The sequence below is a fragment of the Streptomyces sp. NPDC028331 genome (genome assembly GCF_055565775.1).
The window spans coordinates 55,527-112,791 of sequence record NZ_JBVHTR010000030.1; the positions used below are offsets into that span (position 1 = coordinate 55,527).

A 57,265-nucleotide genomic window follows, 5' to 3' on the forward strand; every position below is an offset into this window, starting at 1 on the left:
GCTCCCGTCGCTCCGGGAGAACTCCGCGACCGCCGAGTACGCCCCCATGTCGCCCGCCACGCGCTGCCGTGGCGTGTCACAGACCGCCGGGTCGTCCGCGGAATCCACCGCGCAGTGCATCTCCACGCTGCGCCCGCCCGGCGCCATGAAGCTCAGGACCCCGGTCAGCCTCTCGCCGGTGGCGTTGCGGTAGTAGGTGCGCGCCCAGGTGTCCCGCCCTTGCGTCAGCACACACGTCTGCGCCTCGATGCCGTCGCGCGAGGAGAGCTGGGGGCCGCAGCGAGCCGCGGTGGCGAGCCCGAGACCCAGCAGCCGGGGCCGTGAGGGCACCCGCCGCTTCGCGTCCTCGTGCACGGGCGGGTGGAGCGAGGCGCGGTCCGTGTCACCGACCGGCCCGGCGGACGCCACGGCGATCGGCACCGCGATGACGGCCGCCACCACGCCGAGGAGCGCGAGCAGCCGCATCCGGCCGGACTTGGGCCGATCGTCGGCCCCCACGCCCGTCTCCATCCCCCGTTTCCCGTGACCCCCAGGACGAATCAGCATGAGGCCGAAGATATCGGCCGATCACGGGCGTCAGGTCCGCCGCGCGCCCGACACCCTCAGAACTCGGGCGCGCTCACACCCGTACGAGTGAGTGCGTCCACGACCGCGTCCACCACGGCCTCCACGTCGGGCACCCAGGGCGAGGCGGACCCCGGCAGCGGTGCCCGCTCCCAGCGGATCGCGCCGTGGCCGGTCTCCGACGGAGGCAGCGCCAGATAGCCGCCCTCGCCGTGAAAACGCAGCGAGCCGGGGACGAAGTCCTTGGCGTACAGCAACTCGCCGAGTTGCTCCATGGAGTAGGGGGCCACGAGGATCGACCAGCGGTGCGGCGCCGCCACAACCGGGCCGAGACGCATGCCCTTCCGGTCGAGCGCGGCCAGGGCGCGCGAGGCGGCGAGGGCGGGCAGGCTCACGGCGCAGGGCGCCGTGCCCCCGGTGGCCAGCACGATCGGCGCGGACGGCCGGTTGGTCCACCACCAGCGCACCATGCGTTCGTCGGTGGTGGCCGCGAGCAGCCCGGGGTCGAACGGGTGCGCGCCGGGCACCGTGCACTCCGGGTCGGGACAACCGCAGCGGGCACGCCCCTGCGGGTCAGGTGCCACACCCGGGAGTACGGGCCACTGCCATTCGGTCGCGAAGGTCAGGGCCGCGCTGATCAACTCAGGCCTCCCGTTGTTCCGCCTGGACAGGAGCCTGCGTCGCCTTCCGAGGATCTCGCGCATGAGCGCTCGTTCCTTTCCGTTGCACGCCGGCAACACCGAGGACCACATCACATCATGTGTCGATCACTTCACTGTGCGTACCTACTGGCGCATCACACCCCTGTCCGGGACAAGGGGAACCCCTATGGGCCGAGCGTTGGCTGCGTCCGCGTCCATACTGCGCCCACCACAAGCATGGGCGTGGCGTGGGGTGGCGGCGCCTGGCGATTTGCCGTCCCGCTCTTACTCGCCGCCTCCACCACGGGAGGATGGGGCTCGGCCGTCGGTGGTTATGACGCCCGGTTGCGGTGCCAGGTTCCGGATGGCCCCCAACCACCCCTGGCCTTCACCGAGTACGTACCCATCACGACCGCTGTGACGCTCCGTTGAACAAGGCCAGTCGACCGCAATACATCGATCCCTGAGACTGTTTTAAGCCAACTTTGCTGTCCCGTAAGGGGGGAGAACCTGCACCCCGGACACCAGGAATCCCAGCAGGACAATGCTGGACATCCCCTCCTGAGTGCGTGTACATGTGGAGCCACCGCTAGCGGCGCAGATTGACATGGGGGTTTGCGATGCTATCGAGCGATACGCTCCGGCCCGAAGGCCGGACGACATGAACGCCCCTCACCCTCCGAAAGTGGCCGGAATCAATGCACCGGTTCCCCCACCCACCCACACTGTCGCGCCGACGCCTGCCGCCACGGAAGCCCCCTCGGCCGCCTCATCGACCTCCACCGGCCCTTCCGACCCCTCCGGCCCGGGAACACTCCTGCAGGACCGGCTCGCGGGCTGGGTCTCCGATCTGACGACGCTCCACGAACTGACCGAACGCCTGGCCCGCACCGGCTCCCTCGCCGAAGCGCTCCAGGAAATGCTGCGCGCCGGAGCCGCCCTGGTGGGCGCCCGGCGCGGTCTCGTCGTACTGGAACCACACGACGGACTCGGCCCGGACACCACGATCGGCCTCGGCCTGGGCCGCGCCGACCTCGGGCACATCGAGACCGTTCCACGCAGCTCCCTGTCGTACGGCAGGATCCTGGAGGGACTGCCGGGCGGGGAGCGCGGGATCGCGCAGCCCGACCTGTTCTCCGAGGACGGGCTCGACCCCCGCCACCGCGAGGTGGCCGCCCGCCTCGGCTACGCCGCGAGCTACGCGCTCGCCCTGTCCACCGATGGCGCCGGCCGCCTCGGTGCCGCCGTCTGGCTCTACGACGAACCCGCCGAGCCGGTCGAACGCCAGCGCCACCTCGTCGGTCTGTACGCCCGCTACGCCACCGAGCACCTGGCGCGCATGGTGGAGATCGAGCGCACGCGCGCGTGCATGGCGGCGATCGCCGACGAACTCCTGCCCACCCGGCTGCCCCGCATCCCCGGCGTCCAGCTCGCCGCCCGTCGTCGCACGAGTCCGCGCGGTGGCGGCGACTGGTACGACGCGCTGCCGCTGCCCGACGCCGCGCTCGGCCTCGCCGTCGGGTCCGTCACCGGCTCGGGACCCGGCGCGGTCGCCGCGACCGGCCGGCTGCGGGCCTCGCTGCGCGCGTACGCCGTGATGGAGGGCGAGGACCCGGTGGCGGTCCTCTCCGACCTGGAGCTGTTGCTGCGGCTCACCGAGCCCGCCCGCTCGGCCACCGCCCTGTTCGCGTACTGCGAGCCCGCGCTGCGCAAGCTCACGCTCGCCGGAGCCGGGCACAGCCCGCCCCTGGTGATCGGCCCCAGACGCACCGAGTTCGTGGAGACCTCGCTGTCGGCCCCCCTCGGCATGCTGGCCTGCTGGGAGGCGCCGAGCATCGAACTGACCGCGGAGCCGGGCGAGACCGTACTGCTCTACACCGACGGGCTGCTGCAGCGCACCGGCGACCCCATGGACCGCGCCTTCACCCGGCTGCACGCGGCGGCCACGAGTGTGCCCAGACCGCTGCGCATCGACCCGGGAGCGGTCGCCGACCACATCCTGCGGACGGTGCTGCCGGACGGGCTCGGCGACACCGACAGCACGGAGGACGTGGTGCTGCTGGCGGCACGCTTCGAGTGAGCCCACGCCCACGCCGGGTGACGGCCTTTTCCCGCCCTGGCCCCCGCCTGTACGACCGTACGATGGGGGTGGCCCAGTGCCGTATCCAAGGAGGATGACCGTGGCGGACGAGCTCACGCCGGAGACCCCGGTATCGGATCCTGCTGCTACCGCAGCGGGCCCGGCGACCCCGGAGACCCCGGAGGCGCCGGAGGAGACCGAAGAGCCGATCAAGCAGCGCAAGAACGGCCTGTACCCGGGCGTGTCCGACGAGCTGGCCGAGAACATGAAGTCGGGCTGGGCCGACACCGAGCTGTACGACCTCGAGCCGATCGCCCAGGCCGCCGAGACCGCCGCCCGCCGTGCCGCGCTGTCCGCGCGCTTCCCGGGCGAGCGCCTGGTGATCCCCGCGGGCAACCTGAAGACGCGCTCGAACGACACGGAGTACCCCTTCCGCGCCTCCGTCGAGTACGCCTACCTCAGCGGCAACCAGACCGAGGACGGCGTCCTGGTCCTCGAGCCCGCCGATGGCGGCCACAAGGCGACGCTCTACCTGCTGCCCCGCTCCGACCGGGAGAACGGCGAGTTCTGGCTCTCCGGCCAGGGCGAGCTGTGGGTCGGCCGCCGCCACTCGCTCACCGAGGCGGAGAAGCTGTACGGCATCCCGGCCTCGGACGTGCGCGAGCTGCCCGGGAAGCTGAAGGAGGCCACCGGCCCGGTCCGCGTGGTCCGCGGGTACGACGCGGGCATCGAGACCGCCCTGCACGACAAGGTCACCGCCGAGCGGGACGAGGAGCTGCGGGTCTTCCTCTCCGAGATGCGGCTGGTCAAGGACGCGTTCGAGGTCGGCGAGCTGCAGAAGGCGGTCGACTCCACCGTGCGCGGCTTCGAGGACGTGGTGAAGGTCCTCGACAAGGCGGAGGCCACCTCCGAGCGGTACGTCGAGGGCACGTTTTTCCTCCGGGCGCGTGTGGAGGGCAACGACGTCGGATACGGCACCATCGCGGCCGCCGGCCCGCACGCCTGCACCCTGCACTGGGTGCGCAACGACGGCCCCGTCCGCTCCGGCGACCTGCTGCTCCTGGACGCCGGTGTGGAGACGCACACGTACTACACCGCGGACGTGACCCGCACGCTGCCCGTCAACGGTCGCTTCAGCGAGATCCAGAAGAAGATCTACGACGCGGTGTACGAGGCCCAGGAGGCCGGTATCGCCGCGGTGAAGCCGGGCGCCAAGTACCGCGACTTCCACGACGCCGCGCAGCGCGTGCTCGCCGAGAAGCTGGTCGAGTGGGGTCTGGTCGAGGGCCCGGTGGAGCGGGTGCTGGAGCTGGGCCTGCAGCGCCGCTGGACCCTGCACGGCACGGGCCACATGCTCGGCATGGACGTCCACGACTGCGCGGCCGCGCGCGTCGAGACGTACGTGGACGGCACGCTGGAGCCCGGCATGGTGCTCACGGTGGAGCCGGGCCTGTACTTCCAGGCGGACGACCTGACCGTCCCGGAGGAGTACCGCGGCATCGGCGTGCGCATCGAGGACGACATCCTGGTCACCGAGGACGGCAACCGGAACCTCTCGGCGGCCCTGCCGCGCCGCTCCGACGAGGTCGAGGCGTGGATGGCGTCCCTGAAGGGCTGACACGGAAGCGACGGCGCGACGGGCCGGGCACCGACGGGTGCCCGGCCCGTCCCATGAGGTGCGGGGTCCGCGGCCGACTGCCGCTGACGGTCGTCGAGTCCGGGTCGCCCGCACAGGTCCGCGAAGACGTCTCGGCCGCGAACGTCCCGTGCCGGACGCCGAGTCGGCCACCGGTCCGAACGGAGTCTTCGGGCACTACACCGCCAGCAGCGGAGAGTCGGTGCGCCACTTGAGGATCTTGTCGAAGCTCACCACCGCGCCGCCGCGGCCCGGCTTGTTGCCGATGTGCACGTGGTCGGCGAGCTCCTCGATGAGACCCAGGCCACGGCCGTGCTCGGCGTCCGGGCACACCGGGCGGGTCACCGTACGAGGTCTGCCGGCGGGGAAACCCGGGCCGGAGTCGGCGACTTCGATGCGGCACTTCTCGCCGTCGAGGTAGGCCGTGACCCGGTACGCCTCCGACACACCGCCGTTCGCGGTGTCGCCCCCGTGCTCCACCGCGTTGGCGCAGGCCTCGCTCAGGGCGACGGAGAGGTCGTAGGAGACGTCCGGGTCGACGCCCGCGGTCTCCATCGTGCCCAGCAGGAGTCGTCGGGCGAGCGGCACGCTCGCAGCTTCGCGCCGCAGATGGAGTGACCACCAGATGCTCATGCTCCAGCCTCCTGGCCGCGGCTCGACATACCGTTACGTATTGCCACGAGTGCGCGGGGGCAATCGCCCGATTGTCGACTTCCCGCCCGTTCGGCGGATGCGCCGGGGCAAGGGTCGGGTGTATGCGGGGACGGCTTGGAGACGGATCGACAGAACGTGATCTTCCGGATCACTTCCCCGATTATCGCATTTACATCATCTTGCGGACCTGCCGTACGGCCCCGCCCAGGCCGGTGGGATGATGAGGCCGCCATGAGTGCCCCCCACCCGCGCACGGCGCGCACCGGATGCGATCTCCGGGTCCTGCGGGCCGCGGTGTTCGCCGCGGTCTGCGTCGTGCTGGCCGCGGCCGGGCACGGGGTCGCCTCCTGCGCCACCGTCCCACTGTGGACGCTGGGCGCCGGCTTCCTCGGCGTGTTCGCCGTCGCCGCCCTGCTCGCCGGGCGGGAGCGCTCGCTGCCGGGCATCGCGGCGGTCCTCGCGGTGGGCCAGATCGCACTGCACACGCTGTTCGGGCTCGGGCAGCACTCCGGCGCCATGACGTCGGAGGCGATGTCCACGGACGACGCCGCGCTCGTGGCCCGGGCCGCGCACCTGATGTGCGGCGCCGCCGCCGCGACCCTCTCCCCCGCGCACGCCCAGAAGATCCTCTCCGACGCGCGGCTCGTCCCCGCGGCGGACACGGCCACCGCGCACCACCCGGCCGACGCCCTGTCGGCCGCCGGCTCGTGGTGGTCGGTCCTGCCCTCGGTGCCCATGCTGCTCGGACACCTCCTCGCCGCCGTCGCCGCCGGATGGGTGCTGCGCCACGGGGACATGGCGCTGCTGCGGCTCATGCGGCTGTCGGCGCACGGAGTCGCGGAGGGGGCGCTCGTACGAGCCCTCCGCTCGTCGTTCACCCTCGCGCGCGCCCTCCTGTCCGGGCTCGCGGGCGCGCCCGACGCGGGGCCGCGCGCCCCTCGCCCCCTCTTCCTGCTGCCGCCGAAGCCGCGGACGACCACGCTGCAGCACACGGTGATCCGGCGCGGACCGCCGTCCTCCACTCCGTTCGTCCTCGCTGCCTGACGCGACCGCATCACTCCACCCGTCCGTACGGGAGAGGCTGCCGTCGCGCGGCACGCGCGCGTGCCCGTAACCAGGGACCGGCCACGGCCGTGGTCGGCCCCGCGCACGCGCATCTCTCTTCGCCAACGGACTCTCACTCGAAGTGGAGTGGTCTCACGCCATGAAGGCCATCAAGGGTTCCCTGAAGGGCTCCCGCCTCGCCGTCGCCGGTGCCGCCGCCGCATCGGCCGTCCTCGTCCTGTCCGCGCCCGCCTTCGCACACGTGACCGTGCAGCCGGAGGGTCAGGCCGCCAAGGGCGGTTACGCGGTCGTCGACTTCAAGGTCCCGAACGAGCGGGACGACGCCTCGACCACCAAGCTCGAGGTCAGCTTCCCGACCGACCACCCGCTGGCCTCGGTGATGCCGGAGCCGCTCGACGGCTGGAAGGCGCAGGTCACCAAGTCCAAGCTCGCCAAGCCGCTCACACTGCACGGACGGCAGATCGACGAGGCCGTGACCAAGGTCACCTGGACCGCCACCGGTAAGGGCATCGAGCCGGGCTACTTCCAGAAGTTCCCGCTCTCCGTCGGCCAGCTCCCCGAGGACACCGACCAGCTCGTCTTCAAGGCCCTCCAGACGTACTCGAACAACGAGGTGGTGCGCTGGATCGAGCCGCAGAAGCAGGGTCAGGGCGAGCCCGAGAACCCCGCCCCGGTGCTCGAACTGGCCTCCGCCTCCTCCTCCGGCCACCACGGCTCCACGGCCGAGGACGCCTCCGACACGTCGGCCGCCAAGGACACCGCTGCCGACACCACCTCCGGCGGCACCGACACCACCGCCCGCGTCCTCGGCGTCGTCGGCATCGTCGTCGGCGCGGCGGGCGTGGCGTACGGCGTCCTGGCCGGCCGCCGGCGCACCACCGACGCCTGAGATCCACTTCGCCTCCGGGCGCGCAGGGGCCGTACGACACGCCGTCACACGCCACGTACGGCCCCGGGCGCACCCGTAAGATCTGACATCTGGGACATTTCTCTATGCGCACCAAGAAGACGCTCGCAGCGGCCGCCCTCCTCGCCACCGCCGCGCTCACCCTCACCGCCTGCGGGTCCGGTGACGGCGGGGACAAGCCGGTCGCCGTCGTCTCCGCCGAGCCCGGCTCCGAGAAGGCCGGAACGGTGCTGGACCAGCCGTTCGAGAAGCCGGACCTCGTCCTCACCGACACCCACGGCAAGAAGTACGACCTCCGCGCTCAGACGAAGGACAAGCCGACACTGATCTACTTCGGCTACACCCACTGCCCCGACGTCTGCCCGCTGACGATGAACAACCTCGCCGTCGCCAAGAAGGAGGTGGACCGGAGCAAGCAGCTCACCCAGGCGCAGAAGGACTCGCTGCGGATCGTCTTCGTCACCACCGACCCCGAGCGTGACACCCCTTCCGCACTCGGCGCCTGGCTCAAGGGCATCGACCCCTCCATCGTGGGCCTCACCGGCGACTTCTCCACCATCCAGGCCGGCGCCCGCACCCTCGGCATCAGCATCGAGCCGCCGAAGAAGGACAAGGACGGCAAGATCGTCTCCACCCACGGCACCCAGGTCATCGCGTTCTCACCGAAGACCAACGGGGGTTATGTGGTCTACGGCCAGGACGCCACCGTCGACGACTACATCCGCGACATACCCAAGATCATCAAGGGGGAGAACCCGTGAGCCGCCGTCTCGGCGGTCCGGCCGCGATGCTGGCGGCGGGGATGGTACTCGCCGGCTGCGGCGGCCTGGTCCTCGTCGGCTGCGGCGGCTCGGGCGACTCCTCCTCCACCGCGCCGGAGCTGAAGGTCGCCGGGGCCTACATGCCCCAGCCCGTCACCGCCGACATGGCGGCCGGCTTCTTCACCGTCACCAACTCCGGCGGCGCCGACACGCTCACCTCCGTCACCAGCGGTCTCGCCGGCGACGTCACGCTGCACTCCACCGAGGGCGGCGCGATGGAGGAGGAGAAGTCGTTCACCGTGCCCGCGCACGGCGAACTGGACTTCACGAGCGGCGGCAACCACCTCATGTTCGAAAAGCTCACCCACAAGCCGAAACAGGGCGAAAAGGTGTCCGTACAGCTGCACTTCGCCAAATCCGGAACGGTCACCGTCGAGATGCCCGTGAAGCCGGCGACGTACAACCCGAAGACCGGCCACTGAGGGAGGCATCACCGTGACCCAGGCCATCGCTCCCGGCGGGCACGCCGACCCGAGCACCATCCATGCGGCGTCCCGGCGCACGGTCCGCGTACGCGCGGCCCGCCTGCTGCTGACGCTGCTGATCGCCGTCGCGGGCGGGCTGTTCGCCGGGGCGGCACCGGCCTCCGCGCACGCCGCGCTGCTCGGCAGCGACCCCGCGCAGGGAGTGGTGGTCGACAAGGCGCCCACCCAGGTCACGCTCACCTTCTCCGAGCAGGTCGCGTTCTCCGACGGCTCGCTGCGCGTCCTCGACCCCCGGGGACAGCGCGTCGACACCGGAAAGCCGGCCAACCTCAGCGGCACGACCTACGGCGTGCAGGTGCGGCCCGGGCTCCCGCGCGGCACCTACACCGTCACCTACCAGGTGGTGTCCGCCGACAGCCACCCCGTCTCCGGCGCCTTCACCTTCTCCGTCGGCGCCCCGTCCGCCACCACCGTCTCGGCGTCCGGTCCGACCGTCGGCGGCGGGGTGGTCGGCACCCTCTACGGCATCGGGCGGTACGCCTCCTACGCCGGGTTCATCGTGCTGATCGGCGGAGCGGCCTTCGTACTGGCCTGCTGGCAGCGGGGCGCCGGGGTGCGGGCCGTGCAGCGACTCGTCGTCTCCGGATGGGTGGCGCTCACCTCGGCCACCCTCGCCCTGCTGCTCCTGCGCGGCTCGTACACCGGGTCCGGCAAGGTCGCCGACATCTTCGACCTGTCCCTGATCGGGCAGGTACTGCAGACCAAGGCGGGGGCGGCGCTGGTGTCCCGGCTGCTGCTGCTCGCGGCCGCGGCACTGTTCATCGCGGTGCTGTTCGGGGCGTATGTGCGGCGGGATGCCGAGGAGGCGGCCGCCGATGCGGAGGGCGGGGAAGGCACCGCCGACCCGTCCGCCGAGAAGCGCGACCTCACCTTCGGGCTCGCCATCGGCGGGACCGTGATCGCGGCGGGACTCGCGGCGACCTGGGCGATGGCCGAACACGCCTCCACCGGCATCCAGACCGGCGTCGCGATGCCCGTCGACGTCCTGCACCTGCTGGCGGTCGCCCTCTGGCTGGGCGGACTCGCCACGCTGCTGGTCTCGCTGTACCGGGCGCCGTCGATCGGGACGACGGCCGTCCGGCGCTTCTCTCGCCTGGCGTTCGGCAGCGTCGTGACGCTGGCCGCGACCGGCGTCTACCAGTCCTGGCGCCAGGTCGGCTCCTGGTCTGCGCTGACCGGAACGACGTACGGGCGGCTGCTGCTCGTGAAGGTCGGGTTGGTCGCCGTCCTGGTCGGAACCGGGTGGGTCTCGCGGCGGTGGACGGCGCAGCTCGCGGACGTACCGGCCGATGCCGCGGTGGACGCGACCGAGAAGAAGCGTGCGACGGTCGCGGCGTCGGCCAAGGGGGGCGTGTCGGAAGCCTCCCTCACGGCGAGCGACTCACGTGCGGCGGACGATTCCCGCAGCGCGGACGCTTCCCGCAGCGCGGACGACCTCCGCAGCGCGGACGACTCAGGCGCCGCGGACGACCCCCGCGCCGCGGACGACCCACGTCCGGCCGGGGCGTCAGGCAAGGCGTCCCCGGTGCCGGGTGACTCCAAGCGAGCCGCCCAGCTCGCCCGGCAGCGGGCCGCCATCACCGCCGCGCGCGCCAAACGGGTCCGGGACGCCGATCCCGTCCGTGCCGGGCTGCGCCGCTCCGTCCTCGCCGAGGCGGCCGTCGCCGTCGTCCTGCTCGCCGTCACGACCGCACTGACCACCACCGAGCCCGGGCGCACGGAAGAGGCGGCCAAGGCGGTCACCGGCTCCTCCGCGTCGCAGAGCTCCGGGACCCTGTCGCTGAAGCTCCCCTTCGACACGGGCGGCCAGGACGGCAAGGGCACCGTGCAGCTCACTCTCGATCCGGCCCGCGTCGGCAGCAATGCGATGCAGGTCTACGTGAAGCGGCCGAACGGCAAGGCCTTCGACGTCCCCGAGGTGAAGGTCGCCTTCACGCTGGAGACCAAGAGCATCGGACCACTGCCGATCGCGCCCGACCACGTCGCCACCGGCCACTGGTCGGCGAACGGCGTGCAGATCCCGATGGCGGGCGACTGGAAGATCGAGGTGACCGTGCGGACCTCCGACATCGACCAAGTGACCGTGAACAAGAACGCGCAGATCGGCTGAAACCCCACGATGGCTGACCAGTCCACCGACACCACCACGTCCAGAGGGGCGATCACCCGGCGGCGGCTCCTCGGCACCGCGGGTGCCACCGGCCTCGCGCTCGGAGCCGCCGGCGGGGCCGCCGGATACGCCGCCGCGCCCGACGAGAAGACCGCGCCGCTGACCTCGCTGGGCGCGGACCGGGCGATGTTTCACGGGAAACATCAGCCCGGCATCACCGACGCCCTCCAGGCGCGCGGCCACCTCGCCGCCTTCGACCTGGCGGCGGGCGCCGGCCGCAAGGAGGCCGCCGCGCTGCTGCGGCGCTGGTCCGCCACCGCCGAGCGGCTGATGGCCGGCGAACCGGCCGCGCACGACGACACCGATGTCGCCCGTGACGCCGGGCCCTCGTCCCTGACCATCACCTTCGGCTTCGGCCACAGCTTCTTCTCCCGTACGGGGCTGGAGAACCAGCGCCCGCTCGCCCTGGACCCGCTGCCCGACTTCTCCTCCGACCACCTCGACAGGTCCCGCAGCGACGGCGACCTGTGGGTGCAGATCGGCGCCGACGACGCGCTCGTCGCCTTCCACGCCCTGCGCGCGATCCAGAAGGACGCGGGCGGCGCGGCCCGGCTGCGCTGGCAGATGAACGGCTTCAACCGCTCGCCGGGCGCGACCGCGCGCCCCATGACCGCCCGCAACCTGATGGGCCAGATAGACGGCACCCGCAACCCCAAGCCCACCGACGCCGACTTCGATCAGCGCATCTTCGTGCCCGAGTCCGGCGACCCGGCATGGATGGCGAACGGCTCCTACGCCGTCGTCCGCCGCATCCGCATGCTCCTCGACGACTGGGAGAAGCTCTCGCTGAAGGCCCAGGAGGACGTCATAGGCCGCCGCAAGTCCGACGGGGCCCCGCTCAGCGGCGGCACCGAGACCACGGCGATGGACCTGGAGAAGACCGGCGCCGACGGCAACCTGGTCGTCCCCCTCAACGCACACGCACGCATCGCCCGGCCCGACCAGAACGGCGGCGCGGCGATGCTCCGCCGCCCGTTCTCCTACCACGACGGTTTCGACACGGACGGGACCCCGGACGCTGGCCTGCTGTTCATCTGCTGGCAGGCCGATCCGCTGCGCGGCTTCGTGACCGTGCAGCGCAAGCTCGACCGGGGGGACGCGCTGTCGCAGTTCATCCGCCACGAGGCGAGCGGCCTGTTCGCGGTGCCGGGCGGCGCGGCGAAGGGGGAGTACGTGGGGCAGCGACTGCTGGAGGCGTAGGGACCGCCCTCGATGGGGTGCCGTTTCGCCGGGCGAGAGCCGTGCCTCGGCACGGCGCATTAGGGTGAGGTCATGCCAGCCAGTTATGCGTATCTCGGTCCCGAGGGCACCTTCACCGAGGTCGCCCTCCGGACGCTGCCCGAGAGCGCGACCCGTGAGCTCGTCCCGATGGTGTCCGTCCCGGCGGCGCTCGACGCCGTCCGCAGCGGCGAGGCAGAGGCCGCCTTCGTACCGATCGAGAACTCGGTGGAGGGCGGCATCACGACCACGCTCGACGAACTGGTCGCGGGCGAGCCGCTGATGATCTACCGCGAGGTGCTCCTGTCGATCACCTTCGCGCTGCTCGTCCGCCCCGGCACGAAGCTCTCCGAGATCAAGACGGTCACCGCGCACCCCGCCGCGCAGCCGCAGGTGCGCAACTGGCTCAAGACCCACCTCCCGGACGCCGTCTGGGAGTCCGCCGCGTCGAACGCGGACGGCGCCCGCCTGGTCCAGGAGGGCCGCTACGACGCCGCGTTCGCGGGGGAGTTCGCGGCCGCGCGCTACGGCCTTCAGGCGCTGGAGACCGGCATCCACGACGCGGAGAACGCCCAGACGCGCTTCGTGCTGGTCGGCCGGCCGGCCCGGCCCGCGGCACCGACGGGCGCGGACAAGACCTCCGTCGTGCTGTGGCAGCGTGACGACCACCCCGGTGGGCTGCGCGACCTGCTGGCGGAGTTCGCCGTGCGGGGCATCAACCTGATGTTGCTGCAGTCCCGCCCGACGGGAGCCGGCATCGGGAACTACTGCTTCTGCGTCGACGCCGAGGGCCACATCTCGGACCGCCGGGTCGCCGAGGCGCTGATGGGGTTGAAGCGGATCTGTCTGCAGGTGCGGTTCCTCGGCTCGTACCCGCGCGCGGACATCAAGCCGGACGCCGTGCGCGCGCCGCTGCCGGGGACGTCGGACGACGAGTTCGTGTCCGCCGCGGACTGGGTGGCGCGCTGCCAGGACGGCCGGTTCTAGGGCCTCTGGTCCTACCTGCAGATTTTCGTTGTCCACAGGAGTTATCCACAGACCCCCTTCTCGATCTGGGGACAAGTCGACAGTGTGGCGTCAGCGGGTCGACAAATCGCCGTACGGGCCTCCCTTCCGTCCACCGTCGCGTACGCCACAGTTGTCCACTCGTTTCTTTCGACCAACCTATCGGGGGACCCTTTTTCACCCGAAAGTTAGGCTAGTGGCGGTTTGAAACGGGAATTCTCTCCGTGCCGAAGGGCTTTGGGAATGATCACCTCCAGTGTCCACAGATCTTCCGCACAGCCTGTGGATAACCCTTCGGGGCCTGTGGATACCTGTGGACAAGCGCACCCCAAATCCGGGCCGGCACAAGGAAGTCGAGTCAACGTATCGCTCGCGAACTGACCCTTTCGGGCGAATCACTCTCTCGCATTGACACCGTCTGTAATCGCTACATAACGGAATCACGTCCCGTGGATCGGAATACGCGGTCGTGTCCCGTAACCGCGCACCGGTAGCCTTGAGGGGTGATTGACCTTCGCCTGCTCCGTGAGGACCCCGACCGTGTTCGCGCCTCCCAGCGCGCCCGTGGTGAGGACGTCGCGCTCGTCGACGCCCTCCTCTCCGCCGACGAGCGGCGCAGGTCGTCCGGCGTCCGCTTCGACGAACTCCGCTCCGAGCAGAAGGCGCTCGGCAAGCTGATCCCCAAGGCCTCCGGGGACGAGAAGTCCGAGCTGCTGAAGAAGGCGAGCCAGCTCGCCGCCGACGTCAAGGCGGCCGACGCCGAGCAGCACGAGGCCGACGAGGAGACCAAGCGGCTCCTGCTCCAGCTCGGCAACCTGGTGCACCCGGACGTCCCGGTCGGCGGCGAGGAGGACTTCGTCGTCCTGGAGACGCACGGCACCATCCGCGACTTCGCCGCCGAGGGCTTCGAGCCCAAGGACCACCTGGAGCTCGGCGAGGCGCTCGGCGCGATCGACGTGGAGCGCGGCGCGAAGGTCTCCGGCTCGCGCTTCTACTACCTGACGGGTGTCGGCGCCCTGCTCGAGCTGGCGCTCGTCAACGCGGCGATGGCGCAGGCCACGGAGGCCGGGCTGACCCCGATGCTGACGCCGGCCCTGGTCCGCCCGCGCGCCATGGAGGGCACGGGCTTCCTCGGCCAGGCCGCCGAGAACGTGTACCACCTGGAGAAGGACGACTTCTACCTGGTCGGCACCTCCGAGGTCCCGCTCGCGGCGTACCACATGGACGAGATCATCGACGCGGACAAGCTGCCGCTCCGGTACGCGGGCTTCTCGCCGTGCTTCCGCCGCGAGGCCGGCACCTACGGCAAGGACACACGGGGGATCTTCCGCGTGCACCAGTTCGACAAGGTCGAGATGTTCTCGTTCGTCGACCCCGAGGACGCCGAGAACGAGCACAAGCGGCTCCTTGAGTGGGAGAAGCAGTGGCTGACCTCGCTCGAGCTGCCGTTCCAGGTCATCGACGTGGCCACGGGCGACCTCGGCGCGTCGGCGTCGCGGAAGTACGACTGCGAGGCGTGGATCCCCACCCAGGGCAAGTACCGCGAGCTGACCTCGACCTCCAACTGCGACACCTTCCAGGCGCGCCGGCTGTCCGTCCGCATGCGGGACGGCAAGAAGGTGCAGCCGCTGGCGACGCTGAACGGCACGCTGTGCGCCGTACCGCGCACCATCGTGGCGATCCTGGAGAACCACCAGCTGGCCGACGGCTCGGTGCGGGTGCCCGAGATCCTGCGTCCCTACCTGGGCGGCCGGGAAGTGCTGGAGCCCGTGGCCAAGTGAGCACGGGCGAACACGCCGGGTCTCCGTCCACGTTGCCCTACCGCCTGATCGCGACCGACCTCGACGGCACGCTGCTGCGCTCCGACGAGACGGTCTCGCAGCGCACGCGAGAGGCGCTCGCCGCGGCCACCGCGGCGGGCGCCGCGCATATCGTCGTCACCGGGCGGGCGGTCCCCTGGACGCGCCCCATCCTGGACGACCTCGGCTACCGGGGCCTCGCCGTGTGCGGCCAGGGCGCCCAGGTCTACGACGCGGGGCGGCACCGCCTGCTGACGTCGGTGACGCTGGACCGGCAGATAGCGGGTCTGGCCCTGGCCAAGATCGAGGCCGAGGTGGGCCCGCTGCTGCTCGCGGCGAGCCGGGACGGTCTGGAGGGCGAGGTCCTGGTCGGCCCCGGCTACCGGGTCCACGACGGGCCGCTGCCGTACCAGCCGATCAAGGACGCGGCGGAGCTGTGGTCGGCGCCGCTGAACAAGGTGTACCTCCAGCACCCGACCCTCGGTGACGACGAACTCGCCGAGGCTGCGCAGCAGGCCGCCGGCGGTCTGGTGGGGGTGACCATGGCGGGCGAGGGCATCGTCGAGATCCTCCCCCTCGGCCTGAGCAAGGCGACGGGCCTGTCGCTGGCGGCGCGCCGGCTCGGGGTGAAGGCCGCGGACACGATCGCCTTCGGCGACATGCCCAACGACATACCGATGTTCGCGTGGGCGGCCCACGGTGTGGCCATGTCCAACGCGCACGCGGATCTGAAAGCGGTCGCGGACGAGGTGACGCTGGCCAACGACGAGGACGGCATCGCGGTGGTGCTGGAGCGGTTGCTGGGCTAGGGCGCGTTGCGAAAGTCCCGTCGTCCGGCCGGAGGCCGGGTCCGGGACACCGCCCGCGCGGCTTTTATTCAGTGGCGCCCCACTTCGGCGAACGGGCACAGTGGTGACGTCCACGACGCCGGATCGCGCCGGCGCCACGTTCTGGGAGAGGAGCTGGGCGATGTCCATGCACGGCAGTACGCCGAGCTCCCGACAGGGCAGCCCGCGGCGAGCTCCGGAGTAGTCACCCCTCCGTCGAGCCCGCCCCACACGGGGAGCTGCCCGGGGCGGCCGCTTCGAGCACGCGATACGCATGTCGCGTGGGCCGCCCACCCGGAGGATTGGCCGAGTGGTAAGGCACCGGCTTGCTAAGCCGTGGTCGGGGTCAGCCCCGCGCGCGTTCGATCCGCGCATCCTCCGCGAGAGATGACGACCGGTGAGCGCCGTTACCGGCGCCGCCACCTGCGGCGCCGCGCCTTGCTGAAGAACCAGCCGGCGGGCGGCTCGTCGGAGCGCCACGGCTGCGGGTCGGGCGCCTGGTTGCGCCAGCGCGCTGCCAGCATCCGGGCGCGTGCGGACGGTTCGGTGGTCGACGCGGACCGTATGAAGTCCTCGTCGAACACGACACCGTCCCAGGCGTCGCCGGTCTCACCCGGCCCGTCACCCTGTGGGGCCTGAGCAGTCATCCCCGGTCCTTTCCGCTGCTGTGCATCCCCTTTGCCCAGTGTGCCCAGGCAGGTGTGAGACCGCCGTCAAGAAAGCCTTCGAAAAAAGCAAGAAGGACGGCCTGTTCACGAGTCCGGGAAGGTGGGAGTACGGCCCGTCGCGCACCGCACTCCCACCCCGGGCCCCCGCTCGAACCCCGCGGGGACCGTCACTCCTCGCCCGCCAGCGTCAGCGTCCGCAGCTTCTGCCCCGCGTACCAGGTGGCGGCCACGGTCACCACGACCAGCAGGACCGTCGCGGTGGGCAGCCCGACGTCCGAGGTGACCAGGGAGCTGTCGGAGACCTTGTGGGCCACCGCCAGCGACCACTGCTGGACGCTCAGCGTGCGCGCCCCGGAGACCAGCGAGCCGAACAGAGCCTCCCAGACGAGCGCGTAGACCAGGCCGAAGACCACCGCGTGCCGGCTCACCGTGCCGAGCAGCAGGAACAGCGCCGCGTATGCGATGGAGGAGACCAGCGCCGCCACGGTGTAGGCGACCGCTATCTGCTGGCCATTGCCGTTGAGGATCAGTCCGGCGATGAGCGTGGGCAGCGCGGAGAACGCCATGGTGACGGCGATCGCCACGATCAGCTTGGTGAAGATGATCGTGGGCCGCTTCACCGGCTTGGCCAGCAGGTACACCACCGAGCCGTCGTCGATCTCGGGCCCGATCGCGCCGGTGCCGGCGATGACACCGATGATCGGGACCATCGTGGCCAGGGCGAACCCGCCGAGGACGTCGTGGGCGACCTGGTCGTCGGCGCCGGTCAGCGCCCGGACGACCGCGGAGATCACGATCAGCAGGACGGGCAGCGCGCCGAGGATGAGGGCCCGGCGGCGGCCGAGCAGGCCCCGGTAGGTGAGCCGGGCGACTGTGGGGTCGTACATCTTCGGCCTCCTACGCCGCGACCAGGTACGAGAAGACGGACTCGAGGGACTCGTCGGAGGGCGAGACCGTGAGCAGCCGGATGCCGTGCTCACGCGCGACCTTCGGCAGCAGCGTCGTGAACCGGCCGAAGTCGACCGCCTGGATGCGCAGGGCACCCTCGGCGAGGTCGACCTCGATGCCGGACGTCGACGGGTCGGCGATCAGCGCGGCCGCGAGTGCCCGGTCGTCGCTGGAACGCACCAGGTAGCGGTGCGGACGGTCGGTCATCAGGCGACGGATCCTGCGGAAGTCGCCGCTCGCCGCGTGCCGTCCGGCGACGATCACCTCGATGTGCGAGGCCAACTGCTCGACCTCTTCGAGAATGTGGGAGGAGAACAGCACGGTGCGGCCCTCGGCGCCCATGCGCCGCAGCAGTTCCATGAGTTGCATGCGCTGGCGCGGGTCCATGCCGTTGAACGGCTCGTCGAGCAGCAGCAGCGACGGGTCGTGCACGAGCGCGGACGCCATCTTCACGCGCTGCCGCATGCCCTTGGAGTACGTGGAGATCTTCCGGTCCTGCGCGTACTCCATCTCGACCGTGGCCAGCGCCCGTTGGGCGGCCTTCGCGCCCAGGCCGTGCAACTCGGCGTTGGCGACGACGAATTCGCGGCCGGTGAGGAAGTCGTACATCGCCTCCCGCTCGGGGACGATGCCGATGTGCCGGTAGATCTGCTCGTTGCGCCACACCGGCTGTCCGTCGAGGGTGACGGAGCCGGTGGAGGGGGCGAGGAAGCCGCCCATCATGTTGATGAGGGTGGACTTCCCCGCGCCGTTCGGGCCGAGCAGGCCGGTGACTCCGGGGCCGATGGTCATCGTGACGTCGTTGACGGCGACCACGTTGCCGAACCATCGGGAGACGTGGTCGATGGTGAGGGTAGTCACAGTCCCACCTTTTGGTAGCGGCGCGTCAGCAGACCGTAGCTGCCGGCGATGAGTCCGAGGACGACGAGGAGGAAGACGACTCCCTGCGCGGTCGAGGGCCCGTGCCCGCCGGGGAAGGAGGAGCTCGCGCCGAGGAAGGCGGTCTGCACCCCGTCGATGAGGGTGATGGGCGAGAACAGACCCATCCACACCAGGGCCGTGGAGTTGCCCGAGTGGACCTCCGCAATCGCCTGGATGGTCGAGACGGCTCCGTAGGAGATGGTCAGGACGGCGATGACGGCGGCGATACCGAAGCCGCGCCGGGGCGTCGCCGCCGCGATGACGAGGCTGATTCCGGAGAACAGCAGGGAGAGCAGGGCCACGGAGACCAGTCCCTCGGCAAATCCCTTGGTCTGGTGGGCGAAGTCCAGCTTGGCGAGCAGTGCGCCCACGTAGAGGACGAGCAGGGGCGCGGCCGTCAGGATGAACATCGCCGAGGCCAGCGCCGCGTACTTGGCGCGGACGTAGTCCGCGGTCTCGATGGGGCGGGAGAAGTACAGCGGAACGGTCTTGAAGCGCAGGTCGCGCGAGACCGACTGGGGCGCCTGCGAGGCGATGTACAGGCCGATGACCGCCTGCATGATGATCGCGTAGCGCGTGTACTCGACGGGCAGGTCCTTCGCCTTGGTGGCGACCGCCACCGCGACCATGATCAGCGCGGGCGCGCACATCACCACGAACAGCAGCATCGGCAGCACCTTGGACTTCACCGAGCGGCCGAGGCCGTAGGCGCCGCGCAGGGACTGCGAGTAGAGCGAGCGGCGGGCGTAGGCGCGGCCCAGGCGCGGGCCGTCGTACGAGCGGTAGCCGATGTTGTGGATCCGGGTCTGTTCGGCCTTCTGGGCCAGGGGCTGCTCAACCGCCATGACCGACCGCCTCCTTCCGCTCGGCGTCGCTGTCCTTGAAGACCTCAGCGATGTGGTGCCTGCGCTGCTCCATACGGACGAGGCCGAGACCGAGGTCGGCGACGACGTCCCGGACGAGGTCGTACGTCTGCTCGCCCTCCGCGGTCAGCAGCAGGAGGTGGCCGGAGCCCGGCAGGCCGCTGCCGTCCTGGGTGGTCACCCCGCGCGCGTGGAGCGCGTCGCGCACCGCGCGGGTGCCGTCCGGGTGCTCGTCGGAGTCGGTCACCTCGATCGCGAGGGTCGTGGTGGTCTGGGTGAAGTCCCGGGTGGAGCTGGAGCGCAGCAGCTTGCCGCCGTCGATGATCACGACGTGGTCGCAGGTGCGCTCGAGTTCGCCGAGCAGGTGGGAGGTGACCAGGACCGAGATGCCGAAGTCGGTGTGCACGCGGCGGATCAGGCCGAGCATCTCGTCACGGCCGACCGGGTCGAGGCCGTTGGTCGGCTCGTCCAGGAACACCAGCTGCGGGTCGTGGACCAGGGCCTGGGCGAGCTTGACACGCTGCTTCATGCCGGTGGAGTAGCCGCCGATGGGGCGGTAGCGCTCCTCGTACAGGCCGACGTGGCGCAGGGTGTCCGCGGTGCGTTCGCGGGCGGCGGCCGGGGGCAGGCCGGACATGCGGGCCATGTGCACGACGAACTCGGTGGCCGACACGTCGGGCGGCAGGCAGTCGTGCTCGGGCATGTATCCGACGCGCTCGCGGATGGCGCCGCCCTTGGTGGCGACGTCGAGGCCGAGCACCTCGGCACGGCCCTCGGTGGCGGGGGACAGACCCAGCAGGATCTTGATCAGAGTGGACTTGCCGGCTCCGTTCGCTCCGACGAGTCCGGTCACGCCGGGTCCCACGTCCACGGAGAGCCGGTCAAGCGCGGTCACCCTCGGGAACCGCTTGCTCAGGCTTTCGGTCGCGATCACAGTCACGTCGTCGACAGTAGTGACGCGGACCACTGCCGTCGTCAGACCGCAGAGCTGTCTGTGGGTCCGACTCCAGTATTACGGGCCCGTAAGGGTCACCCTCAGGTCGAACAGGGTGAACGACCGAGCGGGGGAACGACCGAGCGAGGGGAACGGGTGGCGCGTCGCCCAGATCACGGTGGCCGTGCACAGGACGGTGGCCGTCCACATCACGGTGGCCGTGCACAGAACGGTCGTTTTCCACAGGTCGCGAGGCCGCCGTTGACGCCACCTCTAACAAGTGCCAGATTCGCCGGTGTCACGTGCCGGACACGGGGTGAGCGGGTGACGAACGGACGGCATCCGCCGCGGGGGCGGCGCTGGACGGAGGGGAACGAGTGGCTCTCACGGGGGCGCGCGAGCGCCGGGTGCGGACGGGCGGTGTCGAGCTGTGCGTGGCCGAGCTGGGGGATCCGGCGCGGCCCACGGTGGTGCTCGTGCACGGCTACCCGGACAGCAAGGAGGTCTGGTCCCAGGTGGCGCCCCGCCTCGCCGACCGCTTCCACGTCGTCCTCTACGACGTCCGCGGCCATGGCCGGTCGACGGCGCCGAACCCGCTGCGCGGCGGTTTCACGCTGGAGAAGCTCACGGACGACTTCCTGGCGGTCGCGGACGCGGTCAGTCCCGGTCGGCCGGTGCACCTGGTGGGGCACGACTGGGGGTCCGTGCAGGGCTGGGAGTTCGTCACCGCAGGGCGCACCGAGGGACGGATCGCGTCGTTCACCTCGATGTCCGGACCGTCCCTCGACCACGTCGGGCACTGGATCAAGCGGCGGATCCGCTGGCCGACCCCGCGCCGCGTGGGCCAGTTGCTGGGCCAGGGCGCCAGGTCCTGGTACGTCTACCTGCTGCACACCCCGGCCCTGCCGGAGGTGGCCTGGCGCGGGCCGCTCGGCAGACGCTGGCCCGGCATCCTGCGGCGCGCCGAGGGACTGCCCGTCGGCGACCACCCGGCCCCGTCGCTCCCCGTGGACGCGGCCCACGGCGCCTGGCTGTACCGGGACAACGTACGGCCGCGGCTGCGTCATCCGCGCACCGACGCGTACGCGCGCGTGCCCGTGCAGCTCATCACGCCGCTGGGGGACGCGTTCCTGTCGGAGCACCTCTACGACGAACTCGACCGCTGGGTACCGCGGTTGGTCCGCCGCACGCTTCCGGACAAGCACTGGGTCCCGCGCACACGTCCCGACCAAGTGGCCTCCTGGGTCGCGGAGTTCGTGACCGCGGTGGAGAACGGGCGTTCGGCGCCTGTGGGGAGCGGCCGGTACGCGGAGCGGTTCGGGGGGCAGCTCGTGCTGGTCACGGGTGCGGGCAGCGGTATCGGCCGGGCCACGGCGGTCGCGTTCGCCAAGGCCGGGGCGCGTGTGGTGGCGGTCGACCGGAACGCCGAAGGTGCGGACCGCACAGCGGAGTTGGCGCGGAGCCGCGGCGCCCCCGAGGCCTGGGCCGAGACGGTCGACGTCTCCGACGAGCAGGCCATGGAGAGGCTCGCCGAGAAGGTGTCCGGCACGTACGGCGTGGTGGACGTCCTGGTGAACAACGCCGGGATCGGCCTGTCCGGTTCGTTCTTCGACACCACCCCGGAGCACTGGCGCACGGTCCTCGACGTCAACTTGTGGGGCGTTCTTCACGGTTGCCGGTTGTTCGGCAAGCAGATGGCCGATCGCGGGCAGGGCGGCCACATCGTCAACGTCGCCTCGGCCGCCGCGTACCAGCCGTCGAAGGTGCTGCCGGCCTACAGCACGTCCAAGGCGGCCGTGCTGATGCTGAGCGAGTGCCTGCGCGCGGAGTTGGCCGGGCGCGGCATCGGGGTGTCGGCGATCTGCCCCGGCTTCGTCCACACGGGCATCACGTCCACGGCGCGGTTCGTGGGCGTCGACGCGGCGGAGGAGAGGCGACGGCAGGAGAGGGCCAACCGGCTTTACGGTCTGCGTGGTTACGGACCGGAAAAGGTCGCCGACGCGGTTCTCCGGGCGGTGGTGCGCAACCAGGCGGTCGTACCGATCACCCCGGAAGCACGGGGCGCGCGTTTTCTGTCGCGTTGGGCACCTGGGGTGTTGCGGGCGATCGCGCGGATTGATCCACCCTTGTGACCCCTGGGAGAACGGCAGTTGGCGAAGGCGCCTGTCTCGCTGGCGCGTTCGGCAAGTGGCCGCATATCAGACTTACTTGACGAACACCTCCACGGCGTCGGCCAGTTGTCCACAGAACGGCCAATTCCCTTGTGGATAACCCGGGTTGCTTGTGGATCAAACATCGGGAGTAAAATCCCATGCGTGATCCGCGTCTCTCCCGCACGCTGGAAGGATGACGGAAAGGAACGACGACAGACGCACCGTGAAGGTGTCGAAGTACCTCTCGAAGCACCTGCGCCACCAGCCGGAGAGAATCGGGATCACGCTGGACGACGGCGGCTGGGTGGAGATCGACACGCTGCTCGCCGCGGCGACCGCCCACGGCTTCCGGATCACCCGCGAGGAACTGGACCGGGTGGTCGCCACCAACGACAAGAAGCGCTTCGCGATCGAGGGCACCCGCATCCGCGCCAGCCAGGGCCACAGCGTCGACGTCGACCTGGGCCTGCCCGCGGCGACCCCGCCTACATACCTCTACCACGGGACCGTGGCCCGCAACCTGGACGCGATCCGTGCCGAGGGCCTGAGGCCCATGAGCCGGCACGATGTGCACCTGTCTCCGGACCGCGAGACCGCCACCCGCGTCGGCGCCCGCCGTGGCCGCCCGGTCGTGCTGACCGTGGACGCCGGCGCCATGCACCGCGACGGCCACGTCTTCCATGTCAGCGCAAACGGGGTGTGGCTCACCAAGGCCGTACCCCCTCAGTACCTGCGTTTCGCAGAGCCGCACTGACCACAACCTGCGATTCCAGCGCCCTCTCGTCTCGGGATCGGGACACGATCACTCCCTGACTCCCTTACGCTCGAGGCATGAGTCTGCGTCTGAGCACCGTGATCCTGCCCTACGTCCGCTGGCAAGAGGGCGGGCGTTCCGCCTGGCAGCGTGCGGAGCAGCTCGGGTTCCACACCGCGTTCACCTACGACCACCTGTCGTGGCGGTCCTTCCGCGACGGACCCTGGTTCGGCGCCGTGCCGACGCTGACGGCCGCGGCCGCCGTCACCGACCGGATTCGCCTCGGCACCCTGGTGACCTCGCCGAACTTCCGGCACCCGGTGACCCTCGCCAAGGAGCTGATCTCCCTGGACGACATATCCGGCGGCCGGATCACGCTCGGCATCGGCGCGGGCGGCACCGGATTCGACTCCACCGTGCTCGGCCAGGAGCCGTGGACCCCGCGCGAACGTGCCGACCGGTTCGGCGAGTTCGTCCCGCTGCTCGACCGGCTGCTCACCGAGGACGCCGTCTCCCACCAGGGGACGTACTACTCCGCCCACGAGGCGCGGAACATCCCGGGCTGCGTGCAGCGCCCCCGACTGCCGTTCGCGGTCGCCGCGACCGGCCCGCGCGGCCTGAAGCTCGCCGCCCGCCACGGCCAGGCCTGGGTGACGACCGGCGACCCGAAGCTGTTCGAGACCGGCACCCCACAGGAGTCGCTGCGGGCCCTGGCCGCGCAGGCCGGGAAGCTGGCCGACGCCTGCGCCGCGATCGGCCGTGACGTGACGGAACTCGACAAGGTGCTGCTCACCGGGTTCACCCCGGACCGCGGGCGCCCGCTGCAGTCGCTGGACGCGTTCGTCGACTTCGCCGGCCGGCACGCGGAGCTGGGCTTCACCGACATCGTGATCCACTGGCCGATCCCCGACTCCGACTTCGCGGCGGACGAGAAGGTCTTCGAGCAGATCGCCCTGGAAGCTCCGGCGCAGCTCGGCTGAGCATGACGCGATGTGACGACGGTGGTGAGCAGGGTCACCACTCAGGTGTGCGGGGTCTCGCACGGCCGTGCGGGCATATGCGCCAGAATGGGCCGGTGACCTCAGCGACCCGACAGCCCGAGAGCCCGGCCTCCACCATTCCGCCCCGGCTGATCGCGACCGATCTCGACGGCACCCTGCTGCGTGACGACAAGTCGGTCTCCGAGCGGACCATCGCCGCGCTGGCAGCCGCCGAGGAGGCCGGTATCGAGGTGTTCTTCGTCACGGGCCGTCCGGCCCGTTGGATGGACGTCGTCAGCGACCACGTCCACGGTCACGGACTGGCGATCTGCGGCAACGGCGCCGCCGTGGTCGACCTGCACGGCGGCCCCGGCACCCACCGCTTCGTCAAGGTCCGAGAGCTGGCCCGGGAGAACGCGCTCGACGCGGTACGGCTGCTGCGGGACGCCGCCCCCGGAACGGTGTACGCCATCGAGCAGACCTACGGCTTCTACCAGGAGCCGGCGTACCCGAAGCTGCACATGGAGATCCCGGACCTGCGCGCACCCGCGGAGGAACTGCTGGCGCCGGACGCGCCCGGTGCTCACGAACCGGTGCTCAAGATCCTCGCCTACCACCCGGAGCTGGACCCGGACGCCTTCCTCACCCTGGCCCGCGTCGCCGTCGGCGACCGCGCCACCATCACCCGGTCCAGCCCCAGCGCCCTGCTGGAGATCAGCGGCCCGGGCGTCTCCAAGGCGAGCACCCTGGCGCTGTGCTGCGCCGAGCGCGGCATCTCCCACGAGGAGGTCGTCGCCTTCGGCGACATGCCGAACGACGTGGAGATGCTCACCTGGGCGGGACAGTCCTACGCGATGGGCAACGCCCACCCCGACGTGATCGCCGCGGCGTCCGGGCGGACGGTCGCCAACAACGACGACGGCGTGGCCGTGGTGATCGAGCGGATCCTCGCCGAGCGGTCGTAGGCCGCCGACACGGTCCCCGGGGGCGGTGGCCCCTTGGGACGGCCCTCACAGTCGTACGCCCCGCGCCGTCAGCCACGGCACCGGATCGATGCCCGTGCCCCATTCCGGAGTGACCCGGACCTCGAAGTGCAGGTGGGGGCCGGTCGAGTTGCCCGTCGTGCCGGACTGGGCGATCCACTGGCCGGTGGCCACGCGCTCACGCTTGCAGACGGTGACGGCGGCGAGATGGGCGTACTGGGTGAAGTAGCCGCCCGGGTGCTGGATCACGACCTCGATGCCGAAGGCGCCGCCGCACGCCACCCGCACCACTTTCCCGGCGCCGACGGCCCGCACCGGAGTCCCGATGGGCACCGCGAAGTCCTGCCCGGTGTGCCGGTGCGCCCAGTGGGAGCCTCCGCTGCCGAACGGAGCGGAGAGCGTGTACGACTCCACCGGCGGGCCCCAGGGCCGCGTGGTCCTCTTCCGCGACTGGCCCACATGGACGGCGCCCCGGCACGATCCCGTGGCGGCGGACGCGTCGGCCTGCCTCTGCAGGACCTGCCGCGCCTCCTCCAGCTTCGCCTGCAGGACCCTCCTCCTGCCGGCCAGTTCACCGTTCTGCTGCTGCAGCCGCCGCGACCGCGCCGACGCCTCGGCCAGGTCCGCGGCGAGGCGGTCCTCCGCCAGGCGGATGCCGGCGACCGCGTTGGCGGCCGCGCGATCCATCCGGTCGAATCGGCGCTGACCGCGCAGCAACTCCAGGGTCGTATCGGGGAGAAGCGTCTGCGCGGCATCCGGGAGCAGGCCGCTCTGCTGGTACCGGGCGCGGGGGATGCGGCCAGGGACCCTGCGCAGGCCCGCGCTCAACTGGAGCTTCCGTATGAGGAGTGCCTCGTCGAGCCGCGCCCGGGCACGCTCCTTCTCGGCTTCCCGGCGCCCGGTCTCGTACTGACGCGCCACCAGGGCGGCTTCCTCGTTCAACCGCGCCACCCGGGCGGCGGCGGACTCTGCACCGTCGCCCGCCGTGCGGTCCCCGGCCACCGCGGGCCACACCGGGAGCGCCGTGACCGCGGACAACACAAACGAAACGAGCAACGCTCGTCGACAGGATGAATGCATGTCAACGATCGTTGCCCGTGTCGCGGGCCCAGTCCTGTCGACGTCCTACGGCTGGAGGAACGGGTGACCACGGATGGCCCAGCCGTATCCCTCAGCCGGCTCTCAGCAGATCCCCCTGTGCCTCGCGCTCCAGCATCTCCCGCAACGGCCCCTCCACCGCCGCCAGCTCACGGTAGCCGCCCCGCTGGACCACCCGGCCCTGTCTGAGGACGATCACCTCGTCGACCCCCTCGAGGCCGGCCAGCCGATGGGTGATCAGCAAGGTGGTGCGTCCCTCGGTGGCGGCGAGCAGGTCCGCGGTGAGCGCGTCCGCCGTCGGCAGGTCCAGGTGTTCCGCGGGCTCGTCGAGGACCAGAACGGGGAAGTCGGCGAGCAGGGCGCGGGCCAGGGCCAGCCGCTGCCGCTGGCCGCCGGACAGCCGGGCGCCGTGCTCGCCGATCAGGGTGTCCAGGCCGTCGGGCAGCCCCTCCGCCCAGTCCAGGAGCCGGGCCCGCGCGAGCGCGCCGCGCAGATCCGCCTCGCTCGCGTCCTTCCGAGCGAGCAGCAGGTTCTCCCGTACCGAGCTGTCGAAGAGATGGGCGTCCTGAGCGCACAACCCGACCAGGCGCCGTACGTCGTCGCCGTCGAGCGCGCAGGCGTCCGTGCCGCCCAGCGTGTACGAGCCGGCATCGGTGTCCAGGAACCGCAGCAGGACCTGCGCGAGGGTCGTCTTGCCCGCGCCCGAGGCGCCGACCACGGCGACCCGGCGGCCCTGCTCGAGAGTGAGGTCGAGGCCGCTGAGCGCGTCTCGCCGCTGCCCGTCGTACCGGGCGGTCAGCCCCTGGAGTACGAGCGGGAAGGGCGAGGAGGGAGCCGGCCGCGGCCGCTCCGGTTCGCGTACGGGCTCGGGGGCGTCCAGCACTTCGTGGACCCGCTCGGCGCTCCGGCGCACCCGCTGACGGTGCTGCACCGCGAGCGGCAGGCCCAGGACCGCCTCGAACGCGGCCAAGGGCGTGAGCACCAGGACCGCCATGACCACCCCGCCGAGCCGCCCCTCGGCGACGGCCTGTGCGCCCACGAGGGCGGAGGCCGCGACGGTCAGCCCGGTGATCAGCGCGGTGAGCCCGTCGCCGAGCGCCGTCGCGGTGGCGGCGCGGGAGGCGATGCGGGTCAGCGCGGCGTCGGCCTGCCGCGCCTGCGCGGTGCGCGCGGGCAGGGCACCGGCGACCGTCAACTCGGCCGTCCCGGTCAGCAGATCGGTCACCCGGGTCGCCAGCACGCCCCGGGCGGGCGCCAGCCTCCCTTCCGCACGACGCGCGACGGCACCCGTCACCAGGGGTACGCCCACCCCGGCCGCGAGCAGTCCGGCGGCGAGGACGGCACCGGCCGCGGGCAGCAGCCAGGCGGTGAAGCCGACGGAACCGGCCGATACGACGAACGCGGCGCCCGCGGGCAGCAGCCAGCGCAGCCAGTAGTCCTGCAGCGCGTCCACATCGGCGACCAGCCGTGACAGCAGGTCGCCGCGCCGCGTCGTGCGCAGACCCGCCGGGGCCAGCCGCTCCAGGCGCCGGTAGACGGCGACGCGGGTGTCGGCCAGCATGCGCAGGACGGCATCGTGCGACACCAGCCGTTCCGCGTACCGGAACACGGCCCGTCCGATCCCGAACGCCCGCGTGGCCGTCACGGCGACCATCAGATACAACACCGGCGGCTGCTGGGAGGCCCGCGAGATCAGCCACCCGGAGGTGGCCATCAGCCCCACCGCGCTGCCGAGCGCGAGACTGCCGAGTACCAAGGCGAGGGCGAGCCGCCCACGACGGGGGCCGGCCATGGCACGGACGCGGGCGAGCACGCCACCGCGCCTCGCCGCGGAGGGGGCGGGGGCCGGCTCGCCCGGGGCAGGTGGCGGACTCACGGTCTCCCGGCGCGGCAGCGGCTCGGGGCCGGGCTGTGCGGGGAGGCTCGACGGGGCGTGCTGCTCCGCCTCCAGCCGCACCACCCGGTCCGCCAGTCCCAGCAGTGCGGGCCGGTGCACGACCAGGAGGACCGTCCGGCCGACGGCGAGCCGGCGCACCGCGTCCACGATCTCCGCCTCGGTCGCCCCGTCCAGTGACGCCGTCGGCTCGTCCAGCAGCAGCACCGGCCGGTCGGCGAGGAACGCCCGCGCGAGGGCGAGCCGTTGCCGCTGCCCGGCGGACAGGCCCGCTCCGTCCTCGCCGAGTACCGTGCGGATCCCGTCGGGCAGCGCGTCCACGAACGGCAGCGCCCCGGCGTCGGCCAGCGCCTTCCGTACGGACGCGTCGTCGGCGTCCGGCCGCGCCAGCCGCACGTTGTCGGCGATCGCGCCGGCGAACAGGTGGGGCCGCTGCGGCACCCAGGCGATCCGTGAGCGCCACTCCTCCAGATCGGCCGAGACGAGATCGACTCCCCCGACCCGTACGCACCCCTCGGTGGTCGGCACGAACCCGAGCAGAACGTGCAGCAGGGTCGACTTGCCCGCCCCGCTCGGTCCGACGAGGGCCACCGTCTCACCCGGTGCCACCGTGAGCGACACATCGGACACCGCGGCGGAGGGCCGCCCGGGATAGCGGACGGTCACGCCCTCGAAGGCGATCGGTCCCTCCGGCAGGCGCCTCTCACCGGCGGCCGGTACCGGAGTCTCCAGCACCGCGAAGATCTCCTCGGCTGCGGAAAGCCCCTCCGCAGCCGCGTGGTACTGCGTTCCCACCTGCCGCAAGGGCAGATACGCCTCCGGGGCCAGCACGAGGATGACCAGCCCGATGTACAGATCCATGTCGCCGTGGACAAGCCGCATGCCGATCTCCACCGCGACGAGGGCGACCGAGATCGTGGCCAGGAGTTCGAGCGCGAAGGACGACAGGAAGGCGATACGCAGCGTCCGCATGGTGGCTTGCCGGTATGCGCCGGTGATCCGCTTGATCGACTCGGCCTGGGCCTTGGCCCGGCCGAACACCTTGAGCGTCGGCAGACCGGCGACCACGTCGAGAAAATGCCCGGAAAGCCGGGACAGCAGCCGCCACTGACGGTCCATCTGGGACTGTGTCGCCCAGCCGATCAACATCATGAAGAGGGGGATCAGCGGGAGGGTGCCGGCGATGATCGCCGCCGACACCCAGTCCTCGGTGACGATCCGCGCCAGCACCGCCACCGGCACCACCACCGCGAGCCCCAACTGCGGCAGATAACGCGAGAAGTAGTCGTCGAGTGCGTCGACTCCCCGCGTGGCCAGAGCGACCAGCGAACCCGTCCGCTGGCCGCTGAGCCAGCCGGGGCCGAGGGCCCCGGCTCGTTCCAGCAGCTTCGCCCTCAGCTCCGACTTCACCGAGGCGCTCGCGCGGTGGGCGGAGAGTTCGGTGAGCCAGGAGACCAGAGCGCGACCGACCGCCACGGCCACCAGAAGCAGCAGAGGCGTCCGGAGTTCAGCGATCGCGTGGTGGTGCTGGAAGGCGCCGACCACCACCTCGGCGATGAGCATCGCCTGGGCGATGACCAGGACTGCTCCGATGGCGCCCAGGCCGATGACCGCCCCGAGGAAGAAGCGCGTGGCCCGGGCGTAGCGGAGCAGTCGCGGATCGATCGGTTTCACGTGAAACATGCCCTTCGGTCCGGGTCCGGGCGGGGTGTTTCCCGTGAAACACCCCACCCCACCAGATTCAGTGCAGGGCGCCGGCGGAAGCGTCGACGGCGATGTGCTGGGTGCCGATGCGCTTGCGGAACACCCAGTAGGTCCAGCCCTGGTAGAGCAGGACGATCGGCGTGGCGATCCCGGCGCACCAGGTCATGATCTTCAGCGTGTAGGGGCTCGACGAGGCGTTGCTCACCGTCAGGCTCCAGTCCGGGTTGAGCGTGGACGGCATGACGTTCGGGAAGAGCGTCAGGAACAGCATGGAGACCGCGGCCACGATGGTGACGCCGGAGAACGCGAACGACCATCCCTCACGTCCTGCCTGGTTGGCCACCAGCGCCGCGACGAGCGCGGCCACCGCCACCACCATGGCGACCAGGCTTGCGCCATCACCCTGGTCGAGCTGTGCCCAGGTGAGGAAGAGCAGCGCCAGCCCGGCGGTCACCAGCCCGACCCCCAGAGCCGCCTTCCGCGCCCGCTGCCGGATGTCCCCCACGGTCTTGAGGGCCGTGAACACCGCTCCGTGAAAGGTGAACAGGCTCAGGGTGACCAGGCCGCCGAGGAGCGCGAACGGGTTGAGCAGATCCCAGACGTTGCCCACGTACTCCAGGTGCTGGTCGATCTTCACACCCTGCACGATGTTGGCGAAGGCCACGCCCCACAGGAACGCCGGGATCAGCGAGGTCCAGAAGATCGCGTTCTCCCAGTTGCGCTGCCAGTTCTCCTCGGGCCGCTTCGCCCGGTACTCGAAAGCGACACCGCGCACGATCAGGCAGACCAGGATGACGAGCAGCGGCAGGTAGAAGCCGGAGAAGAGTGTGGCGTACCACTCGGGGAAGGCGGCGAACGTGGCCCCGCCCGCGCTGAGCAGCCACACCTCGTTGCCGTCCCAGACCGGGCCGATCGTGTTGATCAGCACCCGACGTTCGGGACGGTTGCGGGCCAGCAGCTTGGTGAGGATGCCGACCCCGAAATCGAAGCCCTCCAGGAAGAAGTAGCCGATCCAGAGGACCGCGATGAGGACGAACCAGACGTCGTGAAGTTGCATGGTGTGAGCGCTCCCTCGGCCTAGTACGAGAAGGCCATCGGCTTGTCGGCGTCCTGGGAGTCGCCGCCGAGCCTGGTGGGCGGGTTGAGATCGGACTCGGTGAGCTCGGGCGGTCCGGCCTTGACGTACTTGGCCAGAAGCTTCACCTCGATGACGGCGAGGATGGCGTAGAGCACGGTGAACACGGTCATCGACGTGATGACCTCGCCCTGGGAGACACCGGGGGAGACGGCGTCACGGGTGCGCAGCACGCCGTAGACGACCCACGGCTGACGGCCCATCTCGGTGAAGATCCAGCCCCAGGAGTTGGCGATGAGCGGGAAGGCGAGGGTCCAGATCGCGATGCGCCAGTACCAGGTGGTGAGCGTCGGGCCGAGCGCCTTGTTCCTGAAGAGGACCAGATGCGGCACCTCGTCCTCACCGACCCGCAGATGCTGCGGCAGCAGGAACTTCTTGCGGGTCAGCCAGAGGCCGGCCAGGCCGATGGCGAAGGACGCCATGCCGAAGCCGATCATCCAGCGGAAGCCCCAGAAGGTGACGGGGATGATGGGGCGGTAGTCGCCAGGTCCGTACTTCTGCTGCTCGGCCTTGTTGGTGTCGTTGATGCCGGGGACGTAGGAGGTGAAGGTGTCGTCGGCCAGGAACGACAGGAGGCCCGGGACGGACAGCTCGACGCTGTTGTGGCCCTTGCTGACGTCGCCGTAGGCGAAGATCGAGAAGGGTGCGGACTTCTGTCCGTCCCACAGGGCCTCGGCGGCGGCCATCTTCATCGGCTGCTGCTTGAACATGACCTTGCCGAGGGTGTCGCCGCTGATCGCGGTGAGCAGGCCGGCGATGACCACGGTGACCAGCCCGAGCCGCAGCGAGCTCTTCATCACGGCGATGTGCTTCTTGCGGAGCAGGTGGTAGGCCGCGATGCCGACCATGAACGCTCCGCCGGTGAGGAAGGACGCGGACAGCGTGTGGAAGGCCTGGGCGAGCGCGGTGTTCTGGGTGAGGACGTGCCAGAAGTCGGTGAGTTCGGCACGGCCCTTCGCCTTGTTGATCCGGTAGCCGACGGGATGCTGCATCCAGGAGTTGGCCGCGAGGATGAAGTACGCCGACAGGATCGTGCCGATGGAGACCATCCAGATGCAGGCCAGGTGGATCTTCTGCGGCAGCTTGTCCCAGCCGAAGATCCACAGCCCGATGAAGGTGGACTCGAAGAAGAAGGCGATGAGGGCCTCGAACGCGAGCGGGGCACCGAAGACGTCGCCGACGAAGCGGGAGTAGGCGGACCAGTTCATGCCGAACTGGAACTCCTGGACGATGCCGGTGACGACACCCATCGCGATGTTGATCAGGAAGAGCTTCCCCCAGAACTTCGTCGCCCTGAGGTACCTCTCCTTCCCCGTCCGTACCCAGGCGGTCTGCAGGCCGGCCGTCAGCGCGGCGAGCGAGATCGTGAGCGGGACGAACAGGAAGTGGTAGACGGTGGTGATGCCGAACTGCCATCGCGCCAGGGTCTCCGGCGCCAAAGCTATGTCCACGTCGTCACTTCTCCTTACGTCGCCGTGGTCACGCGGCAGTTTGCCCTGCTTGCCCCACCCATCGGGGGAGCAATCGGGCTCGCTTGTGAACGCGTTCACATTCACAAGCAATTATGGCGCATGGCGGTGACAAGCCGGAGGGGTGGGGGGTCCCTAAGCGGGCCGCTCGGCGTCTGGCACAATCACCCGACCCGGCCGCGGGCCCGCCCGCCCGGCCGCAGGCCCCGCTCACGCGGGGCCCGGGAGGACTCGGCGCGACTACAGCTCCTTCTGGAAGCCCTCCGCCACCTTCATGAAGATGTCGTTCGCCTCGGCCTCGCCGATCGTCACGCGCACCCCTTCGCCCGGGAAGGGCCGCACGACCACGCCGGCCTGCTCGCAGGCGGCCGCGAAGTCCACCGTGCGCTCCCCCAGCCGCAGCCACACGAAGTTCGCCTGCGTCTCGGGCACCGTCCAGCCCTGGGCACGCAGCGCGTCCACCACGCGGATGCGCTCGCACACCAGCGACCCGACCCGGCCGAGCAGCTCGTCCTCGGCGCGCAGCGAGGCGATCGCCGCCTCCTGCGCAAGCTGGCTCACGCCGAACGGCACCGCCGTCTTGCGCAGGGCCGCGGCCACCGGCTCGTGCGCGACCGCGAAGCCGACACGCAGCCCGGCGAGGCCGTAGGCCTTGGAGAAGGTGCGCAGCACGCACACGTTCGGCCGCTTGCGGTACAGCTCGATGCCGTCCGGCACCTGGACGTCGCGGATGAACTCGCGGTACGCCTCGTCGAGCACGACCAGCACATCGCCCGGCACCCGGTCCAGGAACCTCTCCAGCTCCTCCCGGCGCACCACCGTGCCGGTCGGGTTGTTCGGGTTGCATACGAAGATCAGGCGGGTCCGGTCGGTGATCGCGTCGGCCATCGCGTCCAGGTCGTGCACCTCGCCCTCGGTCAGCGGCACCTGCACCGAGGTCGCACCGCTGATCCGGGTGATGATCGGGTAGGCCTCGAAGGACCGCCAGGCGTAGATCACCTCGTCGCCCGGGCCGCTCGTGGCCTGCAGCAGCTGCTGGGCGACCCCGACCGAGCCCGTGCCGGTCGCAAGGTGCGACTGGGGCACCCCGAAGCGCTCCGACAGCTCGCTCAGCAGACCCGTGCACGCCATGTCCGGGTAGCGGTTGAAGGACGCGGCCGCCGCGGTCACCGTCTCCATCACGCCCGGAAGCGGAGGGTACGGATTCTCGTTCGAGGACAGCTTGTAGGCCACCGGGCCGCCGGCCGCGGCGGGCTTGCCGGGCTTGTAGGTGGGGATGTCCTCCAGCTCGGCACGCAGCCTCGGGCTCGTCTCGCTCACCACAGTCCTCCTCGCGCACGCCACCGGCTCGTGACCGCCACCGGCATCCAATGCTTCTCACCTTATGAGGATTCGACGCCGCTGCGAATGGGCTGTGGACAACCCGTCCGTCCCGCCCGGATCACGGCATGAACAGGCCGACGGCCGGGCGGACGGCGGTACGGACCCGGGGGGCGGACGTGCACCCGGGCGGACGGCGGTACGGACCCGGGCGGACGGACGTGCACCCGGGCGGACAGCCATGAGCACCCTGGTGCATTGTCGTACGAACCCGGGTGCATCGCCGTACGTACCCCCGATGCGTTGTCGTGCGAACCGAGCGCACCCACCGCACGAAGGCGCGCGAATCCGGGGGCGCGTCGCTCCCTCTCGCACGCGCCGGTGGCTCACGCCGTGGCGCGCATCACCCGTGAAGGTGAGTTGAGACCTCTTCGCAATACGGCCACCTGGACAGGTCCATGCGGGCCGTCACGCCATCTATTGGCCTTAGATCGTTCAAGTCCCTTGCATTCCAAGCTTCTTGATGGTTTTTGATCATGCAGAAACGTGACTGTCAACGGGTGCATATGCGTCCGCACTACCCCACCACATGAGCCCTACTATCGGCTCGCCATGACAGCAGCAGGGAAGCACCAGGTGAGCCGGGCCGAGACCTCCCGTCGAGGCAGTCGGCCGGGCCGGGCGGGCATCAGAGACGTGGCCGCCGCCGCCGGGGTCTCCATCACGACCGTCTCCGACGCCCTCAACGGCAAGGGCCGGCTCCCGGACGCCACCCGACGCCACGTGCGCGAGGTCGCCGACCGGCTGGGCTATCGCCCTTCGGCCGCGGCCCGCACCCTCCGTACCGGCAAGTCGGGCCTCATCGGCCTGACCGTGACCACGTACGGGGATGAACCTTTCACCTTCACCGAGTTCGCGTACTTCGCGGAGATGGCCAGGGCCGCCACCTCGGCCGCGCTCGCCCGGGGATACGCGCTGGTCATCCTGCCCGCGACCTCACGCCACGACGTGTGGTCGAACGTGGCCCTGGACGGCACGGTCGTCATCGACCCCTCCGACCAGGACCCGGTGGTCACCGAACTGGTCCGGCAGGGGTTACCGGTCGTCTCCGACGGCCGCCCGGCCGGCTCCCTCCCGGTCACCGCCTGGGTGGACAACGACCACGAGGCGGCCGTCCTCGGCATCCTCGACCACCTGGCGGACGCGGGTGCCCGCCGCATCGGCCTGCTGACCGGCACCACGACGGACACGTACACGCACCTGTCCACGACCGCGTACCTCAACTGGTGCGAGCGCGTCGGCCAGGACCCGGTCTACGAGGCCTACCCGGCCCACGACCCGTGCGCGGGCGCCGTCGCCGCCGACCGGCTGCTGGCCCGCCCGGACCGCCCCGACGCGGTCTACGGGCTCTTCGACCCGAACGGCACCGACCTGCTCGCCGCCGCCCGCCGCTACGGCCTGCGCGTCCCCGACGACCTGCTGCTGGTGTGCTGCAGCGAGTCCGCCGTGTATGCCAACACCGAACCTCCCGTCACCACGCTCTCCCTCAAACCGCGCCGGATCGGCACCGCGGTGGTCCAGCTCCTCATCGACGCCATCGAGGGCGTCCAGCCGGAGCAACCGGTCGAGCAGGTGATACCGACGGAACTGATCGTGCGTACCTCGTCCGAGCGGCGTCCGCCCCGTACCACGGTCAGCCCTCCCCGGTCGCCCGAACAGGGGTAGCCCGCAGGTGGCCCGTGGGCGACGTGCCGGTTGCCCGCGGGCGGCGCGGGGCCGGGGCACCGGCGGGGAAACCCCCGCCCATTTCGGGCGAAAGCCGCAGTGCACCAGAGGGCTTCCCCGATTCACCACCCCTGGGTCATCACATGGCGCGATCCGCATTCCTATGATGGGCCCACGACACCGCGGGCCGCTGCGACCAGGCAGTCCGATGCGGTGCAGATGCGGCGCGATGGTGGAGGGGTCGATGACTCAGGGGGCCGGTCAGGGACCCGAGGCGGAGCGGACGGCGACGTTGCGCGACTTCCGGGTGCCCGCGTACGTCAACGAGGCCGGTCCGTACGCGCAGAGCACGCCCCCCGGCCAGGTCGCCGGACCCGTCGCCGCCCCGGAGGCCTACCCCGACGGATACTCCGACGCGTACACGCCCACCGAACGGGATCTTCCGGTCGTCAACCGCGGTGACACGCTTCAGGTGAACGTCGCTCCCACCTCCGCGCCCGCCCCGCAGTCCGCGGAGGGACCCGGTCCGCTCTTCGTCGTCGGGGACGTGCACGGCTACCTGGACCAGCTCGTGGCTGCTCTCCAGGAGAAGGGCCTCATCGACGCCCAGGGGAACTGGTGCGCGGGCACGGCGCGGCTGTGGTTCCTGGGCGACTTCACCGACCGCGGTCCCGACGGTATCGGCGTCATCGACCTGGTGATGCGGCTGTCCGCGGAGGCGGCCGCGGCGGGCGGCTACTGCAAGGCGCTCATGGGCAACCACGAGCTGCTGTTGCTCGGCGCCAAGCGGTTCGGCGACACGCCGGTCAACTCCGGTGCGGGCACCGCCACCTTCCAGGCGGCCTGGCTGCTCAACGGCGGTCAGAAGACCGACATGGACCGACTGCAGGACCACCACCTGCAGTGGATGGCCCGCCTCGACGCGGTCGAGGAGGTAGACGGGCATCTGCTGGTCCACTCGGACACCACCGCCTACCTCGACTACGGCGACTCGATCGAAGCGGTCAACGACACCATCCGCGAGACGCTCACCCGCAACGACGCGGACGAGGTGTGGGACCTCTTCCGCAAGTTCACCAAACGGTTCTCCTTCCGCGACGAGGGCGGCCCCGACGCCGTACGGGCCCTGCTGGACACCTACGGCGGCCGTCGCATCGTCCACGGTCACAGCCCCATTCCCTACCTCCTCGGAGAGGTCGGCTCGGAGGACGGCGAGGACGACACGGGTCCGGTGGTCGAGGGGCCGCACATCTATGCGGACGGACTGGCGATCGCGATGGACGGCGGCGTGACCATGGCCGGAAAGCTGCTGGTCCAGCAACTTCCCCTGGATATCTGAGCATTCCGCGGGCAGGTGTCCCCGGCGGAGGAGCGCGCAGAGAAGCGCAGGCCGGGGCCAATTTCCGGAAACCCCCTGTCACCGCGCGCCGTCACCGCTCTACCATCGGCTTATCCGTAGCAGGCTCCCCTCCGTTTCTGCCCGACGGCTCGTCAGCATGCCGAGCCCCAAGCCCTACGGAGCATCGGGGGATGCACATGAACAGCGTTCCGCAGCACCTGCTGAGCGAGGACCGCCAGGACTACGAGCGGATCCTCGATGAGGCGCTGCGCTCCGCACCACACCGCCCGGATCTGGCCGCTGTGGGTCAGCGGCTGAACCCCGAACAGTTGCGCACGATGGCGCTGAACGCCACCGCCCTCATCACCGCGGCGGCGGCCACCGAGTACCAGCACTATGTGACGGTCCGCGAGGAACTGCGCCGGCCGGCGCCGTCCACCCCGTCGACCCCATCCGTCCCGTCCGCCCCGTCCGTCCAGGACAGCGGCCCCGGTTCCCCGGAGCCGGACCTGGACGCTCTGGGGCTCGCCGCCGCCGTGGGAGAGGCCGCCTCGAGCGCCGGGACCGGTGCCGTCATCGCGGTCCTCGCCCCCTTCCTCGCGGGTGCCGCCGCGGCGATCTTTCTGCTCGTGGGCTACATCCTCAAGATGGTCAACCCCGATCAGGCGTTCGCCCGGACACTCCTGACCACCGGGTGGGTCTTCGGCGCGGTGACCGCGGCATCGATCCTGGTCGCCGCGGTGGGCCTGCTGCTCACCGCCCTGCGCAACAGCTCCTCGGCGCAACGAGCGGACGTGTCAGGCACGTTGGCGACGGAGGTGGCGCGCGCCAGGGAGGCCTGGCACGAGGCGCTGCTGGAGCGCGGCATCCTGCCGTTCCTCCGGGAGGCGCTCGGCGACCCGGGCACGGCCGCGATGGCCCGGAAGGCACCGGAGACGACCGCCGGCCGCATTCCGCACCTCGGCTACGACCGCCCGGGGTTCAGCAGCCCCGACAGCGGTCCGGCCGCCGGTACGCGCCCCAGCTTCAGCAGCCCGGACTTCACGAGCCCGGACTTCGGCGGGCCGGAGCACAAGCCGGAGTGACGGGCCCCGGCCGACGACCGGGCGCCATCGACGTCCGCAAGACCGGGGCGCCCACCTCCGGGACGCCCCGGAGTGGTTGCCGATGTCTGCACCGTCGTTACGAACGAAAGCCCGAGCACTACTCCGAAGCACTCGAAGTAGCCCGCACAAATAAATAGGCGGCCGTCGCGCGCTGACGGCCGCTCAGTGGATGGATACGCACATAGGCTTAATTATTACATTCTGCCAAATACCGACAGAAGGAATTCAAGAATTCGATGCCCTAGCGGAACGTAACTGGGGTCTATCGCCGCTCGGGTCGTTTCATACAACGCCAGTAGGCCAAGGCTGGCGTGACAATAGAGATTTAGAATTTGAGCCCGTCGAACATGGGGGCGAATTTGTCGCTCAAGTCGACGCACAGCTTGCCAGAAGCCCCCCACCCTCGTTCGGATGGCACGCACGACCCTACAAACGAACCGCCATGTTGCACCTGGGGCGCCGGAGAAAAAAACCCAAAGGGTGGATGCAATCGTTGCGTATTTTCGGAGCATGGTTTCCTCACTCGGGGTGTCATCAATGTCTCGATCATGGTTACTACCTTCCTGAAAGTGAGCACTCAGACATGAGCGCTGGACCCGTGCGCATAAACGGCATTGGGCCGAACTCTACGCGCGTATCTTCCGGAACTCAGCCTGCAGCGACTTGGGCACGGAGTCAAGGGGCGCATTCATGGAAACGTGCGCCCCCTTGTTGCGATACACCACTACCGACGTACAAGGTGTCGAACGCGCATCGAATCAGGTCATGCGACCGCTTTTTTGAGACATGATCAACCGCCGGAATTCCCAGCGATATACCGGCACGGTCTTATGGGTACATCAGCAAGCGATTGACCCGGTGCTTCAGTCACCCTGCGCCGAACGAACAAGCGGCCCGTGCCCAGCCAGCCTCAGGCCAACTGGTAGCACGGGCCGCCGTAGAGCGGGGATCAGTCCGCGATCGGCAGGTACACCCGGTTCCCCGCCTCAGCGAACTCCTTCGACTTCTGGAGCATCCCCTCAGCGATCTCCTCAGGCGACGCCCCCTCAGCCGCCGTCCCACCGAACCGCTCTGTGATGCTTTGGCTAATCTTCATCGAGCAGAACTTCGGCCCGCACATCGAGCAGAAGTGGGCGGTCTTGGCCGGCTCCGCCGGGAGGGTCTCGTCGTGGAAGTCGCGGGCCGTGTCCGGGTCGAGGGCCAGGTTGAACTGGTCCTCCCAGCGGAACTCGAAGCGTGCGTCGGACAGCGCGTCGTCCCACGCCTGCGCACCCGGGTGCCCCTTGGCGAGATCGGCCGCGTGAGCGGCGATCTTGTAGGTGATGACACCGGTCTTGACGTCGTCGCGGTTGGGCAGGCCCAGGTGCTCCTTGGGCGTGACGTAGCAGAGCATGGCCGTGCCCCACCAGGCGATCATCGCGGCGCCGATGCCGGAGGTGATGTGGTCGTACGCCGGCGCGATGTCCGTCGTCAGCGGGCCGAGCGTATAGAACGGAGCTTCATCGCAGATCTCCTGCTGGAGGTCGATGTTCTCCTTGATCTTGTGCATCGGGACGTGCCCCGGGCCCTCGATCATGGTCTGTACGTTGAAGCGCCTGGCGATCCGGCCGAGTTCCCCGAGGGTGCGCAACTCGGCGAACTGTGCCTCGTCGTTGGCGTCCGCGATCGAGCCGGGCCGGAGGCCGTCGCCCAGCGAGTAGGTGACGTCGTACGCCGCGAGGATCTCGCAGAGCTCTTCGAAATGCTCGTACAGGAACGACTCCTTGTGGTGCGCGAGGCACCAGGCCGCCATGATCGAGCCGCCACGCGAGACGATGCCCGTCTTGCGGTTCGCGGTCAGCGGTACGTACGGCAGACGCACGCCCGCGTGCACCGTCATGTAGTCCACGCCCTGCTCGGCCTGCTCGATGACCGTGTCCTTGTAGATCTCCCAGGTCAGTTCCTCGGCCTTCCCGTCGACCTTCTCGAGCGCCTGGTAGAGCGGGACCGTGCCGATCGGCACGGGGGAGTTGCGCAGCACCCACTCGCGCGTGGTGTGGATGTTGCGGCCGGTGGACAGGTCCATCACCGTGTCGGCACCCCAGCGGGTCGCCCAGGTCATCTTCTCGACCTCCTCCTCGATGGAGGAGGTCACCGCGGAGTTGCCGATGTTGGCGTTGACCTTCACCAGGAACCGCTTGCCGATGATCATCGGCTCGATCTCGGGGTGGTTGATGTTCGCCGGGAGGACCGCCCGGCCCGCGGCGATCTCCTCGCGCACCACCTCCGGGGACACGTTCTCCCGGAGGGCGACGAACTCCATCTCCGGCGTGATCTCCCCGCGGCGTGCGTACGCCAGTTGCGTCACGGCCTTGCCGTCGCGGCCGCGGCGTGGCTGACGCGGCCGCCCGGGGAACACCGCGTCGAGGTTGCGCAGTCCGCCCCGCGGCGAGGTGTGCTTGATCCCGTCGTCCTCGGGGCGGACGGGACGGCCCGCGTACTCCTCCGTGTCGCCACGGGCGGTGATCCAGTTCTCCCGCAGCGGGGCCAGGCCCCTGCGGACGTCCGTCTCGACGAGTGGATCGGTGTACGGGCCGGAGGTGTCGTACAGGGTGACGGACTGCCCGTTGGTGAGGTGCACCCGACGCACCGGCACCCGCAGATCAGGGCGTGAGCCCTCGATGTACGCCTTGTGCCAGCCGATGGACCCTCCGGCCTCCGGGGACTGTTCGTCCTGAGCGGAGGCAGGCGTGCGTACGTCCTTGTTGGTCATGAGACCTACTCCCTACGCCGGCATTACCCGGTAACAGGTTCAGCGGTCGACGCAGCGGTTTCCGCCCGCCGATGTTCCACGTGAAACATCGCGTCTGCGGAGGTCAGCGCCCTCTCAGCCCGGTGCTCCGAGCTCCCGCGTGTGCAAAGGTGCTCCCACGCTAGCGTCTCTTTGCGCGAGCTGAACAGTGGGCCTCACGCCTTCTTGCGATGATGCATCGGTGACCACGACACAACACCCGCCCCCGTATCAGCCGCCCGACCCGCCCCACGGCCGCGGCCACGGCGACGTACCCGGCGAGGGGCCGGGCGCCGGCCACCGGCATGGACCGAGCGTGGGGCCCGGCCACTCCCACTCCCACAGCCATGGCCCGGCAGCCCCCGTGTCGCGGCACCTGCGCGGGGTCATCGCCGCGGTGCTCATCCCCTTCACGGCGGCCGTGGTGGTCGGTCTTGTGGTGCTGTGGCCCGGAGGCGTGCCCTCGCACAAGCGCACCGGTGTCGGATTCGACCGGCAGACCCAGCAGGCCACGGTCAGCAGGGTCGTGGAGGTGGACTGCAAGTCCGTGAACGCCTCGGGTGACACTCCGACCGGCGACACCTCCACCGCGGAGGGCTCCGCGGCCCAGCAGCAGTCGACCGGCACCTGCAAGAAGGCGACCGTCCGCGTCGACACGGGCAAGGACCAGGGCAGGACGTTCACGGAGATCGTCCAGCCCGACCAGTCACGGCAGTTGCATCAGGGCGAGAAGGTCGTGGTCGCGTACGAACCGTCCGCCCCCAGGGATCTGCAGTACTCGGTGGCCGATGTGAACCGCAAGGTTCCCATGGGGCTGCTGGCCGGTGTCTTCGCCGTCGCCGTGGTGGTCGTGGGCCGGATGCGCGGCGTGATGGCGCTCGTCGCGCTGGCCGTCAGCTTCCTCGTGCTGAGCCTGTTCATCCTGCCGGCGATCCTGCAGGGCTCGAACCCGCTGCTCGTGGCCGTGGTCGGGTCCAGCGCCATCATGCTGATCGCCCTCTACATGTGCCACGGGCTCTCGGCACGCACCTCGGTTGCCGTCCTCGGCACCCTCGTCTCCCTGTCCCTCATCGGTGTGCTGGGCTCACTGTTCATCGGCTGGGCAGCGCTGACCGGCAACACCGACGACAACACCGGTCTGATCCACGGCCTGTATCCCGGTATCGACATGAGCGGCCTGCTGCTGGCCGGCGTCATCATCGGCTCGCTGGGCGTCCTCGACGATGTGACGGTGACGCAGACGTCGGCGGTCTGGGAACTGCACGAAGCGAACCCGACGATGGGCTGGCGTGGTCTGTACCGTGCGGGCATCCGCATCGGCCGCGACCACATCGCGTCGGTCGTCAACACGCTCGTCCTGGCGTACGCGGGCGCCGCGCTGCCTCTGTTGCTGCTGTTCTCGATCGCGCAGAGCAGCGTGGTCACCGTCGCCAACAGCGAACTGGTCGCGGAGGAGATCGTGCGCACCCTCGTCGGTTCGATCGGGCTGGTCGCCTCGGTGCCGGTGACCACGGCGCTGGCCGCCCTCGTGGTCTCCGCCGACCGCTCGGACCGGCCCCCCGCCGCACCGGCTCGCAGTGGCCGGGGGCGGCGCCGCAGGCGCTGACGCACCGGAGCCATGGGGACGGCCCGCAGAAGCGTTACGGCACTCACCGCGCCCCATGCACCTCCGCGAGGAACCGTTACAGCACAGAAGGCCGGCATCAGCCCGCGCTCTGCTCCTCGGCCAGGATCCGGTCCAGCGCCTCGTCCAGATGTGCGTCGAACTCCGCGAGGGAGCCCTCCTGCCCGAGCGGCACGAGCTTGTCCGTGCGGTCCAGGAACGCGACCAGCGGCACCGCCCCGGACCGGAACAGTGCCCGGTCGGGACCCACTTGCAGCCGGATCAGCACATCGCCGAAGGTGTCCGGCTCGGCGGGCGCGATATGCACATCTCCGTCGCCGCACGGCCGACCCACCCCGTCGACCAGCAACTCACGCCCGAAAGCCCAGGTCACCGGGGCGTCCCCGGGCAAGTGGAAGGTCAGCCGCACGGCATAGGGATCGCAGGTCTCGTAACACAGCTCCACCGGAATGCGGAACGAGAGCTCCTCCGAGACGAGAAAGCTCATCATCACCTCTGCCTGTACCGACTCGCGCATCGTCTACCCCGTCAGTAGCCGTCGACTGGCCAGGAAGCATCCCCTGACACCTGCCCGAAGTTTGCTGAACGTAGATGGCAGATCACAAGGAGTGAGTTTTCAGATGCTGATAGAGAGGGTGAGCGCACCGAGCATCCGTCCGATCTCTTCCTGCAGCCGACGTGCCGCCGACGGGAGCCGATCAACCTCACACGACGGCAGGGAGATCGCCACCGTCGCCGCCGTCGAACCCGCCGTCAGGGGAATCGCCGCGCAGACGGTCCCGAGGGCATACTCCTGGCGCTCCATCACGGGTTCGATGCCCGTCAGGCGTTCCAGTCGGCGGAGGAACATGCGCTCGTCATGGACGGTGTACGGCGTGATCGCCCGAACGGGGTAGCGGTCGAGGTGGTCTCGGCGGGCGTCCTCATCGAGCTGGGACAGCAGGCACTGGCCGATCGCATGGGCGTGCCCGGTCTCCCGGAAGTCGGCCCACTCCTCGACCGCCGGGTTGCCGGGGCTGTCGGCGACGCCGAGCACCTCGATCTCGCCCTCGCGGTAGACCGCGTAGTACACGGGAACACCGATGGAATCACGCCATTGTGCGAGCGCTTCGTCCACCGTGCTGCGACGTTTCTGCTGGGCTGCGCGGGCGCTCAGGCGCTCCGCGGCCTCGCCGAGGAAGAACAGGCCCTTCTCGCGGCGCAGATAGCCCTCGTGCGTCAGGGTGCGCAGCAGGTGGTAGGCCGTGGGGAGCGCCAGGCCGACCTCACGGGCCAGTTGCTTGGCGGTGGCCCCGTACGGGCGTCCGGCGACGGCTTCGAGCAGACGCATCGCACGCTGTACGGACCCGATGAGGGTGGTGGAGGAAGGTTGCCCGGGCGGGAGAGAGGTGTGCGCCTGCGCCGGTGAGGTCCGTCGCTGGGCGGTTGGGGCGGTTGCGTCTGCGGATGCGGTGCCAACCGTGGCCAAAGATCACTCCCGGAGCGCGAGGGTGGCCTCCCGTGCGGGGACGCGGGAGGGGATGCGCCGCGCGCGGGGCCTGCCGCGCGCGAGTTCCGGACTTTAACGGTCCGCCACCGCAGTCCGACGGCGCCGCCGGGAAAACTTCCCTCCCCCGAGGGAACATCGGGTTCCCTGTTACCGCACGGCCCCTGCTCCGGCGGGGCGCCGCCCCGTGGCGCGTCCCTCCGGCTCGGCGCGCTCCGGACGGCTCACCAGTCTCCGCGCGAGGTGGAGCTCGACATGAACTTCCGCACGACGTAGATGAGTCCGCCGACCAGCGCGACGAAGAGCAGCACCTTGAAGAGCAGCCAGATCACGAAGCCGACGACGGACGCGATCACGCCGCCGAAGACGACCAGAGCGATGACCGGCACCGCGATCCACTTCACCCACCACGGCAAACCCGCGAAGATCTCTCGCATCGCCCTTGTCCTTCTCTCTCAGCGTCTCTGTACGTCTTCGGGCCCACCCCCGCGTCCCGTTCGGCAGCGGCGTTGCGGGTCCTTCGATGTCCTGCCCTCGATGCTAGGGCCGCCGAGGGGAGCGGCGGGCGTCTCGCATCCCTTGTCCTCCCCTGATTCCTCCCCTGAGGGAACCCCGAGACGCGCCTCAGTTCTCGGGCGGAGAGAACACCACCAGCACCCTCAGGTCCTCGGTGATGTGGTGGAACTTGTGGGGGACCCCGGCGGGCACGTACACGACGCTGCCGCGCCCCACCTGGGTCGTCTCCATGCCCACGGTGATCGAGGCGCGTCCGCTGACGACGAAGTACACCTCGTCCTGCCGGTGCGGCTTCTGCGGGTCCAGGTCGCCCGCGTCGAGCGCGTACAGGCCGACGGACATGTTCCGCTCCCGCAGGAACTGCAGGTACGCACCCTCGTTGGCGGCGCGCTCCGCCTCCAGTTCGTCCAGCCGGAATGCCTTCATCGCCCTTGTCCGCCCTTGCTCTGTACTCGCCTCTGACCGGGTCTGCCACGATCAGACACATGAAGAATTTCGTAGTCAAGACGATCGCCAACGCAGGGGCCCTCGCCGTCGCCGTCTGGCTGCTCGACAAGATCACCCTGACGGGCTCCAGCAGCGGCCGGAAGATAGGCACGCTGATCGTCGTCGCGCTGCTGTTCGGCCTGGTGAACTTCCTGGTCAAGCCGATCGTGAAAGTGCTGACCTTCCCCCTGTTCATCCTGACGCTCGGCCTGATCACCCTGGTGGTCAACGCGCTGATGCTGCTGCTCACCTCGTGGCTGGCGGGCAAGCTGGACCTGAGCTTCCACGTCGAGGGCTTCTGGACCGCCGTCCTCGGCGGTCTGATCATCTCGATCGTCTCCTGGGCACTGCACGTGGTGCTGCCCGACGACAAGGACTGAGCCGTATGACCTACCGCGTCTGTTTCGTCTGCACCGGCAACATCTGCCGTTCCCCGATGGCCGAGTCCGTCTTCCGCGCCCGCATCGAGGAGGCCGGTCTCGACGACCGGGTCGAGGTCGACAGCGCCGGCACGGGCGGCTGGCACGAGGGAGACGGCGCCGATCCGCGCACCGTGGCCGTCCTGGAGGAGAACGGCTACGCCGGCGATCACGTCGCACGGCAATTCCAGCCCTCCTGGTTCTCGCGGCTGGATCTGGTGATCGCCCTCGACTCCGGGCATCTGAAGGCCCTGCGGCGCCTCGCTCCCACACCCCAGGACGCGGCGAAGGTGCGGCTCCTGCGCTCCTACGACCCTGCCGCCGACGGCGACCTCGACGTGCCCGACCCTTACTACGGGGGGATGGACGGCTTCGAGGAGTGCCTTGAGATGGTGGAGGCGGCGAGCCTCGGCCTGCTCGCCGCGGTACGCGAGCAGGTGGAGGGACGGGCGGCATGAGCTCAGGGGATGCCGGTACGGCCGGCGCGGAATACGGCGACGGCACGCGCGCGGTCCGCGCAGGGCTGCCCGAGCCGGTCAAGCACGAGCCGACCTTGCCGGGGCCCGTCTTCGCCGCGCACTACCACCTGCCCGGTGAGCCGACCGGTCCGTACACGTACGGGCGGGACGAGAACCCCACCTGGAGCGGACTGGAGCGCGCCATCGGCGAGCTGGAGGCGCCCGGCGAGGACGGCGTGGAGACGCTCGCCTTCGCCTCCGGCATGGCCGCGATCTCGGCGGTCCTGTTCTCCCAGTTGCGCGCGGGCGACGCCGTGGTGCTGCCCGAGGACGGCTACCAGGCGCTGCCCCTGGTGGGCGAGCAGCTGACGGCGTACGGCATCGAGGTACGCACCGCGCCGACCGGCGGCGATGCGCAGCTCGGCGTACTCGACGGCGCGAAGCTGCTGTGGATCGAGACCCCCTCCAATCCGGGACTCGACGTCTGCGACGTGCGGCGGCTCGCGGAGGCGGCCCACGCCCAGGGCACCCTCGTCGCCGTGGACAACACCCTGGCGACCCCGCTCGGCCAGCGGCCCCTGGAGCTGGGCGCCGACTTCTCCGTGGCCAGCGGCACCAAGATGCTCACCGGGCACGGAGACCTGCTGCTCGGGTACGTGGTCTCCCGGAACGCCGCGCTGATGGCCTCCGTACGGCGCTGGCGCAAGATCGTCGGCGCCATCCCGGGTCCCATGGAGGCCTGGCTGGCGCACCGGTCGCTCGCCACGCTCCCTCTGCGCGCCGACCGGCAGGCCGCCAACGCACTCGCCGTCGCCAAGGCCCTGCGCGACCGCCCCGAGGTGGCCGGCCTGCGGTATCCCGGCCTGCCCGACGACCCGTCCCACAAGGTCGCCGCGCAGCAGATGCGGCGCTTCGGATGTGTGGTGTCCTTCACGTTGCCCACTCGCCTGCGTGCGGAGCGCTTTCTGGACGCACTTCGCCTCGTCGACGACGCGACGAGCTTCGGAGGGGTGCGGTCCACCGCCGAGCGGCGCGGGCGCTGGGGCGGGGACGCGGTGCCGGAAGGCTTCATCCGGCTGTCGGTCGGCGCCGAGGATCCCGAGGACCTGGTGGCCGATGTGCTCCGTGCGCTGGACGAGTCGGCGCAGTGACCATGTGACGGTCATCGGGCACCGCCTCGGCTACGCACCTCGGCGGAGCCGGTCCGCCGGCCGAAGGCCCGCTTCTACGTACGACGGACGGTCCGAGCCTCCCCCCTCGTGGCTCGGACCGCCCCGGTTCCGCGCGCAAAGAACCGCGCGAACAAGGCTAGTTGACTCTGCGTCAGTGTCCAATCACAGTAGCGACAGAGACCTATCGACTTATTTATAGTTGGGCGCGTCCGGGGGTGCGGGGAGGGGAGGCGGCACCATGGATCTGGCCCTGCTGCGCACCTTCGTGACCGTGCACCGGGCGGGCTCCTTCACCCGAGCCGCGGCGCTGTTAGGTCTCTCGCAGCCGGCGGTCACCTCTCAGATCCGCACGCTGGAACGGCAACTGGGCCGCCCGCTGTTCCTGCGCCAGGCACGCGGGGTGACGCCCACGACCATCGGCGACGAACTCGCGCACAAGGCCGCGCCCCATCTCGATGCCCTGGTGGAGATCGCCGAGACCGGTCTCGACGAGCAGGTGTCGCTGCGCACTCTCCATCTCGCGGGGCCGCCGGAGTTCACCGCCGAGCGCGCCCTGCCCGCCCTCGCGGAGTTGACCGGGGACGACGGCCATGGGCTCGCCCTGCGCGCTTCCTTCGGAACCGTGGACGAGACGCTGGAAGGGCTCGCCGCCGGGCACCACGACCTGGCCATCACCACGGCCAGGCCGCGCGGTGCACTGCTCACGGCCACTCCGCTGTGCGACGAGGAGCATGTGCTGATCGCCGCCCCGCGCTGGGCCTCCCGTATCGGTTCCGGCGCACTGCGCCGCAAAGGGGCGTACGCGCTGGAGAACCTTCCGGTGGTCGAGGTGCACGAGTCGCTGCCCTTCGTCTCCCGCTACTGGGCCTCCGTCTTCGACTCCCGCCCGGCCGCCTCCGGCACCGTCATCGTCCCCGATCTGCGCGCCGTGCTCGGCTGCGCCGTCACGGGTGCCGGGCTCGCCGTGCTGCCGCGCTATCTGTGTGCGTCCGCGCTGGAGCGGGGCGAGGTGGTGGCCCTGCACGAACCCCCGGTCCCCCCGCTGCGGACCTACTTCCTCGTGGTCCGTACCGGAACGCTGGCCATGCCACACATCGCGCGGGCCCATGAGTGCCTGCTCCGGGCGGCGGCCGAATGGGGCTGAGCGACTGACCCGGTGTGACGAAGGTGCATGCGATGGTGACCGGAGCTGACGAGGTCCGGGGACGCCCATGACCCACGTCGCCCGGTGTTCATGCGCGAGACGGTGCGATGTGGGGTGGGGGATGTTTCACGTGGAACATGCTGGGCCACATTTCACCCATGACCGTTCGCCCCGTGGTCAAGCGCACCGCCCGCGCCATCCTGCTGGATGGTGACGATCTGATCCTGATCAAGCGGACCAAACCCGGCCTGGACCCCTACTGGGTCACTCCGGGTGGCGGGGTGGAGCCGTCCGACGCGACCGTCATCGACGCGCTTCATCGGGAAGTCCACGAGGAACTGGGCGCCAAGATCACCGACGTCGTCCCCTGCTTCGTGGACACGGTGGAGCACGTCGGCGAGGGCGGCGGCCCGACCGGCGTCAAGGTCCAGCACTTCTTCGTCTGCCGCCTGGAGTCGATGGACGAGCGCCTGCGGCACGGTCCCGAGGTCGATGAGCCCGCCGGGGAGTACGAGATCGTGCGGGTGCCCTTCACCCGGGTGGGCATCGCCTCGGTTCATCTCGTCCCGCTGTCACTACGGCACTACCTGGACGGGAACATCGAGGGCGTACGGGCCATGCACGCGCCGGACCTCGGCTGACAGCCGGCCTTGACGTTTCACGTGAAACGTCTGGTCCCCGTGCCGCGTCGTCGGACGGACATGGCCAAAAGCATGTGTGTTACGCCCCAAACCGGTGGACGCGGATGGCCCCCGTCAGACAGCCTGACCAGCGTGTCGACACCTGCCCTCGCCGCTCTGCCCATCCGCCGTCTGAGTCCCCGCGATGTCATCGCCTGCGCCGACTTGTCCGAGGATCGGGGCTGGCCCCGCGAGGAGCACAAGTGGGGCCTCCTCCTCGCTGCCGGGAAGGCATACGGGATGGACGATCCCGGAGGCGGCCTCGTCACCGCGTGCGTCGTCACCGAGTACGGGCCCGCCTACCGCCCCGACCTGTGCGCCATCGGCATGGTGCTCGTCGCCGAGCGGCACGCCCGCCAGGGCGTCGGCCGCCGACTGATGCGGCATGTGCTGGCAGAGGCGGGCACCGCCCCGCTGACCCTCTATGCGACCCCGTACGGCCGTCCCCTCTACGAGGAGCTGGGCTTCAAGGTCATCGGCAGCTCCGAGATGGTCCGTGGGCACTTCACGGCCGGGGCACCGACCCCCGCGGTCGTGACCCGTCCGGCCACCGGGGAGGACCTCGCCACTCTCGTCCGCCTCGATACGGAGGTGTTCGGTGCCGATCGTACGCACATGATCACCCGGTTGCCCGCCTTCGCCGACCAGTTGCGGGTGGCCGAGGAGAACGGGCAGATCATCGGGTACGCGGCCGCCTGGCCCAATATGGACACCGAGGTCGTGGGCCCGCTCATCGCCCGCGACACGGAGACGGCGAAGGCACTCGTCGCCTCCCTGGCCGCACACACCGACCGCCCGCTGCGCACGGATGTCGATGTACGGCACGAGGGCCTGCTGACCTGGTTGAAGGAGCGGGGTCTCAGCTCGGCGGGCGTCAACGCGGTCATGACGTACGGCATCCCGGACCTGCCCGGCGACTGGACCCGGCGTTTCGCCCCGCTGACGGTGGCGGCGGGCTGAACGCAGCCGCACGACGCACCGCGTGCCCTCGGGTGTCGAGGGCACGCGGCACGCTTCGTCAGAGCCACTCAGTGGTGCACGGCGGTGCGCCGTTCGCTGGGCGCGGCGTCCGCCACGACCGTGCTCGAGGTCGTCTCCCGGCGCTCCAGCGCTGCGGAGAGGAACGCCAGCAGCAGGGCGGACGCGGCGAGGACGGCGCCGACCCAGTTGGGGGCGGTGTAGCCGAGACCGGCGGCGATGACGAGGCCACCGAGCCAGGCCGACAGGGCGTTGCCGAGGTTGAACGCGCCGATGTTCGCCGCCGAGGCGAGCGTCGGGGCGCCGTGCGCGTGGTCCAGCACCCGCTTCTGCAGCGGCGGCACGGTGGCGAATCCGAGGGCGCCGATCAGCACGATGGTGACCGCGGCGAGGGCCTTGGTGTGCGCGGTCACGGTGAACAGCGCGAGCACCAGGGCGAGACCGCCCAGTGACACGTACAGCATCGGCATCAGGGCACGGTCCGCGTACCTTCCGCCGATGAGGTTGCCGCCGACCATGCCGAGGCCGAAGAGAACGAGCAGCCAGGTGACCGAGCCGTCGGCGAAGCCGGTGACGTGGGTCATCATCGGCGCGATGTAGGTGATGGCCGCGAAGACACCGCCGAAGCCGAGGACGGTCATCGCCATGGCAAGCAGCACCTGCGCGTTCTTGAAGGCGGCCAGTTCATGACGCAGATGCACTCCTTCCGGCCTCGGCATCTCGGGCACGAGCTTGGCAACCCCCAGCAACCCGACGACACCGAGTGCGGCGACGAGCGCGAACGTGACCCGCCAGCCGGCGGACTGTCCGACGAGTGTGCCGAGCGGGACACCGACCACGTTGGCGATCGTCAGACCGCTGAACATCATGGAGATGGCCCCGGCCTTCTTCTCCGGTGCGACCAGCTCGGCGGCGACCACGGAACCGATGCCGAAGAACGCGCCGTGGGCCAGGGAGGCCACCACCCTGCCCACCAGCATCAGCCCGAAGACCGGCGCGACGGCGGACAGCAGGTTGCCCAGCACGAACAGCGCCATCAGAAGCATCAGCATCCGCTTGCGGGAAACCCTGGTGCCGAGCGCCGTCATGATCGGGGCGCCGAACATCACTCCCAGGGCATAGCCGGTCACGAGCAGCCCTGCGGTGGGGATGGAGACTCCGAAGTCGCTCGCGACCTCGGGTAGCACTCCCATGATCACGAACTCCGTGGTTCCGATGCCGAAGGCCCCGATCGCGAGGGCCAGAAGCGCGAGAGGCATGGCATGCACCTTCCCAACGTTTGCGTGAGTGTCTTGCGCGCTTCGACAATAATTGCAGGCGCGCTATATTTGCAAACGCGGTCTATTGCGTAGGTGCTCTACCCTGGAGATGAGCTGCCCCGGGATGGAGGAAAACGCCATGTCAGCGACGGACCCCGCGCTCACCGCTCTCGCACAGGGCTGGTGCGCCCTCTCCCTGCTGCACGGGAGGATCGAGGCCCACCTCGAGCGCGCCCTCCAGACCAAACACGGGCTGAGCGTGCGGGAGTACTCCCTGCTGGACGTGCTCAGCCGTCAGCACGACGGCGAGGGGGGACATCTGCAGATGAAGCAGGTCGCCGACGCGGTGGTCCTCAGCCAGAGCGCCACGACCCGACTGGTGACCAGACTCGAGGACCGCGGCCTGCTCTCGCGCTATCTCTGCCCCACCGACCGCCGCGGCATCTACACCAACGTCACCCAGGCCGGTCTCAAGCTCCTGGAAGAAGCCCGACCCACCAACGACGCCGCCCTTCGTGAAGCACTCGCCGAGGCATCGCAGAAGCCCGAGTTGGCACCCCTGGTCCGCGTCGTCGAGTCTCTGGACGTGCCGGCCTAGCGCACACCCACTCCCGTCCGCGCACGACGTCCGAAGGGGCTCTAAGGTGCGGCCATGGGAGAACTCGAGATACGGCCCGCCACTGCCGACGACGTTTCCGCGATCGTCGCCATGCTCGCCGACGACCCGCTCGGCGCCCAGCGCGAATCACCGGACGACCTGACGCCCTACCTGAACGCCCTGGAGCAGGTGAGCAACGATCCGAACCAGCACCTCGTGGTCGCCGTGCGCGAGGGCCGGGTCGTCGGCACCCTCCAGCTGACCATCATTCCCGGGCTGTCCCGCAAGGGTGCCACCCGCTCGCTCATCGAGGCCGTCCGCATCCACGCCGACGAACGTGGCAGCGGCCTGGGAACCCACCTCATCGAATGGGCGATCGCTGAATCCCGGCGTCACCACTGCCAGTTGGTCCAACTGACCTCGGACGCCACCCGCACGGACGCCCACCGTTTCTACGAGCGCCTGGGCTTCGAGCCGTCGCACGTGGGCTTCAAGCTTCAGCTCTGAGCGGTTCCGAGACACCTGACCGCACACGGCGAAGCGTCCTGTTTCACGTGAAACAGGACGCCTGCCATCCGACAAGGGCTAGTGCCGCAAAGGCACTAGCCGATTCCCCGCCATCCCTCCGGGTCCACTCCGCCGGGCACGGGAGCCCCCTCGTCATACGGCTGGCGCGTGAAGACGAACGATCCGACATCCAGATGGCTCACGGACCCGTCCGCACGCTCGACGGCCCGCAAAAGCTCTCCCGCGTAGTACCCCTCGAGCCCGGTCCAGGTGCCGTCGCCGTTCGCCCGGAACCGCGAGCGTCGGCCGTTGCCGGACAACGGCTCCAGCGAGGCCAGCCCGTCCGCCGTGAAGCGCAGGGCGAAGCCGTGTGTCCCCCAGTACCACTGCCCGGCCAACTGCAGTACCGAGGGATCGACCTCTCGCAGCGGGCGCCAGGGCTCCGGAATCCGCGGCTCGGCCTCGGCGACGATACGGACGAGATCGGCCCCCACGGCGGACAGCATCGGACCGGACGTGCAGTTGGCCAGCACGACGGCCGCGACGTCATCGTCCATGCTGATCGTGAGACAGGCGAGAAAGCCCGGCAGGGATCCCGTGTGCCCGACCAGGAGCCGTCCGTCCGAGCGCCGGACCTCCAGCCCCAGACAGTATGCGTACCCCGCAGTGACGTCCGCCGTTTCCGGTGGAGCGGTCGGCGTACGCATCTCCAGTAGCGACCCGGGGCTCAACACCCGGTCGTCCCCCCTGGCCAGGAAGGCGGCAAACCGCGCCAAATCGCCTGTCGTGGACCAGAGTTGTCCGGCCGGAGCCATCCTCCCTAGGTCTTCGGCCGGTTCGGGCAACATGACATCGGCCCAGGGATGCACCGCCCAGCCACCGGCGTACGGCTCCTGCGGGCGCGTACTCGTCCGGTGCAGCCCCAGCGGCTCCAGCACCTCATGCCGCAGGACGTCCTCCCAAGGCGCCCCACGCACCTTCTCGACCAGCGCGCCCAGAAGGGTGTAGCCGGGGTTGGAGTAGTGGAACCTGCGCCCGACCGGATGCCGCAAGGGACGCTCGCCCAGCACGTCCGCCAGCTCGGGCCGCAGCGTGCCCGGCGTCCGTTCCCACCACGGGCCGGGTGATTCGGCCGCCAGGCCGCCGGTATGGGCGAGCAGATCCGCGATGGTCGCCTCCCCGACCCCGGTGCCGGGCAGATGCTTCTCCAGCGGATCGCCGAGGTCCAGAACCCCCTCATCACGGAGCCGCAGGACGAGAACCGCCGTGAACGTCTTGGTGATGGACCCGATCCGGTACTGCACGCCCTCATCCGGCGCATGGTCGTCCACACACGATCGCGCCCCGTGCCACACCGTCCGCCCGCCCCGGACGACGGCCGCCGCCAGCGACGGCGCCCGCCCCTCCGTCTGCGCCACGGCGATGCGGTGCAGCAACGCCCGGCGCGTCGTGGGAAGCAGCTCTTCCTGAGATGTCGTCATGCCCTCAGTCCACCCGGGACGGCATCCCGAGTCGAGCGCATTTCCCTGGTGCTCCGCCCCCTGAAGACGTGTAGGGTCTCGCGGCTCGTGTCACATGCCGACGCTGTGACCTGGCGCTTTCAACGCTGTCTCATCACGTGTCGGGGATTGATCCGTCTCACGACGATGACGGATCCCAGAGCTGGGCTCATCACTCGTCTTCGTCGTCGAAGTCGTGGGGGGGTGGTCCATCGCATCACCACCTCGCCCGCTTCGTCGGCTTCGAGCGTGACCGGATAGCCCTGGCCGGCGTCTCGCTCGCCGCGGTGCCTGATCGAGTGGTCGCCCTGGTCCCATTCGATGCCCAGCACCTGGCAACCGCCGACGTCGATCGCGCCATGAAGCGGATGGTGCCACCCGGCCCGCTGGAAGCGGTGGAAATCGGTATGCTTGTCGACCGGGACCATGAGCCCCTTGCCATGGAGGCGGTCGCGCCAGACGGTGAGTTCGGCCGCACGTGCGGCCGCCTCAGCCACCGGGAGGTCCAGCCACCCATGTGGCCCGTCGGGGCCGTACTGCGCGATCCGCTCTCCACCGAACTGCGCATGCGCGTCGACCGCGTACAAGCCCCAGTAGAAGACATCGGCCAGCTCGTCCTGCATTCCCGTCCACGCGTCCAGCCCTGTGGCGTCGCCGACAACCATGCCGCACCGGTCGACGGGCAGGTCCCCGAGCCGCACCGGTACCGACCGGTCCGTGGTCTCGGGCCAGAGAAGACCGAGACTGATCTCCAGGGTCGCGATCGTTGGTTCCCCGCCGAACGGAGACGGCGAGGTGCTCGCCCGCACTCTCAAAGGCCGGTCGGCCGCTGCTGGGACCGCAACCGCCTCGCACAACCACTCACGAAGGTGGCCCCCTCCGCTTGCCGCGGCCGTCCTTGCGCGAGCCAGCGGTCAGGCAGGCCCAGTGACCGTCCGTGCGTCCCGGTCCCACGTCATGACGGACCGCGTTCCGGCACGTCAGGGGATGCGACGTCCCATCAATGCGCCAAGTTGCCGGCTTCTGTGGCTGTGTCCGCCAACTGCCTTGCAGCATCGGTGACGCAAGCCGGGCGGCGCGTTCGACTGCACGCCGCACCTACCCGATGCAGGGAGGACCAGATCATGAACACACGTAGGAACGTCGCCGTCGCAGCGGCGACCATGGCACTCGGAGCGGGTCTCGCACTCACCCCGTCCGCTTATGCCGCAACCGACAGCATGTCCCTGCGCGCCACCCCGGCGGGCATCACGGCCCCTGCCAGCCCCACGGGTGTCTCCTGGGCCGGCACTCCGGACGGTGCGGCGGCGCACGCGCTCCCGGCGGGGGTCACCAGCCAGCAGTGCTGGAGCAACGGGATCAGGACGAAGACGGCTCGACTCGCCTACACCGAGTGCCGTCGCGTATACAACGGACGGACCCAGAGCAGTATCGGTATGCGGGTCCTGACGCTGGGCCCCCTCTGCGCCTATGGAGTCGGCAAGATCGGCGACTCGCCGCGCACCGCTGGCACCCGGGTCAAGGTCAGCAAGTGCATCCCCGGTGTCTGGAGCTCCTGGAAGATCAGCGGCTGGTGGAACGGCAACGACGCATACGAGTACCTCTCCAGCTGACCGCCCCACCCACCCCGGCGGGTCCGACGCTGCACAGCAAACTGGCGAGGTTGCGGAAGGTGACTATGGCGCGGGGTCCGGTGCCGGCGTGGAGGGTGGAGGCGTCGTCGGCGTAGGCTCCGCCGCGTTACGTACGGAAGCTGACCTCCGCCTCCATGTCCACCCCCAGGTCGGACTGCCGTTCACAGCACGATGTCCCCGTCGATACGCCGACGGGGACACACCTTCACGACTTCACTCGAACGGGTGATGATCACGACCTGCGAGTCTCAAAGCCATGTCGCATCCGACTCTCGTCCGACTAGGAGCTGAGATTCCGACACGAAATTTGAGAGCCTACAAGACGACGGATCAGGTCTGTGCCATGTCCACGAACCGGGAGTAGTGGCCCTGGAAGGCGACCGTGATCGTCGCCGTGGGGCCGTTACGGTGCTTGCCGACGATGATGTCCGCCTCGCCCGCGCGCGGCGACTCCTTCTCGTAGGCGTCCTCACGGTGCAGCAGGATCACCATGTCGGCGTCCTGCTCGATGGAACCCGACTCACGCAGGTCGGACACCATGGGCTTCTTGTCCGTCCGCTGCTCAGGGCCACGGTTCAGCTGCGACAGCGCGATCACCGGCAGCTCCAGCTCCTTCGCCAGCAGCTTCAGGTTTCGCGACATCTCGGAGACCTCCTGCTGCCGGCTCTCGGAGCGCTTGGAGCCGGACTGCATGAGCTGCAGATAGTCGATGACGACCAGCTTGAGATCGTTGCGCTGCTTCAGACGACGGCATTTCGCCCGGATCTCCATCATCGACAGGTTCGGCGAGTCGTCGATGTAGAGGGGTGCGGCCGAAACGTCCGGCATGCGACGCGCCAGCCTGGTCCAGTCCTCGTCGGTCATCGTGCCCGACCGCATGTGGTGCAGGGCCACCCGAGCCTCGGCCGACAGCAGACGCATCGCGATCTCGTTGCGTCCCATCTCGAGCGAGAAGATCACGCTCGGCAGGTTGTGCTTGATCGCAGCCGCTCGCGCGAAGTCCAGAGCCAGTGTCGACTTACCCATCGCGGGACGCGCGGCGATGATGATCATCTGGCCCGGGTGGAGACCGTTGGTGAGCTGGTCCAGGTCGGTGAAGCCGGTCGGTACACCGGTCATCTCCCCCGACCGTGAGCCGATCGCCTCGATCTCGTCGAGTGCCCCCTCCATGATCTCGCTCAGCGGCAGATAGTCCTCCGCCGTGCGCTGCTCGGTCACCGCGAAGATCTCGGCCTGGGCGCTGTTGACGATCTCGTCGATGTCGCCGTCCGCCGCGTACCCCATCTGCGTGATGCGGGTACCGGCCTCCACCAGGCGCCGCAGAACCGCACGCTCGTGCACGATCTGCGCGTAGTACTCCGCGTTCGCCGCGGTCGGCACCGTCTGCACCAGCGTGTGCAGATACGAGGCACCGCCGACCTTGGTGATCTCACCGCGCTTGGTCAGCTCGGCCGCCACCGTGATCGGGTCCGCCGGCTCGCCCTTCGCGTACAGGTCGAGGATCGCCTGGTAGATCGTCTCGTGCGCCGGCCGGTAGAAGTCGTGGCCCTTGAGGATCTCCACGACGTCCGCGATCGCGTCCTTGGACAGGAGCATGCCTCCGAGAACGGACTGCTCGGCGTCCAGGTCCTGCGGCGGAACCCGCTCGAAGGCGGAGCCACCACCGTCCCACGCGCCGCTGTCCGGGCCCCGGTCGTGCTGCTCGTCACGGCCCCTGCCGCCCTCGCGGCGTCGGCGTGAGGCGGGGACACGATCACCGGGACCGCTGTCGGCCCACTGATCGTCCAAGGGCTCGGAAATGCTCACCGGGCCGCCTCCTCCCGTCCGCCGAGCGGACCTCGCCGTGCACCCCATTTCTAGGGCACGACACTGACAAAGCGAGAAGCCCAGCTCCGGTTCAGACGCGTCGGTCGGGCGCGTTGTCCGAGGACGGAGAGGGAGCGGGCGCCGGACCACGTTAGGCCCCTGGGCACCGTCAGCCAATCTGGTTATCCACAGGCCATGTGGACGAGACGCCCTACACTGTGGACAACTCCGCGAAACCTGTGCACGACACGGTGGACAGCTCTGTGAACAAGCCCTCAGCCCCTTTGCAAAACCGCCTATGACCTGGGCCTTTCCCGTCCACCGCTTGTGCAGAACAAAAACTTCCCCACACGGAGCAAGATC

Annotated in this window: 50 protein-coding genes and 1 tRNA gene (1 of these 51 running past the window's edge); 29 read left to right on the top strand and 22 right to left on the bottom strand. The window is 70.1% G+C overall.

Translation table 11 applies throughout. From position 1 onward, the window contains the following. Together ACZ4SW_RS32575 and ACZ4SW_RS32580 are read right to left on the bottom strand one after the other, a co-directional pair. Positions 1-510 carry the 5' portion of a hypothetical protein gene (locus tag ACZ4SW_RS32575; RefSeq protein ID WP_468252517.1) on the bottom strand. Its footprint begins 54 nt before the window's first position, so the window shows 510 of its 564 coding nt (coding positions 1-510); it begins with the start codon at positions 508-510; its stop codon lies off the left edge, out of view. A 92-nt stretch (positions 511-602) separates the two neighbouring features. Beyond that, positions 603-1,268, bottom strand: coding sequence for a bifunctional DNA primase/polymerase (locus ACZ4SW_RS32580; RefSeq protein WP_468252518.1), 666 nt, complete (start codon positions 1,266-1,268; stop codon positions 603-605). A 544-nt stretch (positions 1,269-1,812) separates the two neighbouring features. On the opposite strand from ACZ4SW_RS32580, the gene ACZ4SW_RS32585 reads away from it, so the two are divergent. Continuing rightward, entirely contained in the window at positions 1,813-3,285 is a 1,473-nt protein-coding gene (locus ACZ4SW_RS32585) for a PP2C family protein-serine/threonine phosphatase (protein ID WP_468252520.1), read from the top strand. Positions 3,286-3,385: 100 nt separating this feature from the next. Continuing rightward, positions 3,386-4,903, top strand: a complete 1,518-nt coding sequence (locus ACZ4SW_RS32590) for an aminopeptidase P family protein (protein WP_468252521.1) — start codon at positions 3,386-3,388, stop codon at positions 4,901-4,903. 195 nt (positions 4,904-5,098) lie between these two features. On the opposite strand, the gene ACZ4SW_RS32595 is transcribed toward ACZ4SW_RS32590, so the two are convergent. Next, positions 5,099-5,554, bottom strand: coding sequence for an ATP-binding protein (locus tag ACZ4SW_RS32595; RefSeq protein WP_468252522.1), 456 nt, complete (start codon positions 5,552-5,554; stop codon positions 5,099-5,101). Positions 5,555-5,806: 252 nt separating this feature from the next. On the opposite strand from ACZ4SW_RS32595, the gene ACZ4SW_RS32600 reads away from it, so the two are divergent. The 10 genes from ACZ4SW_RS32600 to ACZ4SW_RS32645 all read left to right on the top strand — a co-directional run bounded on the left by ACZ4SW_RS32600 (position 5,807) and on the right by ACZ4SW_RS32645 (position 16,253). Then, a complete protein-coding gene (locus ACZ4SW_RS32600) occupies positions 5,807-6,619 on the top strand; it encodes a hypothetical protein (RefSeq protein ID WP_468252524.1) in 813 nt (270 codons plus the stop codon). 160 nt (positions 6,620-6,779) lie between these two features. After that, positions 6,780-7,529, top strand: coding sequence for a YcnI family copper-binding membrane protein (locus tag ACZ4SW_RS32605; RefSeq protein WP_468252525.1), 750 nt, complete (start codon positions 6,780-6,782; stop codon positions 7,527-7,529). 104 nt (positions 7,530-7,633) lie between these two features. After that, entirely contained in the window at positions 7,634-8,308 is a 675-nt protein-coding gene (locus tag ACZ4SW_RS32610; protein WP_468252527.1) for an SCO family protein, read from the top strand. A gap of 26 nt (positions 8,309-8,334) precedes the next feature. Then, a complete protein-coding gene (locus tag ACZ4SW_RS32615; RefSeq protein ID WP_468252602.1) occupies positions 8,335-8,790 on the top strand; it encodes a copper chaperone PCu(A)C in 456 nt (151 codons plus the stop codon). A gap of 58 nt (positions 8,791-8,848) precedes the next feature. Continuing rightward, positions 8,849-10,963, top strand: coding sequence for a copper resistance CopC/CopD family protein (locus ACZ4SW_RS32620; RefSeq protein WP_468252603.1), 2,115 nt, complete (start codon positions 8,849-8,851; stop codon positions 10,961-10,963). Positions 10,964-10,972: 9 nt separating this feature from the next. Further along, positions 10,973-12,223: an iron uptake transporter deferrochelatase/peroxidase subunit gene (gene efeB, locus ACZ4SW_RS32625; protein WP_468252528.1), complete on the top strand. Its 1,251-nt coding sequence runs from the start codon at positions 10,973-10,975 to the stop codon at positions 12,221-12,223. A gap of 72 nt (positions 12,224-12,295) precedes the next feature. Continuing rightward, entirely contained in the window at positions 12,296-13,228 is a 933-nt protein-coding gene (pheA, locus tag ACZ4SW_RS32630) for a prephenate dehydratase (protein ID WP_468252530.1), read from the top strand. A 521-nt stretch (positions 13,229-13,749) separates the two neighbouring features. Then, positions 13,750-15,027 carry a serine--tRNA ligase gene (gene serS / locus ACZ4SW_RS32635; protein WP_468252532.1) on the top strand — a complete coding sequence of 426 codons (1,278 nt, stop codon included), beginning with the start codon at positions 13,750-13,752 and terminating at the stop codon, positions 15,025-15,027. Then, positions 15,024-15,854, top strand: coding sequence for an HAD family hydrolase (locus tag ACZ4SW_RS32640; protein WP_468252533.1), 831 nt, complete (start codon positions 15,024-15,026; stop codon positions 15,852-15,854). Before serS ends, ACZ4SW_RS32640 begins: the two co-directional genes overlap by 4 nt. Positions 15,855-16,168: 314 nt before the next feature. Beyond that, positions 16,169-16,253: transfer RNA gene (locus ACZ4SW_RS32645), tRNA-Ser, on the top strand. A 26-nt stretch (positions 16,254-16,279) separates the two neighbouring features. On the opposite strand, the gene ACZ4SW_RS32650 is transcribed toward ACZ4SW_RS32645, so the two are convergent. The 5 genes from ACZ4SW_RS32650 to ACZ4SW_RS32670 all read right to left on the bottom strand — a co-directional run bounded on the left by ACZ4SW_RS32650 (position 16,280) and on the right by ACZ4SW_RS32670 (position 20,206). Continuing rightward, complete coding sequence (locus tag ACZ4SW_RS32650) at positions 16,280-16,519, bottom strand: SGM_3592 family protein (protein WP_468252536.1); 240 nt, start codon at positions 16,517-16,519, stop codon at positions 16,280-16,282. 188 nt (positions 16,520-16,707) lie between these two features. After that, complete coding sequence (locus ACZ4SW_RS32655) at positions 16,708-17,427, bottom strand: ABC transporter permease (RefSeq protein ID WP_468252538.1); 720 nt, start codon at positions 17,425-17,427, stop codon at positions 16,708-16,710. Positions 17,428-17,437: 10 nt separating this feature from the next. Next, entirely contained in the window at positions 17,438-18,349 is a 912-nt protein-coding gene (locus tag ACZ4SW_RS32660) for an ABC transporter ATP-binding protein (RefSeq protein WP_468252540.1), read from the bottom strand. Beyond that, entirely contained in the window at positions 18,346-19,254 is a 909-nt protein-coding gene (locus tag ACZ4SW_RS32665) for an ABC transporter permease (RefSeq protein ID WP_468252542.1), read from the bottom strand. Before ACZ4SW_RS32665 ends, ACZ4SW_RS32660 begins: the two co-directional genes overlap by 4 nt. Continuing rightward, positions 19,244-20,206, bottom strand: coding sequence for an ABC transporter ATP-binding protein (locus tag ACZ4SW_RS32670; RefSeq protein ID WP_468252604.1), 963 nt, complete (start codon positions 20,204-20,206; stop codon positions 19,244-19,246). Before ACZ4SW_RS32670 ends, ACZ4SW_RS32665 begins: the two co-directional genes overlap by 11 nt. A 377-nt stretch (positions 20,207-20,583) precedes the next feature. Here ACZ4SW_RS32670 and ACZ4SW_RS32675 point away from each other — a divergent pair, with 377 nt between their 5' ends. From ACZ4SW_RS32675 to ACZ4SW_RS32690, 4 genes are all read left to right on the top strand, one after another. Beyond that, complete coding sequence (locus ACZ4SW_RS32675; protein ID WP_468252544.1) at positions 20,584-22,338, top strand: SDR family oxidoreductase; 1,755 nt, start codon at positions 20,584-20,586, stop codon at positions 22,336-22,338. A 214-nt stretch (positions 22,339-22,552) separates the two neighbouring features. Continuing rightward, on the top strand, positions 22,553-23,113 hold the full coding sequence (locus tag ACZ4SW_RS32680; protein WP_468252545.1) for an RNA 2'-phosphotransferase: 561 nt from the start codon (positions 22,553-22,555) through the stop codon (positions 23,111-23,113). Between the two features lie 77 nt (positions 23,114-23,190). Further along, complete coding sequence (locus ACZ4SW_RS32685; RefSeq protein ID WP_468252547.1) at positions 23,191-24,093, top strand: LLM class flavin-dependent oxidoreductase; 903 nt, start codon at positions 23,191-23,193, stop codon at positions 24,091-24,093. Between the two features lie 77 nt (positions 24,094-24,170). Then, positions 24,171-25,058, top strand: coding sequence for an HAD-IIB family hydrolase (locus tag ACZ4SW_RS32690; protein WP_468252548.1), 888 nt, complete (start codon positions 24,171-24,173; stop codon positions 25,056-25,058). Between the two features lie 45 nt (positions 25,059-25,103). Here ACZ4SW_RS32690 and ACZ4SW_RS32695 read toward each other — a convergent pair whose 3' ends face one another. The 5 genes from ACZ4SW_RS32695 to hisC form a co-directional block, all read right to left on the bottom strand. Next, on the bottom strand, positions 25,104-26,156 hold the full coding sequence (locus ACZ4SW_RS32695; protein ID WP_468252550.1) for a M23 family metallopeptidase: 1,053 nt from the start codon (positions 26,154-26,156) through the stop codon (positions 25,104-25,106). A 91-nt stretch (positions 26,157-26,247) separates the two neighbouring features. Next, a complete protein-coding gene (gene cydD, locus ACZ4SW_RS32700) occupies positions 26,248-29,751 on the bottom strand; it encodes a thiol reductant ABC exporter subunit CydD (RefSeq protein WP_468252551.1) in 3,504 nt (1,167 codons plus the stop codon). Positions 29,752-29,809: 58 nt separating this feature from the next. Further along, the gene (cydB, locus tag ACZ4SW_RS32705) at positions 29,810-30,829 is read right to left on the bottom strand and encodes a cytochrome d ubiquinol oxidase subunit II (protein WP_468252552.1); all 1,020 of its coding nucleotides are present in this window, start codon (positions 30,827-30,829) and stop codon (positions 29,810-29,812) included. 20 nt (positions 30,830-30,849) lie between these two features. Beyond that, the gene (locus ACZ4SW_RS32710; RefSeq protein WP_468252553.1) at positions 30,850-32,358 is read right to left on the bottom strand and encodes a cytochrome ubiquinol oxidase subunit I; all 1,509 of its coding nucleotides are present in this window, start codon (positions 32,356-32,358) and stop codon (positions 30,850-30,852) included. Between the two features lie 258 nt (positions 32,359-32,616). Further along, complete coding sequence (gene hisC, locus ACZ4SW_RS32715) at positions 32,617-33,696, bottom strand: histidinol-phosphate transaminase (RefSeq protein ID WP_468252555.1); 1,080 nt, start codon at positions 33,694-33,696, stop codon at positions 32,617-32,619. A gap of 612 nt (positions 33,697-34,308) precedes the next feature. Between hisC and ACZ4SW_RS32720 the strand changes: the two genes are divergently transcribed. The 3 genes from ACZ4SW_RS32720 to ACZ4SW_RS32730 all read left to right on the top strand — a co-directional run bounded on the left by ACZ4SW_RS32720 (position 34,309) and on the right by ACZ4SW_RS32730 (position 37,845). Continuing rightward, positions 34,309-35,421, top strand: coding sequence for a LacI family DNA-binding transcriptional regulator (locus ACZ4SW_RS32720; protein ID WP_468252556.1), 1,113 nt, complete (start codon positions 34,309-34,311; stop codon positions 35,419-35,421). Between the two features lie 244 nt (positions 35,422-35,665). Next, entirely contained in the window at positions 35,666-36,760 is a 1,095-nt protein-coding gene (locus ACZ4SW_RS32725; RefSeq protein ID WP_468252558.1) for a metallophosphoesterase, read from the top strand. 191 nt (positions 36,761-36,951) lie between these two features. Next, the gene (locus ACZ4SW_RS32730) at positions 36,952-37,845 is read left to right on the top strand and encodes a hypothetical protein (protein WP_468252560.1); all 894 of its coding nucleotides are present in this window, start codon (positions 36,952-36,954) and stop codon (positions 37,843-37,845) included. A 970-nt stretch (positions 37,846-38,815) separates the two neighbouring features. On the opposite strand, the gene thiC is transcribed toward ACZ4SW_RS32730, so the two are convergent. Beyond that, positions 38,816-40,618: a phosphomethylpyrimidine synthase ThiC gene (gene thiC / locus ACZ4SW_RS32735; protein ID WP_468252561.1), complete on the bottom strand. Its 1,803-nt coding sequence runs from the start codon at positions 40,616-40,618 to the stop codon at positions 38,816-38,818. A 220-nt stretch (positions 40,619-40,838) separates the two neighbouring features. Between thiC and ACZ4SW_RS32740 the strand changes: the two genes are divergently transcribed. Then, positions 40,839-42,242, top strand: a complete 1,404-nt coding sequence (locus ACZ4SW_RS32740) for a YibE/F family protein (protein WP_468252563.1) — start codon at positions 40,839-40,841, stop codon at positions 42,240-42,242. A 97-nt stretch (positions 42,243-42,339) separates the two neighbouring features. Here the strand turns inward: ACZ4SW_RS32740 and ACZ4SW_RS32745 are convergent, their stop codons facing one another. From ACZ4SW_RS32745 to ACZ4SW_RS32760, 4 genes are all read right to left on the bottom strand, one after another. Continuing rightward, a complete protein-coding gene (locus tag ACZ4SW_RS32745; protein ID WP_468252564.1) occupies positions 42,340-42,777 on the bottom strand; it encodes an SsgA family sporulation/cell division regulator in 438 nt (145 codons plus the stop codon). Between the two features lie 99 nt (positions 42,778-42,876). Next, positions 42,877-43,611: an IclR family transcriptional regulator gene (locus ACZ4SW_RS32750; RefSeq protein WP_468252606.1), complete on the bottom strand. Its 735-nt coding sequence runs from the start codon at positions 43,609-43,611 to the stop codon at positions 42,877-42,879. A gap of 359 nt (positions 43,612-43,970) precedes the next feature. Beyond that, complete coding sequence (locus ACZ4SW_RS32755) at positions 43,971-44,183, bottom strand: DUF5326 family protein (RefSeq protein WP_468252565.1); 213 nt, start codon at positions 44,181-44,183, stop codon at positions 43,971-43,973. Between the two features lie 187 nt (positions 44,184-44,370). Then, positions 44,371-44,688 carry a cupin domain-containing protein gene (locus ACZ4SW_RS32760; RefSeq protein ID WP_468252567.1) on the bottom strand — a complete coding sequence of 106 codons (318 nt, stop codon included), beginning with the start codon at positions 44,686-44,688 and terminating at the stop codon, positions 44,371-44,373. A 59-nt stretch (positions 44,689-44,747) separates the two neighbouring features. On the opposite strand from ACZ4SW_RS32760, the gene ACZ4SW_RS32765 reads away from it, so the two are divergent. The 6 genes from ACZ4SW_RS32765 (at position 44,748) to ACZ4SW_RS32790 (ending at position 49,581) form a co-directional block, all read left to right on the top strand. After that, positions 44,748-45,128 (top strand): phage holin family protein, encoded by a 381-nt coding sequence (locus ACZ4SW_RS32765; protein WP_468252568.1) that lies wholly within the window; start codon positions 44,748-44,750, stop codon positions 45,126-45,128. 5 nt (positions 45,129-45,133) lie between these two features. Further along, a complete protein-coding gene (locus tag ACZ4SW_RS32770) occupies positions 45,134-45,625 on the top strand; it encodes a low molecular weight protein-tyrosine-phosphatase (protein WP_468252571.1) in 492 nt (163 codons plus the stop codon). Beyond that, positions 45,622-46,776 carry a cystathionine gamma-lyase gene (locus tag ACZ4SW_RS32775; protein WP_468252573.1) on the top strand — a complete coding sequence of 385 codons (1,155 nt, stop codon included), beginning with the start codon at positions 45,622-45,624 and terminating at the stop codon, positions 46,774-46,776. The genes ACZ4SW_RS32770 and ACZ4SW_RS32775 overlap by 4 nt, the downstream gene beginning before the upstream one ends. 259 nt (positions 46,777-47,035) lie before the next feature. After that, complete coding sequence (locus tag ACZ4SW_RS32780) at positions 47,036-47,941, top strand: LysR family transcriptional regulator (RefSeq protein WP_468252574.1); 906 nt, start codon at positions 47,036-47,038, stop codon at positions 47,939-47,941. A 158-nt stretch (positions 47,942-48,099) separates the two neighbouring features. Then, a complete protein-coding gene (locus ACZ4SW_RS32785) occupies positions 48,100-48,582 on the top strand; it encodes an NUDIX domain-containing protein (RefSeq protein WP_468252576.1) in 483 nt (160 codons plus the stop codon). Positions 48,583-48,714: 132 nt separating this feature from the next. Next, positions 48,715-49,581: a GNAT family N-acetyltransferase gene (locus ACZ4SW_RS32790; RefSeq protein WP_468252577.1), complete on the top strand. Its 867-nt coding sequence runs from the start codon at positions 48,715-48,717 to the stop codon at positions 49,579-49,581. Positions 49,582-49,649: 68 nt separating this feature from the next. On the opposite strand, the gene ACZ4SW_RS32795 is transcribed toward ACZ4SW_RS32790, so the two are convergent. Further along, positions 49,650-50,858, bottom strand: a complete 1,209-nt coding sequence (locus ACZ4SW_RS32795) for an MFS transporter (protein ID WP_468252578.1) — start codon at positions 50,856-50,858, stop codon at positions 49,650-49,652. Positions 50,859-50,997: 139 nt separating this feature from the next. Here ACZ4SW_RS32795 and ACZ4SW_RS32800 point away from each other — a divergent pair, with 139 nt between their 5' ends. After that, complete coding sequence (locus tag ACZ4SW_RS32800) at positions 50,998-51,456, top strand: MarR family winged helix-turn-helix transcriptional regulator (protein ID WP_468252580.1); 459 nt, start codon at positions 50,998-51,000, stop codon at positions 51,454-51,456. 54 nt (positions 51,457-51,510) lie between these two features. Continuing rightward, a complete protein-coding gene (locus ACZ4SW_RS32805) occupies positions 51,511-51,963 on the top strand; it encodes a GNAT family N-acetyltransferase (RefSeq protein ID WP_468252581.1) in 453 nt (150 codons plus the stop codon). 95 nt (positions 51,964-52,058) lie between these two features. On the opposite strand, the gene ACZ4SW_RS32810 is transcribed toward ACZ4SW_RS32805, so the two are convergent. Together ACZ4SW_RS32810 and ACZ4SW_RS32815 are read right to left on the bottom strand one after the other, a co-directional pair. Then, positions 52,059-53,444, bottom strand: a complete 1,386-nt coding sequence (locus ACZ4SW_RS32810; protein ID WP_468252583.1) for a serine hydrolase domain-containing protein — start codon at positions 53,442-53,444, stop codon at positions 52,059-52,061. A 119-nt stretch (positions 53,445-53,563) separates the two neighbouring features. Next, entirely contained in the window at positions 53,564-54,271 is a 708-nt protein-coding gene (locus tag ACZ4SW_RS32815; protein WP_468252584.1) for a hypothetical protein, read from the bottom strand. Positions 54,272-54,586: 315 nt separating this feature from the next. Here ACZ4SW_RS32815 and ACZ4SW_RS32820 point away from each other — a divergent pair, with 315 nt between their 5' ends. After that, positions 54,587-55,075: a hypothetical protein gene (locus ACZ4SW_RS32820; protein ID WP_468252586.1), complete on the top strand. Its 489-nt coding sequence runs from the start codon at positions 54,587-54,589 to the stop codon at positions 55,073-55,075. A gap of 351 nt (positions 55,076-55,426) precedes the next feature. On the opposite strand, the gene dnaB is transcribed toward ACZ4SW_RS32820, so the two are convergent. Further along, positions 55,427-56,902, bottom strand: a complete 1,476-nt coding sequence (gene dnaB, locus ACZ4SW_RS32825; protein WP_468252587.1) for a replicative DNA helicase — start codon at positions 56,900-56,902, stop codon at positions 55,427-55,429. Positions 56,903-57,265: the final 363 nt, after the last annotated feature.

Excerpts from the sequence above, each read along its gene's own strand:
- cydD (WP_468252551.1), bottom strand. The coding sequence starts at position 29,751 with ATGTTTCACGTGAAACCGATCGATCCGCGACTGCTCCGCTACGCCCGG.
- ACZ4SW_RS32690 (WP_468252548.1), top strand. The coding sequence starts at position 24,171 with ATGCGCCAGAATGGGCCGGTGACCTCAGCGACCCGACAGCCCGAGAGC.
- ACZ4SW_RS32800 (WP_468252580.1), top strand. The coding sequence starts at position 50,998 with ATGTCAGCGACGGACCCCGCGCTCACCGCTCTCGCACAGGGCTGGTGC.
- ACZ4SW_RS32685 (WP_468252547.1), top strand. The coding sequence starts at position 23,191 with ATGAGTCTGCGTCTGAGCACCGTGATCCTGCCCTACGTCCGCTGGCAA.
- ACZ4SW_RS32665 (WP_468252542.1), bottom strand. The coding sequence starts at position 19,254 with ATGGCGGTTGAGCAGCCCCTGGCCCAGAAGGCCGAACAGACCCGGATC.
- ACZ4SW_RS32755 (WP_468252565.1), bottom strand. The coding sequence starts at position 44,183 with ATGCGAGAGATCTTCGCGGGTTTGCCGTGGTGGGTGAAGTGGATCGCG.
- pheA (WP_468252530.1), top strand. The coding sequence starts at position 12,296 with ATGCCAGCCAGTTATGCGTATCTCGGTCCCGAGGGCACCTTCACCGAG.
- ACZ4SW_RS32795 (WP_468252578.1), bottom strand. The coding sequence starts at position 50,858 with ATGCCTCTCGCGCTTCTGGCCCTCGCGATCGGGGCCTTCGGCATCGGA.
- ACZ4SW_RS32650 (WP_468252536.1), bottom strand. The coding sequence starts at position 16,519 with ATGACTGCTCAGGCCCCACAGGGTGACGGGCCGGGTGAGACCGGCGAC.
- ACZ4SW_RS32745 (WP_468252564.1), bottom strand. The coding sequence starts at position 42,777 with ATGCGCGAGTCGGTACAGGCAGAGGTGATGATGAGCTTTCTCGTCTCG.
- ACZ4SW_RS32680 (WP_468252545.1), top strand. The coding sequence starts at position 22,553 with ATGACGGAAAGGAACGACGACAGACGCACCGTGAAGGTGTCGAAGTAC.
- ACZ4SW_RS32780 (WP_468252574.1), top strand. The coding sequence starts at position 47,036 with ATGGATCTGGCCCTGCTGCGCACCTTCGTGACCGTGCACCGGGCGGGC.
- ACZ4SW_RS32600 (WP_468252524.1), top strand. The coding sequence starts at position 5,807 with ATGAGTGCCCCCCACCCGCGCACGGCGCGCACCGGATGCGATCTCCGG.
- ACZ4SW_RS32610 (WP_468252527.1), top strand. The coding sequence starts at position 7,634 with ATGCGCACCAAGAAGACGCTCGCAGCGGCCGCCCTCCTCGCCACCGCC.
- ACZ4SW_RS32730 (WP_468252560.1), top strand. The coding sequence starts at position 36,952 with ATGCACATGAACAGCGTTCCGCAGCACCTGCTGAGCGAGGACCGCCAG.
- thiC (WP_468252561.1), bottom strand. The coding sequence starts at position 40,618 with ATGACCAACAAGGACGTACGCACGCCTGCCTCCGCTCAGGACGAACAG.
- ACZ4SW_RS32775 (WP_468252573.1), top strand. The coding sequence starts at position 45,622 with ATGAGCTCAGGGGATGCCGGTACGGCCGGCGCGGAATACGGCGACGGC.
- ACZ4SW_RS32810 (WP_468252583.1), bottom strand. The coding sequence starts at position 53,444 with ATGACGACATCTCAGGAAGAGCTGCTTCCCACGACGCGCCGGGCGTTG.
- ACZ4SW_RS32605 (WP_468252525.1), top strand. The coding sequence starts at position 6,780 with ATGAAGGCCATCAAGGGTTCCCTGAAGGGCTCCCGCCTCGCCGTCGCC.
- ACZ4SW_RS32770 (WP_468252571.1), top strand. The coding sequence starts at position 45,134 with ATGACCTACCGCGTCTGTTTCGTCTGCACCGGCAACATCTGCCGTTCC.
- cydB (WP_468252552.1), bottom strand. The coding sequence starts at position 30,829 with ATGCAACTTCACGACGTCTGGTTCGTCCTCATCGCGGTCCTCTGGATC.
- ACZ4SW_RS32725 (WP_468252558.1), top strand. The coding sequence starts at position 35,666 with ATGACTCAGGGGGCCGGTCAGGGACCCGAGGCGGAGCGGACGGCGACG.
- ACZ4SW_RS32760 (WP_468252567.1), bottom strand. The coding sequence starts at position 44,688 with ATGAAGGCATTCCGGCTGGACGAACTGGAGGCGGAGCGCGCCGCCAAC.
- ACZ4SW_RS32765 (WP_468252568.1), top strand. The coding sequence starts at position 44,748 with ATGAAGAATTTCGTAGTCAAGACGATCGCCAACGCAGGGGCCCTCGCC.
- ACZ4SW_RS32615 (WP_468252602.1), top strand. The coding sequence starts at position 8,335 with ATGCTGGCGGCGGGGATGGTACTCGCCGGCTGCGGCGGCCTGGTCCTC.
- efeB (WP_468252528.1), top strand. The coding sequence starts at position 10,973 with ATGGCTGACCAGTCCACCGACACCACCACGTCCAGAGGGGCGATCACC.
- ACZ4SW_RS32585 (WP_468252520.1), top strand. The coding sequence starts at position 1,813 with ATGGGGGTTTGCGATGCTATCGAGCGATACGCTCCGGCCCGAAGGCCG.
- ACZ4SW_RS32695 (WP_468252550.1), bottom strand. The coding sequence starts at position 26,156 with ATGCATTCATCCTGTCGACGAGCGTTGCTCGTTTCGTTTGTGTTGTCC.
- ACZ4SW_RS32785 (WP_468252576.1), top strand. The coding sequence starts at position 48,100 with ATGACCGTTCGCCCCGTGGTCAAGCGCACCGCCCGCGCCATCCTGCTG.
- ACZ4SW_RS32595 (WP_468252522.1), bottom strand. The coding sequence starts at position 5,554 with ATGAGCATCTGGTGGTCACTCCATCTGCGGCGCGAAGCTGCGAGCGTG.
- ACZ4SW_RS32580 (WP_468252518.1), bottom strand. The coding sequence starts at position 1,268 with ATGCGCGAGATCCTCGGAAGGCGACGCAGGCTCCTGTCCAGGCGGAAC.
- ACZ4SW_RS32655 (WP_468252538.1), bottom strand. The coding sequence starts at position 17,427 with ATGTACGACCCCACAGTCGCCCGGCTCACCTACCGGGGCCTGCTCGGC.
- ACZ4SW_RS32805 (WP_468252581.1), top strand. The coding sequence starts at position 51,511 with ATGGGAGAACTCGAGATACGGCCCGCCACTGCCGACGACGTTTCCGCG.
- ACZ4SW_RS32820 (WP_468252586.1), top strand. The coding sequence starts at position 54,587 with ATGAACACACGTAGGAACGTCGCCGTCGCAGCGGCGACCATGGCACTC.
- ACZ4SW_RS32720 (WP_468252556.1), top strand. The coding sequence starts at position 34,309 with ATGACAGCAGCAGGGAAGCACCAGGTGAGCCGGGCCGAGACCTCCCGT.